48 protein-coding genes (2 of these 48 cut by a window edge) are annotated in these 56,423 nt (G+C 63.9%); 23 read left to right on the forward strand and 25 right to left on the reverse strand.

All coding sequences use genetic code 11. The features are described from left to right. From lptF to GYB81_RS14985, 3 genes are all read right to left on the reverse strand, one after another. A protein-coding gene (gene lptF, locus GYB81_RS14975) for a lipotoxin F family OmpA-related lipoprotein LptF (RefSeq protein WP_161865226.1) crosses the window boundary here: on the reverse strand, positions 1–68 show its 5' portion. It extends 718 nt beyond the left edge of the window; only the first 68 of its 786 coding nucleotides appear in the window; the start codon lies at positions 66–68; its stop codon lies off the left edge, out of view. A gap of 47 nt (positions 69–115) precedes the next feature. Beyond that, a complete protein-coding gene (locus tag GYB81_RS14980) occupies positions 116–529 on the reverse strand; it encodes a DUF4398 domain-containing protein (RefSeq protein ID WP_233787592.1) in 414 nt (137 codons plus the stop codon). Between the two features lie 407 nt (positions 530–936). Further along, on the reverse strand, positions 937–1,281 hold the full coding sequence (locus tag GYB81_RS14985) for a pilin assembly protein (protein ID WP_161865224.1): 345 nt from the start codon (positions 1,279–1,281) through the stop codon (positions 937–939). Positions 1,282–1,444: 163 nt separating this feature from the next. Between GYB81_RS14985 and ppc the strand changes: the two genes are divergently transcribed. The 8 genes from ppc (at position 1,445) to GYB81_RS15025 (ending at position 9,842) form a co-directional block, all read left to right on the forward strand. After that, a complete protein-coding gene (gene ppc / locus GYB81_RS14990) occupies positions 1,445–4,081 on the forward strand; it encodes a phosphoenolpyruvate carboxylase (protein WP_161865223.1) in 2,637 nt (878 codons plus the stop codon). A gap of 224 nt (positions 4,082–4,305) precedes the next feature. After that, a complete protein-coding gene (adk, locus tag GYB81_RS14995) occupies positions 4,306–4,953 on the forward strand; it encodes an adenylate kinase (RefSeq protein WP_017362788.1) in 648 nt (215 codons plus the stop codon). A 169-nt stretch (positions 4,954–5,122) separates the two neighbouring features. Beyond that, complete coding sequence (locus GYB81_RS15000) at positions 5,123–5,896, forward strand: 5'-nucleotidase, lipoprotein e(P4) family (RefSeq protein ID WP_161897881.1); 774 nt, start codon at positions 5,123–5,125, stop codon at positions 5,894–5,896. 198 nt (positions 5,897–6,094) lie between these two features. Continuing rightward, positions 6,095–6,778, forward strand: coding sequence for a tRNA (adenosine(37)-N6)-threonylcarbamoyltransferase complex dimerization subunit type 1 TsaB (gene tsaB / locus GYB81_RS15005; RefSeq protein WP_161865221.1), 684 nt, complete (start codon positions 6,095–6,097; stop codon positions 6,776–6,778). Positions 6,779–6,891: 113 nt separating this feature from the next. Further along, positions 6,892–7,236, forward strand: a complete 345-nt coding sequence (locus GYB81_RS15010; RefSeq protein WP_161865220.1) for a hypothetical protein — start codon at positions 6,892–6,894, stop codon at positions 7,234–7,236. A gap of 53 nt (positions 7,237–7,289) precedes the next feature. Continuing rightward, the gene (locus GYB81_RS15015; RefSeq protein ID WP_161865219.1) at positions 7,290–8,159 is read left to right on the forward strand and encodes a DUF72 domain-containing protein; all 870 of its coding nucleotides are present in this window, start codon (positions 7,290–7,292) and stop codon (positions 8,157–8,159) included. 12 nt (positions 8,160–8,171) lie between these two features. Next, complete coding sequence (locus GYB81_RS15020) at positions 8,172–8,873, forward strand: extensin-like domain-containing protein (RefSeq protein ID WP_161865218.1); 702 nt, start codon at positions 8,172–8,174, stop codon at positions 8,871–8,873. Positions 8,874–9,056: 183 nt separating this feature from the next. After that, positions 9,057–9,842 carry a class I SAM-dependent methyltransferase gene (locus GYB81_RS15025; protein ID WP_161865217.1) on the forward strand — a complete coding sequence of 262 codons (786 nt, stop codon included), beginning with the start codon at positions 9,057–9,059 and terminating at the stop codon, positions 9,840–9,842. Between the two features lie 16 nt (positions 9,843–9,858). Here the strand turns inward: GYB81_RS15025 and GYB81_RS15030 are convergent, their stop codons facing one another. Then, positions 9,859–10,494 carry a TetR/AcrR family transcriptional regulator gene (locus GYB81_RS15030; RefSeq protein WP_161865216.1) on the reverse strand — a complete coding sequence of 212 codons (636 nt, stop codon included), beginning with the start codon at positions 10,492–10,494 and terminating at the stop codon, positions 9,859–9,861. Positions 10,495–10,640: 146 nt separating this feature from the next. Here GYB81_RS15030 and GYB81_RS15035 point away from each other — a divergent pair, with 146 nt between their 5' ends. From GYB81_RS15035 to GYB81_RS15045, 3 genes are all read left to right on the forward strand, one after another. Next, on the forward strand, positions 10,641–11,744 hold the full coding sequence (locus GYB81_RS15035; RefSeq protein WP_161865215.1) for an efflux RND transporter periplasmic adaptor subunit: 1,104 nt from the start codon (positions 10,641–10,643) through the stop codon (positions 11,742–11,744). Between the two features lie 6 nt (positions 11,745–11,750). Then, positions 11,751–14,825, forward strand: coding sequence for an efflux RND transporter permease subunit (locus GYB81_RS15040; RefSeq protein WP_161865214.1), 3,075 nt, complete (start codon positions 11,751–11,753; stop codon positions 14,823–14,825). Between the two features lie 166 nt (positions 14,826–14,991). After that, positions 14,992–16,293, forward strand: a complete 1,302-nt coding sequence (locus GYB81_RS15045; RefSeq protein WP_161865213.1) for an MFS transporter — start codon at positions 14,992–14,994, stop codon at positions 16,291–16,293. Positions 16,294–16,351: 58 nt separating this feature from the next. Here GYB81_RS15045 and bfr read toward each other — a convergent pair whose 3' ends face one another. From bfr to GYB81_RS15060, 3 genes are all read right to left on the reverse strand, one after another. Continuing rightward, entirely contained in the window at positions 16,352–16,822 is a 471-nt protein-coding gene (gene bfr, locus GYB81_RS15050; protein WP_161865212.1) for a bacterioferritin, read from the reverse strand. Between the two features lie 271 nt (positions 16,823–17,093). After that, positions 17,094–18,623, reverse strand: coding sequence for a glycerol-3-phosphate dehydrogenase (glpD, locus tag GYB81_RS15055; RefSeq protein ID WP_161865211.1), 1,530 nt, complete (start codon positions 18,621–18,623; stop codon positions 17,094–17,096). A gap of 148 nt (positions 18,624–18,771) precedes the next feature. After that, positions 18,772–19,530 (reverse strand): DeoR/GlpR family DNA-binding transcription regulator, encoded by a 759-nt coding sequence (locus GYB81_RS15060; RefSeq protein WP_024309311.1) that lies wholly within the window; start codon positions 19,528–19,530, stop codon positions 18,772–18,774. Between the two features lie 98 nt (positions 19,531–19,628). On the opposite strand from GYB81_RS15060, the gene ybaK reads away from it, so the two are divergent. From ybaK to GYB81_RS15075, 3 genes are all read left to right on the forward strand, one after another. Then, positions 19,629–20,099, forward strand: coding sequence for a Cys-tRNA(Pro) deacylase (gene ybaK, locus GYB81_RS15065; protein ID WP_024309310.1), 471 nt, complete (start codon positions 19,629–19,631; stop codon positions 20,097–20,099). 82 nt (positions 20,100–20,181) lie between these two features. Next, a complete protein-coding gene (gene glpK, locus GYB81_RS15070) occupies positions 20,182–21,669 on the forward strand; it encodes a glycerol kinase GlpK (protein ID WP_161865210.1) in 1,488 nt (495 codons plus the stop codon). A gap of 127 nt (positions 21,670–21,796) precedes the next feature. After that, positions 21,797–22,603: a PhzF family phenazine biosynthesis protein gene (locus GYB81_RS15075; protein WP_161865209.1), complete on the forward strand. Its 807-nt coding sequence runs from the start codon at positions 21,797–21,799 to the stop codon at positions 22,601–22,603. On the opposite strand, the gene GYB81_RS15080 is transcribed toward GYB81_RS15075, so the two are convergent. Together GYB81_RS15080 and argF are read right to left on the reverse strand one after the other, a co-directional pair. Then, the gene (locus GYB81_RS15080; protein WP_161865208.1) at positions 22,604–23,710 is read right to left on the reverse strand and encodes an ABC transporter ATP-binding protein; all 1,107 of its coding nucleotides are present in this window, start codon (positions 23,708–23,710) and stop codon (positions 22,604–22,606) included. Beyond that, the gene (gene argF, locus GYB81_RS15085) at positions 23,707–24,627 is read right to left on the reverse strand and encodes an ornithine carbamoyltransferase (RefSeq protein ID WP_161865207.1); all 921 of its coding nucleotides are present in this window, start codon (positions 24,625–24,627) and stop codon (positions 23,707–23,709) included. Before argF ends, GYB81_RS15080 begins: the two co-directional genes overlap by 4 nt. 358 nt (positions 24,628–24,985) lie before the next feature. Between argF and GYB81_RS15090 the strand changes: the two genes are divergently transcribed. Continuing rightward, positions 24,986–27,094, forward strand: a complete 2,109-nt coding sequence (locus GYB81_RS15090; protein WP_161897882.1) for a molybdopterin oxidoreductase family protein — start codon at positions 24,986–24,988, stop codon at positions 27,092–27,094. A gap of 240 nt (positions 27,095–27,334) precedes the next feature. Continuing rightward, positions 27,335–27,661: a Grx4 family monothiol glutaredoxin gene (grxD, locus tag GYB81_RS15095; RefSeq protein WP_013716756.1), complete on the forward strand. Its 327-nt coding sequence runs from the start codon at positions 27,335–27,337 to the stop codon at positions 27,659–27,661. Positions 27,662–27,722: 61 nt separating this feature from the next. Here the strand turns inward: grxD and GYB81_RS15100 are convergent, their stop codons facing one another. From GYB81_RS15100 to GYB81_RS15110, 3 genes are read right to left on the reverse strand one after another with little or no spacing between them, the layout of a single operon-like run. Continuing rightward, complete coding sequence (locus tag GYB81_RS15100) at positions 27,723–28,061, reverse strand: YdbL family probable chaperone protein (RefSeq protein WP_161865206.1); 339 nt, start codon at positions 28,059–28,061, stop codon at positions 27,723–27,725. 31 nt (positions 28,062–28,092) lie between these two features. Next, on the reverse strand, positions 28,093–28,284 hold the full coding sequence (locus GYB81_RS15105) for a YnbE family lipoprotein (RefSeq protein ID WP_024309303.1): 192 nt from the start codon (positions 28,282–28,284) through the stop codon (positions 28,093–28,095). A gap of 4 nt (positions 28,285–28,288) precedes the next feature. After that, positions 28,289–30,844 carry an intermembrane phospholipid transport YdbH family protein gene (locus GYB81_RS15110; RefSeq protein WP_161865205.1) on the reverse strand — a complete coding sequence of 852 codons (2,556 nt, stop codon included), beginning with the start codon at positions 30,842–30,844 and terminating at the stop codon, positions 28,289–28,291. Positions 30,845–31,470: 626 nt separating this feature from the next. On the opposite strand from GYB81_RS15110, the gene GYB81_RS15115 reads away from it, so the two are divergent. After that, positions 31,471–31,722, forward strand: a complete 252-nt coding sequence (locus GYB81_RS15115; RefSeq protein WP_161865204.1) for an SEL1-like repeat protein — start codon at positions 31,471–31,473, stop codon at positions 31,720–31,722. Between the two features lie 180 nt (positions 31,723–31,902). After that, a complete protein-coding gene (locus tag GYB81_RS15120) occupies positions 31,903–33,264 on the forward strand; it encodes a DNA recombination protein RmuC (RefSeq protein WP_161865356.1) in 1,362 nt (453 codons plus the stop codon). 28 nt (positions 33,265–33,292) lie between these two features. Here GYB81_RS15120 and GYB81_RS15125 read toward each other — a convergent pair whose 3' ends face one another. Beyond that, complete coding sequence (locus GYB81_RS15125; RefSeq protein WP_161865203.1) at positions 33,293–34,240, reverse strand: alpha/beta fold hydrolase; 948 nt, start codon at positions 34,238–34,240, stop codon at positions 33,293–33,295. A gap of 270 nt (positions 34,241–34,510) precedes the next feature. Next, positions 34,511–37,999, reverse strand: a complete 3,489-nt coding sequence (locus tag GYB81_RS15130; RefSeq protein ID WP_161865202.1) for a hybrid sensor histidine kinase/response regulator — start codon at positions 37,997–37,999, stop codon at positions 34,511–34,513. A 202-nt stretch (positions 38,000–38,201) separates the two neighbouring features. Between GYB81_RS15130 and GYB81_RS15135 the strand changes: the two genes are divergently transcribed. Next, positions 38,202–38,771, forward strand: coding sequence for a GNAT family N-acetyltransferase (locus tag GYB81_RS15135; protein ID WP_161865201.1), 570 nt, complete (start codon positions 38,202–38,204; stop codon positions 38,769–38,771). Between the two features lie 5 nt (positions 38,772–38,776). Beyond that, a complete protein-coding gene (locus tag GYB81_RS15140; RefSeq protein WP_161865200.1) occupies positions 38,777–39,604 on the forward strand; it encodes a helix-turn-helix transcriptional regulator in 828 nt (275 codons plus the stop codon). Between the two features lie 825 nt (positions 39,605–40,429). Here GYB81_RS15140 and GYB81_RS15145 read toward each other — a convergent pair. Further along, entirely contained in the window at positions 40,430–41,767 is a 1,338-nt protein-coding gene (locus GYB81_RS15145) for an imelysin family protein (protein ID WP_161897883.1), read from the reverse strand. 187 nt (positions 41,768–41,954) lie between these two features. Here GYB81_RS15145 and GYB81_RS15150 point away from each other — a divergent pair, with 187 nt between their 5' ends. Together GYB81_RS15150 and GYB81_RS15155 are read left to right on the forward strand one after the other, a co-directional pair. After that, positions 41,955–42,527, forward strand: a complete 573-nt coding sequence (locus GYB81_RS15150; RefSeq protein ID WP_161865198.1) for a LemA family protein — start codon at positions 41,955–41,957, stop codon at positions 42,525–42,527. 10 nt (positions 42,528–42,537) lie between these two features. Continuing rightward, complete coding sequence (locus GYB81_RS15155) at positions 42,538–43,443, forward strand: GIDE domain-containing protein (protein ID WP_161865197.1); 906 nt, start codon at positions 42,538–42,540, stop codon at positions 43,441–43,443. A gap of 60 nt (positions 43,444–43,503) precedes the next feature. On the opposite strand, the gene GYB81_RS15160 is transcribed toward GYB81_RS15155, so the two are convergent. The 9 genes from GYB81_RS15160 to GYB81_RS15200 form a co-directional block, all read right to left on the reverse strand. Next, positions 43,504–45,558 (reverse strand): putative bifunctional diguanylate cyclase/phosphodiesterase, encoded by a 2,055-nt coding sequence (locus GYB81_RS15160; protein ID WP_161865196.1) that lies wholly within the window; start codon positions 45,556–45,558, stop codon positions 43,504–43,506. Between the two features lie 417 nt (positions 45,559–45,975). Next, positions 45,976–46,557 (reverse strand): superoxide dismutase, encoded by a 582-nt coding sequence (locus GYB81_RS15165; RefSeq protein WP_003462535.1) that lies wholly within the window; start codon positions 46,555–46,557, stop codon positions 45,976–45,978. Between the two features lie 257 nt (positions 46,558–46,814). After that, entirely contained in the window at positions 46,815–48,146 is a 1,332-nt protein-coding gene (locus GYB81_RS15170; RefSeq protein ID WP_161865195.1) for a DUF58 domain-containing protein, read from the reverse strand. After that, positions 48,143–49,177 carry an AAA family ATPase gene (locus GYB81_RS15175; RefSeq protein ID WP_161865194.1) on the reverse strand — a complete coding sequence of 345 codons (1,035 nt, stop codon included), beginning with the start codon at positions 49,175–49,177 and terminating at the stop codon, positions 48,143–48,145. Before GYB81_RS15175 ends, GYB81_RS15170 begins: the two co-directional genes overlap by 4 nt. Then, positions 49,174–50,364, reverse strand: a complete 1,191-nt coding sequence (locus GYB81_RS15180; protein WP_161865193.1) for a DUF4350 domain-containing protein — start codon at positions 50,362–50,364, stop codon at positions 49,174–49,176. The genes GYB81_RS15175 and GYB81_RS15180 overlap by 4 nt, the downstream gene beginning before the upstream one ends. Next, positions 50,361–51,947 (reverse strand): DUF4129 domain-containing protein, encoded by a 1,587-nt coding sequence (locus GYB81_RS15185; protein WP_161865192.1) that lies wholly within the window; start codon positions 51,945–51,947, stop codon positions 50,361–50,363. Before GYB81_RS15185 ends, GYB81_RS15180 begins: the two co-directional genes overlap by 4 nt. After that, positions 51,934–52,914 carry a stage II sporulation protein M gene (locus GYB81_RS15190; protein WP_024309168.1) on the reverse strand — a complete coding sequence of 327 codons (981 nt, stop codon included), beginning with the start codon at positions 52,912–52,914 and terminating at the stop codon, positions 51,934–51,936. Before GYB81_RS15190 ends, GYB81_RS15185 begins: the two co-directional genes overlap by 14 nt. Further along, complete coding sequence (locus tag GYB81_RS15195; protein ID WP_161865191.1) at positions 52,911–53,636, reverse strand: RDD family protein; 726 nt, start codon at positions 53,634–53,636, stop codon at positions 52,911–52,913. Before GYB81_RS15195 ends, GYB81_RS15190 begins: the two co-directional genes overlap by 4 nt. Before the next feature lie 89 nt (positions 53,637–53,725). Next, positions 53,726–54,484 carry a hypothetical protein gene (locus tag GYB81_RS15200; protein ID WP_161865190.1) on the reverse strand — a complete coding sequence of 253 codons (759 nt, stop codon included), beginning with the start codon at positions 54,482–54,484 and terminating at the stop codon, positions 53,726–53,728. A 182-nt stretch (positions 54,485–54,666) separates the two neighbouring features. Here GYB81_RS15200 and sbcB point away from each other — a divergent pair, with 182 nt between their 5' ends. Continuing rightward, positions 54,667–56,112 (forward strand): exodeoxyribonuclease I, encoded by a 1,446-nt coding sequence (gene sbcB / locus GYB81_RS15205; RefSeq protein ID WP_161865189.1) that lies wholly within the window; start codon positions 54,667–54,669, stop codon positions 56,110–56,112. Between the two features lie 239 nt (positions 56,113–56,351). Here the strand turns inward: sbcB and mvaT are convergent, their stop codons facing one another. After that, positions 56,352–56,423 carry the 3' end of a histone-like nucleoid-structuring protein MvaT gene (mvaT, locus tag GYB81_RS15210; protein WP_161865188.1) on the reverse strand. Its footprint extends 303 nt past the window's final position, so only the last 72 of its 375 coding nucleotides appear in the window; its start codon lies beyond the right edge, outside the window — the gene reads right to left on this strand; its stop codon occupies positions 56,352–56,354.

The raw sequence follows: 56,423 nt of genomic DNA on the forward strand, positions 1-56,423 counted from the left end.
TGGTGCGAGCAGGCGGCGAGGCCGACGCTCAGGGCCAGAAGGGCGGGGATCATCACGTGTTTACGCATGGCGTTCATCCTTTGATCTGTCAGCGAATGGGTGGGTGGCACGTCGCTCACTGAGCGTTACGCATGCCTTCCTCACGCAGTTCCTGAACACCCTGGCGGGCGTCCTGCAGTGCTTGTTCGGCCTTGGCAGCCTGAGCCTTGCGTTCGGCGACTCGGGCATCCCATTCGGCCTGTTCGGCCAGGCGGCGGGCTTTCTCGTAGTCCTCGTCGTGCATGGCGATCTCGGCTTCTTTTAGCTTGTCTTGCGCGGCTTTCATTTCCACGGCCGCGAATTCGGTGCCACCAGCGCTGATCGCCGCGTTCACGGCCGACTGCGTCACGGCGTACTGTTCGGTAGGCGGGTTACCGGCGCAGCCAGCGAGCACCAGGCTGCTGCCCAGTACCACGGCGGCCAGTTTGATTCCCTGCAGACGGTTGCGCGGGGCTTTCTCGATACGGGTCTTCATGGCGGCTAACTCCATTTGAAACACTCCTATGAATGACGATATCCGTGACAGCTTGCCCGCCGTGCTGCCCCCTGCCGAGGGTGATGGTGTTGCCACGGCGGCCTGCAATTTGGGACCTGAATATTTCTGAAATGGTTCAGAAAAAATGACAGTGTGCTCACGATTCCGAGAATTTTATGTGGGCCAAGTAATTGATTTATCGAGTCTTTTAGTTCGGGCAGCAAAGCTGCGCGGACAGATCCACCACCCTCGGCGCTAGCGAGTTCAGTGTGATTCGTCCAGGCAAGAAGCGGCGGGGGCAAGTGTTCGGATTAAGCCGAACAGCCCCGGGAGTTGTCGCGTAGAGGCATTCGGGTGATAGCGCCCTACAGACTAAGCGAGCGAACTTGAGCGGTATATCGAGCGAGTGCGACCCGCCAGCGTCAGTGGCTGGTGCCCTTGGTCGACTCGCTCAGCTCGCGCAGGTATTTGCGCGACAGCGCCAGGAAACGCGGAGTCGGACCGATGTCCTCATAGAGAGGATCGCCCTGTTCATCCAGCGCCACCACCTTGTTGCCCTTTACATAGGGCAGGCTGGCCTCCAGTTCTTCCAGCGCCGCGCCGATCAGTTCGCCGAGCAATTCCTCGCTGTGATGCTTGGGATACATCTCGGTAAGCGCCGCCAGGCGAGCAGCCGATTCGACATCCAGATGAATGTGATAGCGGGTCGGAGTCAGATGACCCTTGGCATTCTGTTCCCAGTGTTTTGCCAGTTCGCGAATTCTCATGTCGTCGCTCCTTACAGGGGTGCAGGCGATGCCGGTTGGACTCACTGCACCTGTCAACAAGCCTAGACCCAGCGCTCAACCCCACCTTCGGGCGCGTCGCACCCTTGTAAGAAGTTGGCGCGCTGGGCACTCTGTTGACAATGGTCAGGAGAAGGAGTGCGACATGGCGGAAATAGATGCGCGCCTGCGTGAAGAGGTGCACCTGCTCGGCGAACTGCTCGGGCATACCATCTGCACCCAATTGGGCGATGAGTTTCTCGACAAGATCGAGCGCATACGCAAGGCCGCCAAGGCCGGCCGCAGTGGCTCTGCTGCTGGCTCCGAGCAGTTGAGCAGCACCCTGGGCGACCTCGGTGACGACGAGCTTCTGCCGGTGGCCCGTGCCTTCAACCAGTTCCTCAACCTGGCCAATATCGCCGAACAGCAACACCGCGTGCGCCGCCGCCGCTCAGGCGAACCCGAGCCTTTCGAGCTGCGCGTGCTGGACGAGTTGCTCGAGCGTCTGCTTGCCGAAGGGCAAAGCGGCGATGAACTGGCGCGCCAGCTGGCGCGTCTGGACATCGAACTGGTGCTGACCGCACACCCCACCGAAGTGGCCCGACGGACCCTGATTCAGAAGTACGATGCCATCGCCGCGCAACTGACGGCGCTGGATCATAGCGATCTGTTGCCGGCCGAACGTGAGCGCATCGCCCTGCGCCTGCAACGATTGATCGCCGAGGCCTGGCACACCGAGGAAATCCGCCGCAGCCGGCCCAGCCCGGTGGACGAGGCCAAGTGGGGCTTCGCCGTCATCGAACATTCGCTGTGGCAGGCCGTGCCGCAGTTCCTGCGCCGTGCCGATAAGAGCCTTGAGGCTGCCACCGGCTTGCGTCTGCCGCTGGAAGCTGCGCCGATTCGTTTCGCCTCGTGGATGGGCGGCGACCGTGACGGCAACCCCAATGTCACGGCGCGAGTGACGCGCGAGGTGCTGCTGTTGGCGCGCTGGATGGCGGCCGACCTTTATCTGCGCGATGTCGATAGTCTCGCCGCCGAGCTGTCGATGCAGCAGGCCAGCGATGAGCTGCGCGCACAGGTGGGCGACAGTGCCGAGCCTTACCGCGCCTTGCTCAAGCAACTGCGCGAGCGCCTGCGTGAGACGCGCAGCTGGGCGCAGCAGGCGCTGACGGCCGATATCGCCGCGGGGCCTTCGGTGTTGCAGGACAACCATGATCTGCTGGCGCCGCTGCAGCTGTGCTACCAGTCGCTGCACCAGTGCGGCATGGGCGTCATAGCCGATGGCCCGTTGCTCGACTGCCTGCGCCGGGCCGCGACATTCGGCCTGTTCCTGGTGCGCCTCGATGTGCGCCAGGACTCTGCCCGGCACGCCGCGGCGCTGTCGGAAATTACCGATTACCTCGGTCTCGGTCGCTACGCCGAGTGGGATGAAGAGGCGCGCCTGAGTTTCCTCCAGCGTGAACTGGACAGCCGCCGTCCGCTATTGCCGAGCGACTATCGCCCCTCGGCCGATACGGCCGAAGTGCTCGCCACCTGCCGTGAGGTGGCCGCTGCTCCCGCTGCCTCGCTGGGCTCCTACGTGATCTCCATGGCCGGTGCCGCTTCCGATGTGCTGGCGGTGCAACTGCTGCTGAAGGAAGCCGGGTTGCGCCGTCCGATGCGCGTGGTGCCACTGTTTGAAACCCTGGCTGACCTCGACCACGCCGGGCCGGTGATGGATCGTCTGCTGGGGTTGCCCGGTTATCGCGCGCGTCTGCATGGCCCGCAGGAAGTGATGATCGGTTATTCCGATTCGGCCAAGGATGCCGGTACCACCGCCGCTGCCTGGGCTCAGTACCGTGCTCAGGAGGAGCTGGTGCGCCTGTGCCGCGAGCATCAGGTCGAGTTGCTCCTGTTCCACGGTCGCGGTGGCACCGTGGGCCGTGGAGGCGGCCCGGCTCATGCGGCCATTCTGTCGCAACCGCCGGGTTCGGTGGCGGGACGTTTCCGCACCACCGAACAGGGCGAGATGATCCGCTTCAAGTTCGGCCTGCCGGATATCGCCGAGCAGAACCTCAACCTGTATCTCGCGGCTGTGCTGGAAGCCACGTTGCTGCCGCCGCCGGCCCCGCAGCCGAGCTGGCGTACGATGATGGACCGCCTTGCCGACGTCGGCGTGAAGGCCTATCGCGGCGTGGTGCGCGAGCATCCGCAGTTCGTCGAGTATTTCCGCCAGGCCACGCCGGAGCAGGAGCTGGGGCGCCTGCCACTGGGCAGTCGGCCGGCCAAGCGGCGTGAAGGCGGTGTGGAGAGCCTGCGCGCGATCCCCTGGATCTTCGCCTGGACCCAGACGCGGCTGATGCTGCCGGCCTGGCTAGGCTGGGAGCAGGCGCTGGGGCAGGCGCTGAGAGGTGGCGATGCCGAGGTGTTGAAGGACATGCGCGAACACTGGCCGTTCTTCCGTACGCGCATCGACATGCTGGAGATGGTGCTGACCAAGGCCGACGCCAGCATCGCTGCCCTGTACGACGAGCGATTGGTCGAACCGGCGTTGCTGCCGCTGGGTGCGCAGTTACGCGACCTATTGTCGCAGGCCTGTGCTGCCGTACTCGAACTGACCGGGCAGTCGCGTCTGCTCGCGCACAACCCGGAGACCCTTGAATCGATCAGCGTGCGCAACACCTATCTCGACCCATTGCACCTGCTGCAGGCCGAGCTGCTGGCGCGCTGCCGGCAACGCGAACAGGCGCCGGAGAGCCCTCTGGAGCAGGCGCTGCTGGTCAGCGTGGCGGGTATCGCAGCGGGTTTGCGCAACACGGGTTGAGGGGCAGCTGGCGCTGGCCGATGCATGTCCGGTCAGCGCCACATGCCAGGTTCAGGGCGTCAGGAGGAGGTTTTTTATCCGACTTTTGGCGGCTTGTGCGCCTGGGGTGCGCTGTGTATCTTGAGCAGCCTTTTTGGCCGCTGCGGCTGCCGCACAACATTCAAGAGATTGGCCCCACGAGGCGAGTCCGACCGATTACTACATAACTCTTGAGGAGCACATCGATGCGCGTGATTCTGCTGGGGGCGCCCGGTGCCGGCAAAGGTACCCAGGCTCGCTACATCACCGAGAAATTCGGCATTCCGCAAATCTCCACCGGCGACATGCTGCGCGCAGCGGTCAAGGCTGGCACCGAGCTCGGCCTGAAGGCCAAGAGCGTGATGGACGCCGGCGGTCTGGTCTCCGACGACCTGATCATCAACCTGGTCAAGGAGCGCATCGCTCAAGACGATTGCGCCAACGGCTTCCTGTTCGATGGTTTCCCGCGCACCATCCCGCAAGCCGAAGCGCTGCGCGATGCCGGCGTAGCCCTGGATCACGTAGTGGAAATCGCCGTCGACGACGAGGAAATCGTCAAGCGTCTGTCCGGCCGTCGCGTTCATCCTGCATCCGGGCGCGTGTACCACACCGAATACAATCCGCCGAAGGTTGCCGGCAAGGACGACCTGACCGGCGAGGAGCTGGTTCAGCGCGAGGATGACAAGGAAGAGACCGTGCGTCATCGCCTGTCCGTTTACCACTCGCAGACCAAGCCGCTGGTGGACTTCTACCAGAAGCTCTCCGCTGCGACCGGTACGCCGAAATGCAGCCACATTCCGGGCGTAGGCAGCGTCGAAGAAATCACCGCGAAGACCCTGGCCGCGCTGGACTGAGTCCATCTCGCCAGCCGTCAGCGAAGCAGGGCCCCGAAAGGGGCCTTGGTCGTTTATGGTACACGGAAAGGTTCTGCTGGCTCCGGGACAGGTGTCGGCTAGTATCGATGGTGCAAGCCTCCGGCCTGCTCGGAGGCGTGTCGATAACCTATAAGGAAGAGGGCATTAAATGACCGAGAAACGCATCTGGCTGGGCCTTGCGGTATCGCTGTTGAGCACTCCGCTGGTATTTGCCGAGACCGCCGCACAGGGCAGGACCGACTGTTCGGTCGCGCAATTCACCATGGGCTTGCGCTTCCAGCAGCAGTCCGCGGAGGTCCAGGCGCTGCAGCTGCAGGCTTACAACATCGCCACGGAGAAGCTCGACAAGGCCGTTGCTGCGGCAAAGGATCCGTCGAAGCTGGCCATCGTCACCGACCTCGATGAAACCGTGATCGACAACAGCGCTCTGTTGGCCCGCGACCTGGCCAACTGTCACCAGTACGATGCCTGGGATACCTGGCTGCCCTGGGAGCGCGACGGCGCGCCGGAGCTGATTCCCGGCGCGAAGAAATTCCTCGAACACGCCGACAAGCTCGGCGTGACCATCCGCTACATCTCCGACCGTGCCGACGAGCAGAAGAAATACACCCTGGCCACCCTGACCAAGCTGGGCCTGCCGCAGGTGTCGGAAGACAGCGTGCTGCTGCTCGGCCCGCCCAAGGTCGAACGTCGCGCCATCGTCAGCGCCGATCACCAGATCGTCATGCTGCTGGGCGACACCCTGCACGACTTCGATGCGCGCTTTCGCAAGACGCCGCTCGATGCGCAGCGCAAGACCGTCGCCGACGAGGCCGGCAAGTGGGGCGTCGAGTGGATCGTGTTCCCCAACGCCGGCTATGGCACCTGGTCCAAGGCACCGCTCAAGGGCTGGGAGGCCGAGCCGGTGGTCGAGCCCTGGTAAGAACCTGTTCAAAGTCTGCTGCGCGTCGGCGCTGCCGCGTTAAAAACAGGCTCGCATTGCTCCAGCTCGCGAGACTTTGAGCAGCCTCAAAGGGCGCCCGTCGGTCGCTCCTCGCACGCCGAGGGCCCTCATGGCGCTGGAAAAAAAACTGTCGAGCCGGTCTAATGCCGGCTCTTTTACTTCAACCGTCCGAACGCAATGACCACTCTCCTGGCCCTGGATACCGCCACCGAAGCCTGCTCCGTCGCGCTGCTGCATGACGGTCGTGTACTCAGCCACTACGAAGTTGCCCCGCGTCTGCATGCGCAGCGCCTGTTGCCGATGATCCAGCAACTGCTGGGTGATGCCGGTATCGCAGCTTCGGCGCTCGACGCGATCGCTTTCGGTCGTGGCCCCGGTGCCTTCACTGGCGTGCGCATCGCCATCGGCGTGGTGCAGGGCCTGGCCTTCGCCCTGGACAGGCCGGTGCTGCCGGTCTCCAACCTGGCCATGCTGGCCCAGCGTGCGTTGCGTGAACAGGGTACTACCCAGGTCGCCGCAGCGATCGATGCGCGTATGGATGAAGTCTATTGGGGCTGTTATCGCGCCGAGGCAGGCGAGATGCGTTTGCTCGGTCAGGAAGCGGTGCTGCCGCCCGAGCAGGCCGAAGCGCCGCGTGGTAGCGATGGCGTATGGTTCGGCGCCGGTACGGGGTGGGGCACCTTTGCCACGCGTATCGCCCTCAAGCCCGCGAGCATGGACGGCAGCATGCTGCCGCATGCCGAAGATCTGCTGAGCCTGGCCCGTTTCGCCTGGGCGCGTGGCGAGGCTGTGCCGGCCGATCAGGCGCAGCCGGTGTACCTGCGCGATCAGGTCGCCACGCCGAAAGCGGCGCCAGCATGACAGCTGGTCGGATGTTTGACGTCAAGAACATCCTGGCATTTGCCAAGTGCGGTGCCCGCCGCTACATTGCCAGCACTGCCCACTGTTCAGCCGAGCCCACCGAGCAACCCTAGATGCGGATCGACGGTTATCTACCTTCCTACTCGCCAGATCGCGGCCCCCGTTCGGGGACTGCGGTCACGCCCTATCGCGAGGCGCAGCGGGAAGTCGAGGCCAGACGTGAAGTGCCGGCTGCTCCGGCCAGCAGTCAGGGGCTCGAGCAGGCTCCGCAGATCCGTCGTGTGCAGGCCAGCAGCAGTAATAGCGATAGCCTGCCGTCCCGCGCCCAGGACCTGGGTTATCAACAGCCCGCGCTGAGCAATCGTGCTGCTCAGGCGTTGGCCAGCTACAGCACCACCGCCGCCTACGCCAACGAGTACGATGCGCAGGAAGTACTCGGCCTCGATCTTTACGCGTAACTCCGTTCCATGGCGTGATTCGCGCCCCTCAGCCAGGTCCGTTACATAGATCGATGAGCGTCGCGTTTCCCTATTTTCTTGGTTGTCCATCCTGGAGCGAAGCGGCCTGGCGCGCCACGCTCTATCCGCAGGACACGCGGCCTACGGAGTTTCTTGGCCGCTATACCGAGGTGTTCAACGCGGTAGAAGGCAACACCACGTTCTATGCCAGGCCCAACGAGCAGACGGTCGCCCGCTGGGCATTGGCGATGCCGGCGCACTTTCGTTTCTGCGCCAAGTTGCCGCGCGATATCAGCCACAGCGACGATCTCTGCCAGCAGCTCGATGAGGTCGTGCAGTTCCGCCAGCTGCTGGCGCCGCTTGGCGCGCGGGTCGCGCCTTACTGGCTGCAACTGCCGGCCGCCTTTGGCCCTTCGCGGTTGGCCGAGCTTGTGGCGTTCATCGAGCAGTGGGGCGACTGGCCGCTGGCCGTCGAGGTGCGCCACCCGGAGTTCTTCGCCAAGGGTGATGCCGAGCGCGTGCTCAATCGTCTGTTGCACGAGCGGGGTATCGAGCGCATCTGCCTGGACTCGCGTGCCCTGTTCAGCTGTGACTCGCGGGAGCCGGCCGTGCTCCATGCGCAGGCCAAAAAACCGCGCCTGCCGACCCGGCCTGCGGCGTTCAGCCAGCATCCACAGCTGCGTTTTATCGGCCATCCCGAACTGCTGGCCAACGATCCCTTCATGCAGCCCTGGCTGGACAAGGTCGCCGGCTGGATCGAACAGGGACTCGCTCCGTACGTCTTCGCGCATACCTCCGACAATCGCCTGGCCCCCGAGCTGGCAAGGCGTTTTCACCAGCAGCTGATGCAGCGCCTGCCGGGGTTGCCTGAATTGCCAATCCTGCCAACGGAACCGGAACTGGAGCAGCTCGGCCTGCTCTGATGGAGAATGAATATGCTGATACGGATAATCGGCCGTTTGCTGTTTCTTTCCCTGCTGCTGGGTGTGGCGCTGCTGGTGGCGCTGTGGCGTGGCTGGCTGGAGGTGGCGCCGCGTTTCAACCCTTGGGCGCCGCTTGACGTGCGAGAGGCACCAAATCTGCTGACCTCATTCAAGCTCTGGCGCCTGAGCGAGGATCGTGCGCTGTGCGACCTGGCCCTGGCGACGTCCGACCTGCGCTTCACGCGCCTGGATGACAGCACGCCTTATCCCGGCTGCCCGATTGAAAATGCCGTGCGCATCCAGGGCGCCAACGTCGGTTTGAGCAGTAGCTTCATGGCGACCTGCCCGTTGGCGGTGAGTTTCGCCCTGTTCGAGCGCCATGGGCTGCAGCCTGCTGCGCAAGCCGTGTTCGGTCAGCCGGTAAGCCGTGTCGAGCACGTCGGCAGCTTCGCCTGCCGGAGTATCGCCGGCAGCCAGCGACCCAGCCAGCATTCCTATGCCAACGCGCTGGACATGGTCGGCTTTCGCCTGCGTAACGGACAGCGCATCAGCGTGCTGCGTGACTGGCCGGGGGAGGGGGACAAGGCGCGCTTTCTGCGTCTGGTTCGTGACGCGGCCTGCGACAGCTTCAACGTCACCCTTGGGCCGGAATACAACGCTGCCCACCGTGACCACTTTCACGTCGACATGGGCATGTGGCGGATGTGCCGCTAATAGCCTGTTTGCGAGTTGTGGCGCGGTTGTGATCCGCTCGCGGCTGCACTGGCTTGCCGCTTCGGCACAGAGCGGACGTTCACGTTCGATGCGGCTGTCGGCGGCCGGGTCTGGCAGAATGCCGCTTCCTCTAAATCGGCCGGTGGTCGATGCTTTGAATGATTCCTTGAGCAGAACGAGCCCATGACCGACGAGCGGCACAACGCCAGCATCCGCATCCAAGCCCTGCATCCTCAGTACGCCGAAGCGGCGGCCCAGTGGGCGTCACGCCTGGGCCTGGCGCTCGAGGGGGAAACCGAGTTCGCCCTGCAACTGGGCGATGACGGGCTGCAGCTGGTCGAGCTGGGCGACAAGGCACCTGGCCCGGTGCGGGTGGATTTCGTCGAGGGTGCGGCGGCGCATAGACGTCAGTTCGGCGGTGGCAGTGGGCAGATGATCGCCAAGGCGGTGGGGGTGCAGTCGGGGATTCGCCCGCGTATTCTCGACGCGACGGCAGGGCTGGGGCGCGATGCCTTCGTGCTGGCCAGCCTGGGTTGCGACATGACTCTGATCGAGCGCCAACCGCTGGTCGCCGCGCTGCTGGAAGATGGCCTGCAACGTGCCGCGCTCGATCTCGACGTGGCGCCCATCATCGCACGCATGCGCCTGCTCACCGGCAATGCCATCGAGCTGATGCGCACCTGGCAGGGGGATGCGCCGCAGGTGATTTACCTCGACCCGATGTTCCCGCATCGCGACAAAAGCGCGCTGGTGAAAAAGGAAATGCGTCTGTTCCGACCCTTCGTCGGCGACGATCTGGACGCGCCCGCTCTGCTCGAGGCAGCGCTGGCGCTGGCCAGCCACCGGGTGGTGGTCAAACGTCCGCGCAAGGCGCCGGCCATCGAAGGCTGCAAGCCGGGTTATGTGCTGGAAGGCAAATCCAGCCGTTACGACATCTATCCGAAGAAGAAGCTGGAAGCCGGCAGCTAGTGTGCTGCGCACGCCGTCAGGGTCGATAGGCGCGCAGAAACAGCTGCACCGAGTCCTGCACATGACGCTCCGCGGCCTCGCCCTCCAGCGGCTCGGCGCAGCCGATCAGCAGGCGGAAATGTGCGCCGCCCTTGAGCAGGCTGAAGAAATGATCGGCGGCCAGGTGCGGATTCTCCAGGCTCAGCAGGCCGCGCTGAGCCGCCTTGTGCAGTAGCACTTCCATTTCTTCCTGCACCCGTTTCGGGCCGGCTTCGTAGAACATCTGCGACAGCTTGGAGCCCTGGCTGGCCAGGCTCACCATCATTCGATGCATTTCCACCGATTCGCGGCTGTTGACCAGCGCCAGGAAGCCGCGGGCGATGCCCAGTAGCTGGCTTTCCAGTGGCACGTTGTCAGGCAGCTCGAACAGCAGTTCCGGCAGTTGTTCCTGGCACTTGGCCTTGATCGCCGCAGAGAACAGGGTCTCCTTGTCGGTGAAGTGGCTGTACACGGTGAGCTTGGAAACCCCGGCCTCGGCGGCGATCGCGTCCATGCTGCTGCCGTCGTAACCGTTGCGCAGAAACAGGCTCTTGGCCGCTTCGAGAATGGCGCGGCGTTTGGCGGGATCCTTCGGACGACCGGGGCCGGAAGGTTGTAACAAGTTGTCGGGCATTGGTGAATTTTAATACTGGACTGGCGAGTTTGCTATTTTTACTATACCCGGCAGTACAAATATTCCAAAGGGCAACTCCAATAGCATCGACGCAGATAGCGCGTGCTCGAGGGCCAGCCCCAAACCTTCTTCGAAAGGTCTTACACATGTCCCGCCACGTTCTCCCCCTGATCGCATCCCTGGGTCTGGTCCTTGTGTTGTCTGCCTGCGGCAACGGTGAGCAGATGGAGCAGCCGGTTCGCCCGGCCATGGTGGTGCAGCCACAGCCGGCCAGCGCTCTGGTCGACAGCTATCCGGGTGAGGTGCGCGCGCGCTACGAGCCGGAACTGGCCTTCCGCATTGCCGGCAAGGTGAGCAAGCGCATGGTGGATGTCGGTGAGCGGGTGAAGAAGAACCAGGCGCTGGCCGAGCTGGACCCCCAGGACGTACGTCTGCAGCTGGAGGCCACGCGCGCGCAGATGGCGGCGGCAGAGGCCAACCTGCAGACCGTGCGCGCCGAGCGCGAGCGCTACAAGACGCTGCTAGGGCGCAATCTGGTCAGCCGCTCGCAGTTCGACAACGTCGAGAATCAATACCGCGCTGGCGAAGCCCGTCTGAAACAGATCAAGGCCGAATACGACGTGGCGCGCAACCAGACCGACTACGCCGTGCTGCGCGCTTCGCAGGATGGCGTGATCGCCCGCCGTGCGGTCGAGGTCGGGCAGGTGGTGGCTGCCGGACAAACCGTGTTCACCCTGGCAGCCGATGGCGAACGTGAGGTGTCCATCAGCCTGCCGGAGCAGAGCTTTGGCCGTTTCGAGATCGGTCAGGCGGTCGAGGTGGAGCTGTGGTCGCAGCCCGGCCAGCGCTTCCCCGGGCGCATTCGCGAAATGGCACCGGCAGCTGATCCGCAGTCGCGAACCTTCGCCGCCCGCGTCGCCTTCAGCGAAGGCAAGGTGCCGGCCGAGCTGGGGCAGAGTGCGCGCGTCTTCATCGCCAGCAATGGCGAGGTGCCGCTGGCCGTGCCGCTGTCGGCTCTCAGCGCCGAGCAGGGCCAGGCCTTCGTCTGGGTCATCGACCCCCAGGAGCAAACCGTGCAGCGCCGGCCGGTCCGCGTAGGCGCCTATGGTGACGACCGTGTGCCGGTGCTGGAGGGACTTTCCGCTTCCGACTGGGTGGTGGCCGCTGGTGTGCAGATGCTGCGTGAGGGCCAGAAGGTGCGCGCCGTGGATCGCGACAATCGCAACGTCGAACTGGCAGCCAAGGAGTAAGCCGGCATGAGCTTCAACCTGTCTGCCTGGGCGCTGCGCCATCGCCAGATCGTTCTCTACATCATGCTGCTGTTCGCCGTGGTGGGTGCATTGTCATACACCAAGCTGGGGCAGAGCGAAGACCCACCCTTTACCTTCAAGGCCATGGTGATTCGCACCAACTGGCCGGGCGCCAGCGCCGAGGAAGTCTCGCGCCAGGTTACCGAGCGCATCGAGAAGAAGCTGATGGAGACCGGCGAGTACGACCGCATCACCAGCTTCTCCCGACCGGGTGAGTCGCAGGTCACCTTCATGGCGCGCGACTCCATGCGCAGCTCACAGATTCCCGAGCTGTGGTACCAGGTACGCAAGAAGATCAGCGACATCCGCCACACATTGCCGCCCGGCATCCAGGGGCCGTTCTTCAACGACGAATTCGGCACCACCTTCGGCAACATCTATGCCCTGACCGGCACCGGATTCGACTACGCGGTGCTCAAGGACTACGCCGACCGCCTGCAGCTGCAACTGCAGCGGGTCAAGGACGTCGGCAAGGTCGAGCTGGTGGGCCTGCAGGACGAGAAAATCTGGATCGAGCTGTCCAACACCAAACTGGCGACCCTGGGCCTGCCCTTGTCTGCGGTACAGCAGGCGCTGGAGGCGCAGAATGCGGTGGCAGCGGCCGGCTTCTTCGAAACGGCCAGTGAGCGTATCCAGCTACGCGTAACCGGACGCTTCGAGTCGGTGGAGGAGATTCGCAACTTCCCCATTCGCGTCGGTGACCGCACCTTCCGCATTGCCGATGTCGCCGAGGTCAAGCGGGGGTTCAACGATCCACCTGCGCCGCGCATGCGCTTCATGGGGGAGGACGCCATCGGTATTGCCGTGTCGATGAAGGACGGCGGCGACATCCTGGTACTGGGCAAGGCGCTGGAGGGCGAGTTCGCCCGCTTGCAGCAGACCCTGCCGCTGGGTATGGAACTGCGCAAGGTGTCGGATCAGCCGGCGGCGGTGAAGGCCGGCGTGGGCGAGTTCGTCAAGGTGCTGGTCGAGGCGCTGGTGATCGTGCTGGCGGTCAGCTTCTTCTCCCTGGGCGTGCGCACCGGCCTGGTGGTGGCTCTGGTGATCCCGCTGGTGCTGGCGATGACCTTCGCCGCCATGTATTACCTGGGGATTGGCCTGCACAAGATCTCGCTTGGCGCGCTGGTGCTCGGCCTGGGCCTGCTGGTGGACGACGCCATCATCGCGGTGGAGATGATGGCGATCAAGATGGAGCAGGGCTATGACCGCTTCAAGGCCGCCAGCTTCGCCTGGACCAGCACTGCGTTTCCCATGCTCACCGGCACCTTGATCACCGCCGCGGGCTTTCTGCCCATCGCCACCGCGCAGTCCGGCACGGGCGAGTACACCCGTTCGATCTTCCAGGTGGTGGCCATCTCGCTGATCGCCTCGTGGATCGCGGCGGTGATGTTCGTGCCCTATCTGGGCGACAAGCTGCTGCCGGATCTGGCCAAGCTGCACGCGGCGAAACATGGCGGCAGCGATGACGGCCACGACCCCTATTCGACGCCGTTCTACCGCCGCGTACGCGCCACGGTTGAGTGGTGTGTGCGCCGTCGCGGCATCGTCATCCTGCTGACCATCGGCTTGTTCATCGGCTCGGTATTGCTGTTCCGCTTCGTGCCGCAACAGTTCTTCCCGGCCTCGGGTCGTCTGGAGCTGATGGTCGACATCAAGTTGGAGGAGGGCGCTTCGCTGAGCGCCACGGAGGCCGAAGTGCGTCGCCTGGAAGAACTGCTCAAGGAGCAGACCGGCATCGACAACTATGTCGCCTATGTCGGCACCGGCTCACCGCGTTTCTACCTGCCGCTGGATCAGCAACTGCCGGCGGCGAGCTTCGCCCAGTTCGTGGTGCTGGCGTCGAGCATCGAGGAGCGCGAGCGCCTGCGCACCTGGCTGATCCAGACAATGAACGACCAGTTCCCTGCACTGCGCAGTCGCGTCAGCCGCCTGGAAAATGGCCCTCCCGTAGGCTATCCGATCCAGTTCCGCGTCAGTGGCGAGCATATCGACGAGGTACGTGCCCTGGCTCGCCAGGTAGCGGACAAGGTGCGCGAGAACCCGCATGTGGTGAACGTGCATCTGGACTGGGAGGAACCGAGCAAGGTGGTGATCCTCAACATCGATCAGGATCGTGCGCGTGCGCTGGGGGTCAATACCGCCGAACTATCGCGCTTTTTGCAGGGCTCGCTGTCCGGCACCAGCGTCAGCCAGTACCGCGAAGGCAACGAGCTGATCGAGATTCTCCAGCGTGGTACGCCACAGGAGCGCAAGGCGCTGAGCCTGCTGCCGAGCCTGGCGGTGCCGACCGACAGTGGGCGCAGCGTGGCCCTGTCGCAGGTGGCGACGCTGGAATACGGTTTCGAGGAAGGCATCATCTGGCATCGCAATCGCCTGCCCAACGTTACCGTGCGGGCCGATGTCTATGGCAAGGAGCAGCCGGCCAGCCTGACCCAGCAGATCCTGCCGACCCTGGAGCCGATCCGCGCCGAATTGCCCGATGGTTACCTGCTGGAGGTAGGCGGTACGGTAGAAGACTCGCAGCGCGGGCAGAAATCGGTGAACGCCGGTGTGCCGTTGTTCATCGTGGTGGTGCTGACGTTGCTGATGCTGCAGCTCAAGAGTTTTTCGCGCTCGGCCATGGTGTTTCTCACCGCGCCGCTGGGGCTGATCGGCGTGACGCTGTTCCTGCTGATCTTCCGCCAGCCGTTCGGTTTCGTCGCCATGCTCGGCACCATCGCCCTGGCGGGGATGATCATGCGCAACTCGGTGATTCTGGTGGATCAGATCGAGCAGGACATCAGCCACGGCCTCGATCGCTGGCACGCCATCATCGAAGCCACGGTACGGCGCTTCCGCCCCATCGTGCTGACCGCACTGGCGGCCGTGCTGGCGATGATTCCGCTGTCGCGCAGCGTGTTCTTCGGGCCGATGGCAGTGGCCATCATGGGCGGCCTGGTGGTCGCCACTGCGCTGACCCTGCTGTTCCTGCCGGCACTTTACGCGGCCTGGTTCCGGGTCAAGGAGCGCGAGGCGCGCTAGCGCCACAGGCGTTTGGGCGTTTCGCCGTAAAGCGCCCGGCGGGCGTGGCGGGGCAGGTGGCGGATATGGATAATGCGCGGTTTTCGCTGGCCCCGCCCGGGGCCGACGGGACGCCATCGTCCCGTGTTCGTCGGACGGCGCTGCTGCCGTCCCGTCTGGAGTCGTCATGTTCAGCCCGCTCGTCACCTTCCCGGCCCTGTATAGCGCCACCTTACTCATGCTGGCCGGTTCAGGGTTGTTCAGCACCTACATGGGCCTGCGCCTGACCGGGGAAGGCGCCGGTGACAGCTGGGTTGGCGGCCTGATGGCGGCCTATTATTTCGGCCTGGTTTGCGGTGGCAAGTTCGGCCACAAGCTGATCGCCAGCGTTGGTCATATCCGCTCCTACGTCGCCTGCGCCGGCCTCGCCACGGTGATCGTGCTGTTACACATACTGGTCGAGCGTCTGGAGGTCTGGCTGTTGCTGCGCTTCGTAATGGGCGCGGTAATGATGAACCAGTACATGGTGATCGAAAGCTGGCTCAACGAGCAGTCGGAAAATCATATGCGCGGCAAGGTGTTCGCCGGCTACATGGTGGCCGTGGACCTGGGCCTGGTAGTGGGCCAGGGCCTGCTGGCGATGAGCCCGACTCTGGATTACAAGCCGCTGGTGCTGGTGGCGATCTGCTTCGCCTCCTGCCTGATTCCGCTGGCCGTGACCCGCCGCGTGCACCCGGCCAAATTGGTGGCAGCGCCGCTGGAAATCGGTTTCTTCTGGAAACGCGTGCCGCAGGCGCTGGGCAGCATTTTCGTCGCAGGGCTTATGGTCGGCGCCTTCTACGGCCTGGCGCCGGTTTACGCCAGCCGCAGCGGACTGGATACCGCGCAGGCGAGCCTGTTCGTGGCCATGTGCATCATCGCCGGTTTCTGCGCGCAGTGGCCGCTGGGCTGGTTGTCCGATCGTCTGGACCGCAGCTGGCTGATTCGCGGTAACGCCATTCTGCTGTGCCTGACCGCCGTTCCCATGTGGGGGCTGTTCGACCTGCCGTACTGGTTGTTGCTGGCCAACGGCTTCGTCACCGGCATGTTGCTGTTCACCCTGTACCCGTTGGCCGTGGCGCTGGGTAACGACCACGTCGAGCAATCGCGCCGGGTGGCGCTGTCCGCCATGTTGCTGACCACCTATGGCGTTGGCGCCTGCATCGGTCCGTTGCTGGCGGGCTTCATGATGCAGCACTTCGGGCCGGGCATGTTCTACATGCTGGTATCGCTCTATGCCGTGGTGCTGATCGTCTGGGTGCAGCCCAAGCGTGTCACTGGCCGGCACCGGGTCGACGAGGCGCCGCTCAGCCATGTGCCGATGCCTGATACGGTCAGCCCCATGGCCGCGGCGCTCGACCCGCGCGTGGATGAAGTGCCGGAAGAATTGCTGGTGGATGCGCCCCCCAGTATCGGTCGCTCCGATGGCGAACCGGACCCGCAGAAATAAGCGCAGACAATGAAAACGGGAGCCATCGGCTCCCGTTTCTTTATCCAGCCGTTTGGACTTACTCGTCCATTTGCGATTGCAGGTAATTCTGCAGGCCAACGGCTTCGATCAGGCTCAGCTGGGTTTCCAGCCAGTCGATGTGCTCTTCCTCGGAGCAGAGGATTTCCTCGAGCAGTTCGCGGCTCGCGTAGTCACCGATACTTTCGCAGTAGGCGATGGCGGCTTTCAGATCGCCGTGCGCCTTATGCTCGATCTTCAGGTCGCACTCGAGCATTTCCTTGGTGTTTTCACCGATCAGGATCTTGCCCAAGTCCTGCAGGTTGGGAATGCCTTCGAGGAAGAGAATGCGCTTGATCAGCTTGTCGGCGTGCTTCATCTCGTCGATCGATTCGTGGTACTCGTGCTCGCCGAGCTTTTTCAGGCCCCAGTCTTCATACATACGCGCATGCAGGAAGTACTGGTTGATGGCGACCAGTTCGTTACCAAGAATCTTGTTCAGGTGTTGAATGACCTTCTTGTCGCCTTTCATGACCGCTCCAACTGTATCAATGACTGTGATGGCCTTGAATTTTCTGCCGGCTTCTTTCCGCTGTCAAACCTAAGTTCTTGAAACATAAGTAAAAATAAAACTGAATAAGAATGTTTTTATTCCGCAACTTGGTGCCAAGTTATTGAAATGGCGCAATAAAAAAGTTGCTAATAGTTCGGCGCGTAACGCAATCGGCTGGAAGCCGTCGATATTTTATTTTTTACGGACATAAAAAAGCCCCGCGAGGCGGGGCATCGGAGCACGCGAAATATCAGGCGGCATGAGCCGAATGCGGATCACGGCTGTTCAGATAGTCCTGCAGGCGGGCCTGCTGTGTCGGCGTCATGAACAGCCCCAGCTTGCTGCGCCGCCAGAGAATATCGGTGCTGCTGCGGGCCCATTCTTCACGGCGCAGATAGTCCACTTCACGGGTGTAGAGGCCGGCGCCAAGGTGTTCGCCAAGGTCGGTCAGGTTGTGCACGCCTTCGAGCAGGTGCCAGGTGCGGCTGCCGTAAGAGGCAGCCCAGCGTCTGGCCAGGCTGGAAGGCAGCCAGCCATGGCGTTCGCAGAGGGCTTCGACCAGTGCGCTCTGGTCTTGCATGTCCTCGCCGCCAGGCAACGGAGCACTCGCCGTCCAGCTCGGACCGAGTTTGCTGAAGTAGGGGGCCAGTTGCTGCATGGCCGACTCGGCCAGCTTGCGGTAGGTGGTCAGCTTGCCGCCGAATACCGAGAGCAACGGCGCTTCGCCCGGCGTTCCGGAGAGCGACAGGGTGTAGTCGCGGGTGATGGCCGAAGGCTCATCGGACTCGTCATCGCACAGCGGGCGCACGCCAGCGAAGCTGTGCAGCACGTCGGCCCGGCCAAGTTGTTGCTTGAAGTGGTCATTGACCACCTTGAGCAGGTAATCGGTTTCTTCGGCGGTGATCGCCACCTGGGCGGGGTCGCCCTGGTATTCGCGGTCGGTGGTACCTATCAAGGTGAAGCGTTCCAGATAGGGAATGGCGAAGACGATGCGGCGGTCTTCGTTCTGCAGTATGTAGGCCTGTTCACCGTCGTACAGGCGCGGTACGACGATATGGCTGCCCTGAATCAGACGGATGCCATAGGGCGACTGCTGCTTGAGGTCTTCACGGATGAAGCGCGCGACCCAGGGGCCGGCGGCGTTGACCAGCGCGCGGGCACGAATCGACAGCAGGCTGCCGTCGCTGCGCTCCAGGTGTATATGCCACAGCCCCTTGCTGCGACGGGCGCTGACGCAGCGCGTACGTGGGTGAATGTGTGCGCCTTTCTCCCGTGCGGCCATGGCGTTGAGCACCACCAGACGGGCATCGTCTACCCAGCAATCGGAGTATTCGAAGCCTCGGCTGATTTCTGCTTTGAGCGGGCTGCCGGCACCGAAGCGCAGGCCGCGTGATGCGGGTAGGCGCTTACGCTTGCCCAGGTGATCGTAGAGGAACAGGCCGGCGCGGATCATCCAGGCCGGACGCAGATGCGGGCGGTGCGGCAGGACGAAGCGCATCGGTTTGACGATGTGCGGAGCCTTTGCCAGCAGCACCTCGCGCTCGGCCAGGGCTTCGCGTACCAGGCGGAACTCGTGGTGCTCCAGATAGCGCAGGCCGCCGTGGATCAGCTTGCTGCTGGCAGAGGAGGTGTGGCTGGCCAGGTCGTCCTTTTCGCAAAGGAACACGGACAGGCCGCGACCGGCTGCATCGGCTGCGATGCCCACCCCATTGATACCGCCGCCAACGACGGCGAGGTCATAGACTTCCGCAACGGGGCTGGTGAAGGGATCGTGGGGCATAGGGCACGCTCGGCTATTGGATTCGAATGTGTTTATGTTCACTTTCGAAAATATCCTAGACGAACATGCGCAACTTCGCTACCCCGGCGCGCGATTGCGCGCCGAGTGGTGGTGAAAGGAGCTTGGGCGTCGTTCGGAGGGAGCGTGCTCAGACCAGGTCGAGCTGGACCTTGTGGCTGTGCAGCAGGCGGGTGATGGCGGCAGAGGGCGCGCTATCGGTGAAAACGCGGTCGACCAGGGCGATGGAGCCCAGGCGCACCACGGCGTTACGGCCGAATTTGCTGGAGTCGGCGGCGAGGAAAACCTGCCGGGCATTTTCGATGATGGCCTGGGAAACGCGCACTTCCTGGTAGTCGAAATCGAGCAGGCTGCCATCTTCGTCTATGCCGCTGATGCCGACGATGGCGTAGTCGACCTTGAACTGCTGGATGAAGTCCACCGCCGCCTGGCCGACGATGCCGCCATCGCTGCGCACCGTACCGCCGGCCACCAGCACCTCGAAGTCGGCCTTGGCGCTGAGCTGAGCGGCCACGTGCAGGTTGTTGGTGATGATCTTCAGACCCTTGTGGTTCTGCAGTTCACGGGCGATGGCCTCGGTGGTGGTGCCGATGTTGATGAACAGCGAGGCGTGATCGGGAATTTGCGCCGCCACGGCTTCGGCAATGCGCTGCTTCTCCTCGCGCATCTGCCCGGCGCGCATGCCATAGGCGGTGTTCTGGATGCTCGAGGCTTCGCAGGCGGCGCCGCCATGGGTGCGGCGCAACAGGCCGTGCTCGGCCAGCTGGTTGATGTCGCGGCGGATGGTCTGCGGCGTGACGGCGAACGCCTGGGCCAGTTCGTCGATGCTGACGTAGCCGCGTTCACGGGCGAGATTGAGGATGTCGTGCTGGCGGGGAGCGAGATTCATGAGCGCTTCCTGTGATGGTCACCCATTATAGGCTGTAGATGCGGAGGATTTCGGCCTGTTAATGTAGGGCATCTTTCCCAGTGTTTTCACATTCGAACATGACGCCTGCAATCGATCTGTTGAAGAAGGCCAAGGCCGAACACCGCGTACACAGTTACCAGCACGACCCCAAGGCGCCGTCCTACGGGCTGGAAGCGGCGGAAAAGCTGGGCTTGGCGCCCGAGCGCGTGTTCAAGACCCTGCTCGCGGCCACCGAGAAGGGTGAGCTGCTGGTGGCCGTGGTGCCGGTGGCCGGCAGCCTCGATCTCAAGGCGCTGGCGGCGGCTGCCGGGGCGAAGAAGGCCGATATGGCCGACCCGACGGCAGCGCAGCGTGCCACCGGCTATCTGGTCGGCGGCATCAGCCCGCTGGGGCAGAAGAAGCGCCTGCGCACCTTCATCGACGAGTCGGCGCGCCTGCATTCCACCATTCATGTCAGCGGCGGGCGGCGTGGGCTGGAGCTCGAGCTCTCGGCCGACACCCTGGCACAGCATACTCAGGGACACTTCGCCGCTATCGGCAAAGCCTGAGCCGCGCAGTATGCTGCAAGCAAAATAAGCCAGTCTGCAGTCAACTGCAGTGAACGCTACCGATAACAACAAGGAATCTTGCATGTCCCAATACCTGCTAGCCATCGACCAGGGCACCACCAGTTCCCGCGCCATCATCTTCAGTGCACAGGGCTTGCCGGTCGCGCGTGCTCAGCAGGAGTTCAAGCAGTACTTCCCGCAGGATGGCTGGGTCGAGCACGACGGCCAGGAAATCTGGCTGTCCACGCTCAAGGTCTGTCGCGATGCCATCGCCAGCAGTGGCCTGCAGCCCGAGTCGATCGCTGCTATCGGCATCACCAACCAGCGTGAAACCACGTTGGTCTGGGATGCTGCGACCGGCACGCCGATCCATCCGGCCATCGTCTGGCAGGATCGTCGCACCGCCGACTACTGCGCCGGACTCAAGGACCAAGGCCACGAAGCGATGGTATCGGCCAGGACCGGCCTGCTGATCGACCCGTATTTCTCCGCCACCAAGCTGCGCTGGATCCTGCAGAACGTGCCGGGCGCACAGGAGCGGGCGGAGCGCGGCGAGCTGCGTTTCGGTACGGTCGACAGCTTCCTGCTGTGGCGTCTGACCGATGGCAAGGTGCACCGCACCGATGCCAGCAATGCCTCGCGCACACTGATGTTCAATATCCACACCCAGCAGTGGGACGAAGAGCTGCTTAAGCTGTTCGGAATTCCCGCCAGCCTGCTGCCGGAAGTGCTCGACTGCGCCGCCGAGTTCGGCCATACCGAAGCCGAGCTGCTCGGCGCCAGCATCCCGGTGCTGGGCATGGCCGGCGACCAGCAGGCAGCCTTGATCGGTCAGGCCTGCTTCGAACCGGGTATGGTCAAGAGTACCTATGGCACCGGCTGCTTCATGATCCAGAACACCGGCGAGCAGCCGGTGAGTTCGAAGAATCGTCTGCTCACCACGGTCGGCTATCGCCTCGATGGCAAGGTCACCTACGCGGTGGAGGGCAGCATCTTCGTTGCCGGCGCGGCGGTGCAGTGGCTGCGCGACGGCATCAAGTTGATCAGCCATGCGCGCGAAAGCGAGGCCCTGGCCGAAGCGACGGGGGAAGCCTGCGGGGTGTTTTTGGTGCCGGCCTTCACCGGCCTGGGCGCACCTTACTGGGACCCGAAGGCGCGTGGCGCCATCTTCGGCCTGACCCGAGATACCGGCATCAAGGAGATCGTCACCGCCGGCCTGCAGTCGGTGTGCTACCAGACCCGCGACCTGCTCGAGGCCATGCGTCAGGACGGCGCGGCGGCGCCCAGCGCGCTGCGTGTCGACGGTGGCATGGTGGAGAACAACTGGGTCATGCAGTTTCTCGCCGACATCCTCGGCGTCAGTGTCGAGCGGCCCGAAGTCACCGAGACCACTGCGCTCGGCGTCGCCTATCTGGCAGGGCTGAAGCTCGGGCTGTATCGCGATCTCGATGCCATCGCCAGTCACTGGCATCGCCAGCAGCGTTTCGAACCGCGGATGAACGACGCGCATCGCGAGCGTCTCTACGCCGGCTGGCTGGACGCGGTGAAGCGCGTGCGCAGCGAGCCCTGACCTCTGCGACGCTGTAGGAGCGGCTTCTGCCGCGATGCTCTCGAGTATCTGGAAAACAGCAACTGTACCTGTTGCAGGTGACCTGGCGCAGGCATGCTGGCGTTTCTGATCTGGCCAGGAACGCATCATGCCGCTCGAATTTCATCAAGTTGACGCCTTTACCGACCAGCCGTTCGCGGGCAATCCCGCCATGGTCTATCGCCTGGACGCCTGGCTGGACGAATCGCTGATGCAGCGTATCGCCACCGAGCACAACCTGGCCGAGACGGCATTCGTGGTGAAGGAAGGGGAGGCCTGGCATATTCGCTGGTTTACCCCGGTCAGCGAGGTGCCGCTTTGTGGCCATGCGACCCTGGCCAGCGCCAAGGTGCTGTTCGATCTCTATCTCGAGGCGGGCGACGTGCTGCAGTTCACCTGCCTATCCGGCGCTTTGCGCGTGACTCGTCGAGGGGAGCGGCTGGAGCTGGATTTCCCCGTGCGTCCGGTGGTACCGGTGGCGGCGTCGCTGCAAGCCGAGGTCGAGCGCGCGATGGATCAGCCCGCGCAGCAGGTGCTGGCCCTGCTCAATGCCGATGGCAGCGTGCAGGAATTGATGGTGGTGCTGGCGTCCGAAGCGCAGGTGCGCGGCTTTACCCCCGATCTGCCGGCGCTCGCGGCACTGCCGGGCCTTGGCGTGCTGATTACCGGGGCAGGCGAGCGGCATGACTTCGTCTCGCGTTACTTCGCGCCTGCCATCGGTATCGACGAGGACCCGGTGACCGGTTCGACACACTGCATGCTGGTGCCGTACTGGGCCGAACGCCTGGGCCACAGCGAGCTTAGCGCCTTTCAGTGCTCGGCACGCGGTGGTGAGTTGCTTTGTCGTCTCGATGGAGAGCGAGTGAAGATCGCGGGCCACGCGCGGCATATTGCCAGTGGCCAGCTGATGCTCTGATCAGTTGCTGCTGACCCGGCGCACGCCGCCGGAATCGCTCAGCTGCAACTGCGCCGCCACGCTGCCCAGGGCCGGGAAGGCTACCAGGTGATCGGCGGCGATGCGGATGCCCACCTCGTCGCCTGGTTGGTGGTCGGCATGGCTGGGGAAGATCGATTCCAGCTGGCTGCCGGTGGGCAGTTGCAGGCGATACAGGGTGGCGGCGCCGAGGAAGGTCTTGCCGACGATGCGCGCCTTCAGATCGCTGCCTTCATCGGCGACGATGTCATCCGGGCGCAGCAGCACATCCACCGCGCTGCCTTGTGCCCAGGTGTAGGCGCGGTTGCCGCGTATCACGCCGAGTTCGGTCTGTACCGTGTCCGGGCTGAGCAACTGGCCGCGAATGAAGTAACCCTGACCGATAAAGCTGGCGACGAAGGGCGTCAATGGCTCGTGGTAGAGGTTGAACGGGGTGTCCCACTGCTCCAGACGACCGCCCTGGAACACGCCGACATGATCGCTGACTGCGAAAGCCTCTTCCTGATCGTGGGTGACCAGAATGGCGCTGGTGCCGCGGGTCTTGAGGATATCGCGGACCTCGTGGCTCAGGCGCCGGCGCAACTCGCCATCGAGGTTGGAAAAGGGTTCGTCGAGCAGCAGCAGCTTCGGCTCCGGCGCCAGGGCGCGGGCCAGGGCGACACGTTGTTGCTGCCCGCCGGAAAGCTCGTGCGGGTAGCGCTTGGCCAGGTTGCCGAGCTTGACCAGCTCCAGCAGCTCCTGGGTGACGCGCTCGGCGTTGGCTTGCTTGCGGATGCCGAAGGCGACGTTCTCCGCCACGCTGAGGTGGGGGAACAGGGCGTAATCCTGGAACACCATGCCGATATGGCGTTTCTCCGGGGCCAGGGTGAAACCGGCGCGGGAGATGATTTCGCCATCGAGTTCGATCTCACCTTCGAGCACCGGCTCGAAACCGGCGATGGCGCGCAGCGTGGTGGTCTTGCCGCAGCCCGATGGGCCCAGCAGACAGCCGATATCGCCAGCGTTGAGGTGCAGGTCGAGATCCTGCACCACCTTGTGGCTGTGGTAGCCGCAGTTCAGCCCGCGTAGCTGCAGCAGCGGCTGGCTCATGCGTGGTGGTACGCCGGCTCGACCAGCAGTTCGAGCAGCGCCTTCTGCGCGTGCAGGCGGTTCTCGGCCTGGGCCCAGGCGACCGAGCGTGGGTCGTCGAGCATGTCGAGGCTGATTTCCTCACCGCGGTGCGCCGGCAGGCAGTGCATGAACAGCACGTCCGGTGCGGCGTTATCGAGCAGTGCGGGGGTGACCTGATAAGGGCGGAACAGCGCCATGCGCTGTTCGGCTTCGTCTTCCTGGCCCATGGAGGCCCATACATCGGTGCTCACCAGATGAGCACCGGTCACGGCTTCGCGCGGGTCACGCAGCACCTGCACGCGGTCACCGGCCAGCGCGAGGAAGCGCGCGTCCGGCTCGTAGCCCTCAGGGCAGGCGACCTTGAGCTGGAAGTCGAACTGGATCGCCGCTTCGATATAGGAGTTGCACATGTTGTTGCCGTCGCCGATCCAGGCCACCGTCTTGCCGGTGATGCTGCCACGATGTTCGAGGAAGGTCTGCATGTCGGCCAGCAGCTGGCAGGGGTGCAGGTCATCGGACAGGCCGTTGATCACCGGCACTTTCGATTTGGCGGCGAATTCGGTGAGGTTGCTGTGGGCGAAGGTACGGATCATCACGGCGTCGAGCATGCTCGACATGACGATGGCGGCATCGCCGATCGGCTCGCCACGACCCAGCTGGGTGTCGCGCGGCGAGAGGAAGATGGCCTGGCCGCCGAGCTGGATCATGCCGGCTTCGAACGACAGACGGGTGCGGGTCGAGGCCTTCTCGAAGATCATGCCCAGCACACGATTCTTCAGCGGCTCGAACAGTACGCCGCGGTTGCGCAGGTCCTTCAGCTCGATGGCTCGGCGGATCAACCCCACCAGTTCGTCCGGTGTGTAATCCATCATCGAGAGGAAGTGTCTGACGCTCATCGTTAACTACCTTTATCACTACAGTTCGCAAGCCCGTGTCCGGTGACAAAACCGACAAAAACAGCAGAGCTTGCGGCAGGAGGCCGCAGGGTGCGACGAAACAGGGGAAGGCGCGATCCTATAAGGAAATGACGAGACGGCGCAAGTTACCGGCTGCGCAGGCGCAGAATCCTGTTTTACAAGCCTTTTTGCCAAAGCTTTGGCGCCAGCGATATCGAAGACGGCAGCGCCTGAATCGGCACCCATGATGCCTGCCGATTCACGGGACGAACGCTGCTGGCGTCGTCCCCGTGCTCGGCCCATAGTGCGAAACCTGCGACCTGACCGGTCGTCTCGGATCAGAACAAGAGGCCAGGCCATGACCAAGTCCCTCCATTACCGTGCGTGCCACCTGTGCGAAGCCATCTGTGGCCTTGCCATCGAAACCGAAACCCAGGCGGATGGCACCATGCAGATTCGCTCGATCAAGGGCGATGCCCAGGACAGCTTCAGCCGTGGCCATATCTGCCCCAAGGCGGTGGCGCTGCAGGATATTCAGAACGATCCAAATCGCATTCGCCAGCCCATGCGCCGCATCGGCGAGCAGTGGCAGGCCATCGGCTGGGAGGAAGCGTTCCAACTGGTGGCCGAGCGCCTGAGTGCGATCCAGGCCGAACATAGGCAGAACGCCGTAGCCGTTTATCAGGGCAATCCCAGTGTGCACAACTACGGGCTGATGACCCACAGCAACTACTTTCTCGGTCAGCTGAAGACGCGCAACCGCTATTCGGCCACCTCGGTCGACCAGCTGCCGCACCACCTGACCAGCCTGCTGATGTACGGCCACGGCCTGCTGATCCCGATTCCCGATATCGATCACACCGACTTCATGCTGATCCTCGGCGGCAACCCACTGGCCTCCAACGGCAGCATCATGACCGTGCCGGACGTGGAAAAGCGCCTGAAGGCCATCCAGGCTCGTGGCGGCAAGCTGGTGGTGGTCGACCCGCGGCGCAGTGAAACCGCGGCCATCGCCGATCAGCACCTGTTCGTGCGTCCCGGCAGCGATGCCGCGCTGCTGCTGGCGCTGCTCAACACCCTGTTCGAGGAGGGCCTGACCCGCGACAGCCATCTGCCGGTGGAAGGGCTGGAGCAGGTGCGCGCGGCGATCGCCGACTTCCACGCCGAGGCGATGAGCGCTCGCTGTGGCGTGCCGGCCGACACCATTCGGCAACTGGCGCGTGATTTTGCCGCAGCCGACAAGGCGGTGTGCTACGGCCGGATGGGGGTGTCCACCCAGGCCTTCGGCACGCTGTGCCAATGGCTGGTGCAATTGATCAACCTGGTGACCGGCAATCTGGACCGCGTCGGCGGCGTGCTTTGTACCTCGCCGGCGGTCGATCTGGTGGCGAGTACTTCCGGTGGCCATTTCAACCGCTGGCAGAGCCGGGTGTCCGGCCTGCCGGAATATGGCGGTGAGCTGCCTGTCTCGGCGCTGGGCGAAGAGATGCTGACCCCTGGAGAAGGGCAGATCCGCGCGCTGGTCACGGTAGCCGGCAACCCGGTGCTGTCGACGCCCAACGGTCGCCAACTGGAGCGGGCGCTGGACGGCCTGGACTTCATGCTCTCGGTGGATTTCTACATCAACGAGACCACCCGTTACGCCGATCTGATCCTGCCGCCGACCGCGCCGCTGGAGCACGATCATTACGACACCACGTTCAACCTGTTCGCGGTGCGTAATGTCACCCGTTTCAATGAGGCTGTGCTGGCCAAGCCGGACGGTGCACTGCACGACTGGGAAATCTTCGTCGGTCTGGCCAAGGCCTTTGCCGCGTGCAACAACCTTGAACTGAAGCCGACCATGGCGCCGGAGCAGATGATCGACATGGGTTTGCGCTTCGGCGCCTATGGCGATCGCAGCGAGCACAAGCTCAGCCTGACCAGCTTGCGCGAGCATCCCCATGGGCTCGATCTGGGGCCTCTGCAGCCGAACCTGGCGGCACGGCTGAAAACTCCGAGCAAGGCCGTGCAGGCAGCGCCCGAACCGTTGCTGGCAGACCTGGCGCGCTTTGCCGGGCAGGAGCAGCCTGGTGCCCATGAACTGCTGCTGATCGGTCGCCGCCATGTGCGCAGCAACAATTCCTGGATGCACAACTATCACCGTTTGGTGAAGGGCAAGCCGCGTCATCAGTTGCTGATGAACCCGGCGGATCTGGCCAGTCGTGGCCTGGCCGATGGGCAGCGCGTACAGGTGCGTTCGCGCGTCGGCAGCATCGAAGTGGAGGTGGCGGCCAGCGACGAGGTGATGGCCGGTGTGGTCAGTTTGCCGCATGGTTGGGGCCATGCCCGCCCGGGCGTGCGACTGGACATCGCGCAGGCCCAGCCCGGCGCCAGCGCCAATGACCTGACCGACGAACGCCGCCTCGATGCGTTGTCCGGCAATGCGGTGCTTAACGGCGTGCCGGTTGAGGTGGTGGCTGCGTAACGACCTGCTGCGCGTCGGCCCTGCTGCGTTAAAAACAGGCTCGGACTGCTCATTTACAACTTGTAAAGTCGAACGCGACTCCGACCGCTCCTCGCCTGTTTTTGCCTTGCATGGCTCTAGCTCGCTAGGTCGTAAACAGTTCTGGGGATGAGGGCAAGGCCGAGCATTGTGCTCGGCTTTTCGCTACAATCGCGCCACCGTGGCGACCGTCGGGTCGCGAAGTCTATGCTGAGGTGCCCCATGGATATCATCGAAACCATCAAAGAGCAGATCGCCAACAACACCGTTCTGCTGTACATGAAAGGCTCGCCCAATGCCCCGCAGTGTGGCTTCTCTGCCCGTGCTGCGCAGGTGGTGATGGGCTGCGGCGAGAAGTTCGCCTATGTCGACATCCTGCAGAACCCGGAAATCCGCGCCAACCTGCCGAAGTACGCCAACTGGCCGACCTTCCCGCAGCTGTGGGTCGGCGGTGAGCTGGTCGGCGGTAGCGACATCCTCACCGAGATGTACGAGAAGGGCGAACTGCAGACCCTGATCAAGGATGCCGTGAGCAAAGCTGGCGCCTGATCGCTGCGCTCGCAAAAAAGAACCCGCCTAGGCGGGTTCTTTCGTTTCTGCCGCAGGCTTTCTACTTCTGCAGCCACTGGCCGTTCAGCTGGATGAACTGGCCCTTGGGCGTGCGCTCGATGGCCTTCTTGCCGGCGATGGCTTCCACGTCGCTCAGGCTGATGCCGTTGTCCTTGGCTACTTTCTGGTATTCGGCGCGGCGTGCCTGGTTGATCAGGCGAGCGATTTCATCGGCCTGGCCGCCGGGCTTGACCACTCCGAGATAGCCATTGGGCTGCTCGCCCAACTGGCCGCTGGCCTTGGCGTCGCCCAGGGCGCTCATGGCCTGGTTGAGGTTCAGCGCATAGGCCGGCAGGCTCAGGGTCAGCGCCAGGAGCAGGGTTGAAATGTATCGAATCATCGTCTCTCTCCGTAGAACCTGTTCGGCGGACTCAGAACAGACCACTGTCTTCGTTGAATACGTTGTCCAGGGCCTTGTCCACCTTGATGTAGATTTCGTGCTCGACCTTGACGTTGAGGTTGATGTTGATCGGCTCGTTGGGCATGGCCAGCTGCACCGTCGGGGTACAGGCCTGGCACAGCAATGCCAGGCTCAGGGCGGCGAGGAGGCGGTACGTGCGCATGGCGCTACTCCTTGGTTTCTTGAGGGACGCGCTGGCGCATCCGTTGCTGAATCCGTCGCTGGATGATGTCACTGACCTTGTCGGTCAGTTGCAGGCTCGCCAGCAGGGTCGGAATGTCTTCTTCCAGATTGATGTTGAAGTGAATCGGGCGGCCCTGCTCGATGGCCGGGTTCTGTCCATGTAGACGCATGCCGAGACGCAGTGTGCCGGACTGATCATAGTCGAGGCTACTGCTGAGCAGATCGTAGTGGAAGTCTTCCAGCGCGTCGGTGACCAGCTTCATGCCCGGGTTTGCCTGACCCATGGCACGGATGCGCGGCGAGCGAAAACGCAGTTGCCCTCCCGGTGGCCTGGCTTCGATCAGGCCCTGCTCGATACTGATGGCACCGCCCAAGCGCAGGGGCAGGGTGCCGTCGATCAGCCCGTTACCGGCCAGCCCCTCGGCTGGATAGACGCGAAACAGCTCCTGCAGGTCGAGGCCACTGAGCTTCAGTGGCAGCAGCTGGCTCGACCGATCCAGTGCCCAGGTCGCCGGTTCCAGGCGCAGGCTGCCGCCGAGGACTCCCAGTTCTGCGCGCTGATGGCTGAGCTTGCCGGTCATCGGATGCTGCAGGCTGGCCTGATAGCTGGCCTGCACATGCAACGGGCCGAGGGCGATGCCGGGGTCGATCTGTCTGGCGCTGAGGCTCGGCAGTTCCAGCGTGAGGCGGTCGCCCGCCAGGTGCAGCTGCAGTTCGCCATCCACACCGCTCAGCGTGCTGCGGTCGTAGATACCGGCCAGGCCCTTGCCGCTGAGCTTCGCCCGCAGTTGCAGAGGCTTGCCGCTGGGCAGGTTGAGGCTGGCGTTGCCCTGAATGCGGCCGTTTTCCAGGGTCAACAGTGGCGGCCAATTGGCCAGGGTTTGCGCGAGCGGGTTACCGGCACGCAGGAAGAGCTCATCGAGCGTGGCGTCCAGCGCCAGGCCATCGGCGGTATTGTTCAGTCCCAGAGCCATGCTCAAGCCTGAGTCGGCCAACAGGGCGCCATCGAGCTTCTGGCGAGCGCTGTCGGCCTCCATCTGGCCCTGCCATTGCCAGCCCTGGGCCTGCAGTTGTGCGTGCTGCAGATTCTGCACGCGCAGCGCAAGCGGGCCGGACAGCGTCGGCGCATGGGGCGCGCCGGCCACGCCCAGGCCGGCGAGTGTCAACCGGGCCTGTTGCAGATCCAGGTCGGTACCGCGCAGGCGCTGGATCTCCAGACGCGAGTTGGCGGCCAGCGCGAGTTGCAGCTGTTGCGCCGTGACCCTGCCAGACAGGTCGAGATTCAGCTGCAGGCCATCGGCTCGATTACTGCCCAGGTCCACTCGCTTGGCGCGGGCATCGAGCTGCAACTGGCGCACCTCAAGCGCCCAGTCGCGCGATTGCTGCAGGCCAAGTTCGGCGTTGGCCTGCCCCTGCAAGGCCCCTTCCGCGACGAGCTTCAGCTGCAGGGCCAGTGGGGTATCCGGGTTGCTTTCCAGCGGCTGCAGCTGCATGTGCAGGCGGCTTGTTCTGAGGCCGCCTGGCAGTGCCATCAGCCAGGGCGCATCCCGGGTATCGAGGTTCAGGTTGCCGTGCAGCTTGCGCGCTTGCCAGGCTCCTGTGGCATTGCGCAGGTCGAGCTGCAGTTCACCGCTGAGCAGGCCTATGCCGGGCAGTGGCCAGGGCTGCGGCAGTTGGGCATCGACACGTAACCATCCAGGCGCGGTCAGCAGCTCGCCGAGCTGGCGGGTGGTCTGCGGCAGCTGCAGTTGCCACTGGGCGATGATGCCGGCCTGCTGCGGCGTCGCTGGCAGATTGGCGGTGTCCAGCGATGTCCACTCGCTCAGCCAGGCGGCGACCCAGGCGATTTCCTGCAGCGGTGCCAGTAGCAGGTTGCCGTTCCATTGCAGTGCATCGCCCTGAGCGGCCAGGTCGCTGTGCAGCTCCATCTGTTGTTGTTCATCAAGGTGCAGGGTCATCTGCAACTGGCGCGCACTATCCAGGGCGCCATCGAGTCCCTGCAGATGTGCTTGCAATACTGCGCTGTGGTTTTCGCGTAGCAGTCGCGCGCGTAGATGCAAGGTATCGTCCAGACGCTGCAGGTCGAGCTCGCCATCGAGTGCGCAACGGCCATTGAGGCAAGGCAGTTGCGCATGGATGTCACGTAGTTCGATCTGCCTCGGCAGCCAGGGCAGGGCATTCGATATTGCCTGGAAGGTGGCGTCGAGGTCGCTGTCGGGCGGGTTTTGCGCCTCTGTCTGTGTCGGCAGCCACTCCACTCGCAGGCCCTGCGCAGCCAGGCGGTAGCGCGGCGTTTCGCTGGCCAGCCATTGCAGATGCACCTGCTTGGCGTGAGCGTGCAATTCATCCTGTTGCCGCTGCACCAGGCTCACCTCGCGCAGCCACAGGCCACGCCAGGTGAGGCTCACTCCCTGCCAGTCCAGCTCGACATGCTGCTCGTCGAGCAACTGCTGCATGCGATAGGCGGCGTAGCAGGCCACTAGCGATAGCAGCACCGCAATCGCCATGCAGATGCTCAGCCAGAAACGCCAGCGGCTCATGAGTTCTCCTTGCCAGGTGCAGTTGCGGGACGGTACCCCATGCTCCGAAGGGTGCCAAGCCGATCTGATTTCGCGCAGTGGCGCTTGTTCGACCCTGCGTGCGATCTGCCATGGATAGGCGGACCGACCACGGCCGTTTCGCTGGGTGCAGTTTCTGGTGCAGGGAGAGGTTATCGCAGACCCGCATGTCGGCTGCATGAGTCGTTTAGATGCCCCGAAACAGAGCGCTGCGCGGATATGTCGCAGCGAGTTGTGCACAAAGCTGAAGCAGCCTGTCACATCACTGTCAGAAACGTCGCTAAACGTTTGATTTTTCGTGGATGATTTTTAAGTCAATGAAAAATATGCATTTTTTTCATTGGTGAAAAAATCGACAGTTTGTCTCGGGGCCCCGAAACATCGGGCCTGGCAGCGCTTTCGCTCAAGTTGTTCACGGAGTTATCCACAGCTTCTGTGGATTGTGGCGGAACTCTTTTATGGAACGACAATCCATCCGCCAGGCAAGACTTTACCTTCGGCAAAAAAGGAGTAGAGTGGCGCGCCCCGGCAGTCACCCCCCTTTATTTATGCCTCGCGCTTTACCTTCTTCGTCCTCTGCTACTGGCTCCGCTTCTTCTCGTCTGCCCATGCGCGTTGCGCTATGGCTGCTCGACAATCCGCGTCTGGGCCACACCCCCAGCGTCAAGCGCATCGCCGGCAATCTGCTCAAGCAGCCCGCGCGCAGAGGCTGTGTGCAGGCGCAAAGCCGCCTGGGCCAACTGCTCTGCCGCGACTGCGGCAACACCCGTGATCGCCGTATCGGCTATGAGCTGCTGCGCCAGGCCGCTCGTGCAGGCGACCGCTGCGCCCAGCTGGAGCTGGAGCGCCTGTCACGCTGAATGCGTGCTGGCCCCGTGTGAATCGCTGGCTGGGTATACTGCTCGGCGGTTCAACATGGAGCGTCTATGCCAATCGATCCTCTCTCTCTCGCCATTGGCGCCGTCGTCGCGCTGGTCCCGCTGTTGGCGGCGCTCTGGTCACTGCAGCGCCGACTGACTCGCGAGCAGGGCGAACATGCGCTGCTGCAGGAGCGCCTGGAGCACGCCCAGCTGAGCCAGGCCGGTGTGCTGGCGCAGCTCGATGCCTGCCGTGCCGAGCTGGCCGAGATCAGCGAGATCAAGGTTGACCAGCAGACCGAGCTGGCCGGCCTGCGCCGCGAGAACGAACTGCTGCAGCAGGAGCGACAGATCGCTCGCGAGGCCGCTCAATCCTGGAATCAGCAGCGTGAACGCAACGAAGCCGAGCTGCGCCGGCTGACCGCAGAATGTGCGGCACTGGCGGCCGAGCTGCAGGAGAACCGCGATAACCAGCAGCAACGCCTCGATGACCTGCAGGGCGCGCGCAATGAGCTGCGTGCCCAGTTCTCCGAGTTGGCGACGAAGATCTTCGACGAGCGCGAGCAGCGTTTCGCCGAGACCAGCCAGCAGCGCCTCGGCCAACTGCTCGACCCGCTCAAGGAGCGCATACAGGCATTCGAGAAGCGCGTCGACGAGAGTTATCAACAAGAGGCGCGCGAACGCTTTTCCCTGAGCAAGGAGCTGGAGCGCCTGCAACAGCTCAACCAGCGCCTGGGCGACGAAGCGACCAACCTGACCCGTGCACTCAAGGGACAGAAGACCCAGGGCAACTGGGGCGAGCTGGTGCTGGAGCGTGTACTGGAGCATGCCGGCCTGGAGAAGGGGCGCGAATACCAGACCCAGGTCAGCCTCAAGGGCGCCGGCGGCGAGCGCTTCCAGCCTGACGTGCTGATCCGCCTGCCCGGCGACAAGCAGGTGATCGTCGATGCCAAGGTCAGCCTCAGTGCCTACCAGCAGTATGTCTCGGCGGTGGACGAGCCGATTCGTCAGCAAGCACTCAAGCAGCACCTGATCTCCCTGCGCAGCCACCTCAAGGGGCTTTCCGGCAAGGATTACCAGCGCCTCGAAGGCCTGCACAGCCTGGATTTCGTCCTGCTCTTCGTGCCCATCGAAGCCGCTTTCGCCGCGGCGTTGCAGGCAGAGCCGGACCTGTTTCAGGAGGCTTTCGAGCAGCAGGTGGTGATCGTCAGCCCGACCACCTTGCTGGCGACCCTGCGGGTGATCGACAGCCTCTGGCGTCAGGAGCGCCAGGGCCAGAATGCGCGCGAGATCGCCGAGCGCGCCGGCCAGCTGTACGACAAGTTCGTGGCCTTCGTCGCCGATCTGGACGAAATGGGCAATCGCCTGCAGCAGCTGGACAAGGCCTACGCCAGCGCGCGCAACAAGTTGGTCGACGGCCGCGGCAACCTCGTCGGTCGTGTGGAAAACCTCAAGCTGCTGGGCGCCCGCGCGAGCAAGAGCCTGCCGGGCGAGTTGCTCGAACGCTCTGCCGATCTGCCGGCATTGGACGAACTGGGCGAGTGAGCGGCCGTCGCTCCTTATCGCCGCGTCGCTAGCTTGGGTTGTCTTCCGGTCGGTCCGGCCGAGGGCTGGGTTGTTCGAGCCTGTCCACATAGTCGCGCAGCCAGCCGGCCAGCGCAGTGGGTTCGGCCAGCAGTTGCCAATGGCCGGCGCGAACTTCCCGGCGGGTCAGCAGTGGCGCCCAGCGTTGCAAATCCTCGAACAGTTGCGGGCGCACGAAGCGGTCGTGCAACGGCACGATCAATTGCACCGGCACGCGGGTGCTGCGCGAGCGCGGTCTGAACAGACTGCGTATGAAGTTGGCGCGATACAGCTGCACGCCGTGCATGCCATCGCTGCGCTGCGTCGGGCTCGACGGCAGGTTACGCACGCCTTCGAGGCGCCGCAGCAGCCTGGGCCAGGCTCGATCCAGGCCCAGGCGCCAGCCCAGTTCCGGTAGCAACGGAATGTGAAAGAAGGCGATGTACCAGGAGCTGAGCAGTTGTCTCAGTGCCTGCAGCAGGGCATCAGGGCGGCGCAGGCTCAGGCGCTCGCGCATCCAGTGGCCGACATGGTCGAGGCAGGGGCCGGAGATGCTGGTGTAGGACGCCAGCAGCGGCTGGATACCTGGCTCGGTCACGGCCTCCCAGCTCTGGATCGAGCCCCAGTCATGGGCGACCAGGTGTACCGGGCGATCCGCGCTGGTGGCTTGCACCACCGCTGCCAGGTCGCGCCCCAACTGCTCCAGGCGGTAGTCGCGCAGTCGTTTCGGCATCTCGGATGCACCACAGCCACGCACATCGTAGGCGACGATTCGATAGTCGCCGGCCAGCTCATGGATCAGCGGGCGCCAGATCTCGTGGCTGTCGGGATAGCCATGCACCAGCAGCAGAGTCGGAGCACCGGGCCTGTCCCAGAGATAGGCGCGCAGACGCAGGCCGTCGCTATCAATATCCAGCTGGCGGGGTGGCAGGTCACGAATTGGCAGCGGTGCATTCATCGCAAGATACCGAGTGGCTGGGTACGCAGGGGCATGGCAGGCTCCGGGAATGATCATTACATCCTGTGGTGTAAGGACCATTGTTGAGCGCTGGCGCGCCTGTGCCTAGCCGTGGCGGGGGCGGCATCAGCTGTGGGGGACGAACCTCCACGCCGCTCTGGAACGGGCATTCTGGCCATTTTTGTTGAGAGCCTGCGCCGCGCAAGTCCAACCCTTGGTTAGGGGCTCGGTCGCAGGCAGGCACATGCGGTCCAGGCAAGACGCCTGACCTTAACCGCGCAACACCAGATGGCGACTGAGCAATGCGCGCAGGGCGGCCGGCTTGACCGGTTTGGGCAGGTAGTCGAGGCCTGCGGCATGCACCTCGGCGACCAGTTCCGGACGGCCGTCGGCGCTGATCACCACGCCGGGCACCGGTTCGCCCAGGCGCGTGCGCAGCCAGGCCATCAGCTCGGTGCCGGTCTCGCCCTCGTCGAGGTGGTAATCCACCAGCGCCAGCTGCGGATGCACGTCTTCGCTGAGCAGATGCTCGCATTCCAGACGGTTGCGCGCCGTCCATACCTGGCAGCCCCAACGCGAGAGCAGGCTGTACATGCCGGTGAGGATGCTGTCCTCGTTGTCGATGCAGATCACCTGAGTGCCTTGCAGCGGTTGCCCGTCCGCCACCGAAACGGTCGGGCCCTGTGGTTTCGGTGCCGGTTTTCTCGCCAGCGGTACGCTGACGCTGAACACGCTGCCCTTGCCCGGCCAGGAGCGCACCTCCAGGCGATGGCCGAGCACGCGGCACAGGCCATCGGCAATCGCCAGGCCGAGGCCCAAACCTTTCTCGGCGCGGGTCTGGTGGCTGTCCAGGCGCTTGAATTCTTCGAAGATCACCTTGCGCTTGTCCTCGGGGATGCCCATGCCACGGTCCCACACTTCCAGACGCAACTGCTCGCCTTCGCGGCGTACGCCCAGTACCACGCGACCCTTGGCGTAGCGGAAGGCGTTGGTCAGGAAGTTCTGCAATACCCGGCGCAGCAGCTTGATGTCGCTGTCGATCCACTGCCGGCTGCCGTGCACGCGCAGGTCGATGCCCTGTTCTGCAGCCAGCACGCCAAATTCGGCAGCGAGGGTATCGAACAGGCTGGAGAGGGCGAAGGGGTGGCGATCCGGGGTGATTCGGCCGTTCTCCAGGCGCGAGATATCCAGCAGGTCGGTGATCAGGTCTTCGGCCGAGCGCAGCGAGCTGTCCAGGTGCCGGACCAGTTCCTTGGCTTCGCTGGGCAGGGCGTCGTCCTGATGGGCCAGCGCTGCGGAGAACAGGCGCGCAGCATTGAGGGGCTGCATCAGGTCATGGCTGACCGCCGCCAGGAAGCGCGTCTTCGACTGGTTGGCGGCTTCGGCGTGGGCCTTGGCCTCGGTCAGCGCCTGGTTCAGTTTCGACAGCTCAAAGGTGCGCTCGGCCACTCGCCGCTCCAGGCTCTCGTTGGCGTCCTTGAGGGCGCGCTCGGCTTCGCGGAATTCGGTGATGTCGGTGAAGCTCATGACGAAGCCGCCGCCGGGCATGGGGTTGCCGATCAGCTCGATCACCCGGCCATTGGGGAACACCCGCTCATAACTGTGCGCGGTGCCCTGGCGCATCCAGTACAGGCGCTTGGCGACGTTCTCTTCGACATCACCGCTGCCGAGCATGCCGCGCTCGGCGTTGAAGCGGATGATCTCGGCAATCGGCCGGCCGACGTAGATCAGCCCCTCGGGATACTCGAACAATTCCAAATAGCGGTGATTCCAGGCCACCAGGCGCAGGTTCTGGTCGACCACGCTGATGCCCTGGGTGATGTTCTCGATCGCGCCCTGCAGCAGGGCGCGGTTGAACTGCAGCACCTCGCTGGCTTCGTCGACGATGCGCACCACGTCTTCGACCTGCATCTCGCGGCCTTCGATGGCCGCCTTGACCACCGCGCGGGTCGACGATGCACCGAGCACACCGGCGAGCAGGCGTTCGGTGTGGGCGATCCATTCGCTATTGGCCGGCTGATTGGGGTCGAAGTTCTTGCTTTTACCCTGGCGCAAGGCGAAGCGGGTAAAGCTCTGACGGGCGCGCTCCTCGCCGACGAAGCGGCTGGACAGCATCAGCAGGTCGGCCACCTGCACCGCCAGCAGGCTGCGGCTGCTGGGCTTGGTGCCCAGGTCATGGCCAATGAAGCGCCCGGCCTGCCAGTGTTCGGAAACCCGAGTTCGCGAGAACCAGGATACCCAGGCGAACAGCAGCATGTTGCCGGCCAGCGACAGCACCACGCCGCGCGTCAGCGGATCGACCTGCAGGCCGATGGGGGCGTAGAGCAGGGCGGTGAGCCCCGGGAAGCTGTCCAGCGACCAACCCATGCCACGTGCCGCCAGTGGCAGCACCAGAGTGTAGAACCAGAGCATGGCGCCGAAGATCAGGCCGGCGAACACGCCGCGGCGGTTGGCCTGCTTCCACACCAGGGCGCCGAACATTGCCGGCGCCAGCTGGCCGATGGCGGCGAACGAGACCTGGCCGATGGTCGCCAGGCTGGTGCCTTCGCCGAGCAGGCGATAGCAGACGTAGGCCAGCAGCAGGATCAGCACGATGCTGACCCGGCGAGCGGTGAGCATCCAGTGACGGAAGGCCTCGAAAGGCCGCTCCGTGCTCTGCCGACGCAGCAGCCAGGGCAGCAGCATGTCGTTGGAAATCATGGTCGACAGCGCCACCGAAGCGACGATCACCATGCCGGTAGCCGCCGAGGCGCCGCCGATGAATGCCAGTACCGCCAGCCCCGGATGAGCTTCGGCCAGCGGCAGGCTGATGACGAAGGAGTCCGGCGTCACGCCGGCCGGCAGCAGCATCTGCCCGGCCAGGGCGATGGGCACGACGAACAGTGCCGCCAGCACCAGATAGGCCGGAAAAACCCAGCGAGCCAGGCGCAGGTCCTTGGGTTCGATGTTTTCCACCACGGTGACATGGAACTGTCGCGGCAGGCAGACGATGGCGATCATGGCCATGCCGGTCTGCACCAGCATCGCCGGCCAGTTCACCGCCTCGTTCCAGAAATCGTCCAGTTCTGCAGTGTTGTGCGCCTGCAGCAGCAGGTCGTTGAAGCCGTTGTACAGGCCGAAGGTGACGAAGGCGCCAACGGCGAGGAAGGCCAGCAGCTTGACCAGCGATTCGAAGGCGATGGCCAGCACCATGCCGCGGTGGTGTTCGGTGACGTCGAGATTGCGCGTGCCGAACAGAATGGTGAACAGCGCCAGCGCCAGCGAAACGATCAGTGCGGTGTCCTGTGCGCTGGTGCCGGTGTCCTGGGCGTGCACGCCGATCAGCAGATTGACCCCGAGCACGATGCCCTTGAGCTGCAGGGCGATGTAGGGCAGCACGCCCACCAGACAAATCAGCGCGACGACGATGGCCAGCGACTGCGACTTGCCGTAGCGCGCGGCGATGAAGTCGGCGATGGAGGTGATGTTTTCCTGCTTGCTGATCATCACCATCTTCTGCAGCACCCAGGGCATGGTCAGCAACAGGATGATCGGGCCCAGGTAGATCGGCAGGAACGACCACAGCTGTTCGGCTGCCTGGCCGACGGCGCCGAAGAAGGTCCAGCTGGTGCAGTACACCGCAAGCGACAGCGAATACACCCATGCACGGACTTTCGGCGGCATCGGCGCGCTGCGGCGGTCGCCATAGAAGGCGATGGCGAAAAGAATGGCCATGTAGATCAGGGCGACCGCGGCGATCAGCCCGGGGGACAGCGACATGCAGACTCCGAAACACGCAGTGGAACGAAACAGGACGAAACGATGGGGATCAGTGTTGCACAAAGCCGGGTGCTGTCGGCTGCGACCAAGGTCGCAGGGGCGACGCTGTGCTTTGCGACAAGGCTCGATTGTGTCGCAGCCCAGGGCCTGATAGCGTGGCCGGTTTGCAAGTAAGCCAAGGAAGGTCCTGAGGAAGCACCCTATGTTCAAGCCGCAACTGGTAACTTTGCAACGTGGCGCTTTGCGCCTGGAACCGCTTTGCGACGCGGATATCCCTGCGCTGGTGGCGTTGGCCGAGGCCAATCGCGAGGAGCTGCTGTACATGAGCGGTACCCAGCGCCTGGACTGGTACCGCAGCGCTCTGGCCGATTTGCGCGAGCAGCGGGCACTTCCTTTCGTCATTCGCCTGGGCGACGCGCTGGTGGGGACCACCCGCTTCGGCGACTTCATGAACAGCCTGCCAGCCTGTGAAATCGGCTGGACCTGGCTCGATCGCAACCAGCACGGCAGCGGTCTGAATACCACCATCAAGTACCTGATGCTCCGGCATGCGTTCGACAACTGGGGCATGGTCCGGGTACAGCTGAAAACTGCCGCCAGCAACCTGCGCTCGCAACGTGCCATCGAGAAGCTGGGCGCCCTCCGCGAAGGGCTGCTGCGCAACCATCGGCGGCTCGCCGATGGCCGCCTCGACGACACGGTGCTTTACAGCATCACCGACCAGCAATGGCCGGCGCTGCGCGAGGCGATGGAGGCGGGCTTCGGCGCCTGAACAGCATGCAGACCCGCGAGCAGACCCGCTTCTGGCAGGCCTCCGCATTGAGCGGGGTCGAGCTGCTGCAGGCACGCTACCTCGAACAGCGTTTCGCGCCTCACGTGCATGAAGGCTTCGTGTTTACCGTGATCGAGCATGGCGCGCAGCGCTTTCGCCATCGTGGCAGCGACCATCTGGCTCCGCAGGGCAGCATGGTGCTGATCAATCCGGACGAAGTGCACACCGGCTCCAAGGCGCATGAGGACGGCTGGCGCTATCGCGGCTTCTACCCGGGTAATGACCAGGTGCTGGGGGCGCTGCAGGAACTGGGGCTGGCCAAGGCGGGTATGCCGTCGTTTTCCTCCAGCGTGCTGCATGATCCGCAGTTGCACAGCGCCTTCCTGCAACTGCACTGCCTGCTTGAGGACGGTGCCGAAGCATTGCAGCAGCAACTGGCCTGGCGTGAGGCCATTCTGCTGCTGTTCCGGCGTCACGCACGGCTTGCCGAGCCAGCTGCGCCGGGGCGTGAGCCTTGGGCCGTGGCCTGCGCCAAGCAGATGCTCGCCGAGCGCCTGAGCGAGCCGCCGTCGCTGGAAGAACTGGCGGCTGCGGTCAGCCTCTCGCCGTTTCATTTCGCCCGGGTATTTCGCCGTGCGACCGGGTTGCCGCCGCACGCCTGGCTCAAGCAGCGGCGCCTGGAGCAGGCCCGGGCGTTGCTCAAGACGGGCTGCACGGCGGTCAATGTGGCCACGCAGCTGGGCTTTGCCGATCAGAGTCATCTGTCGCGGCAGTTCAAGCAGGCCTATGGGGTGAGCCCTGGCGAATACCGCAGTGCGGTGGCCCGGAGCTGACAGCAGGTATAAAAGGGTTCTTCGCATTTTCGCGGGGAGGATAGGTTTGATACCGGACTGGCAAGTTTGTGTGCGTATCGCATTCTGACTCAGCACTATCCATTACCGCGTGTACTGAGCGTTTGGGTTGCACCCCTTACGGGCGCCACACCTTGATTCGCTGCGCTCACCCTGCGGGCCAGCCTGCGGCTGTTACTCCGCTTCGCTGCGTTTCCTCGCTCCGGTGCTGCTCTGGGGGCCGGCTTACAAGGGCCGTCCCTGGCCCATTAAGCCTCCCGCCGCATCGATGCGGCTCATCCCCCTACGCAACACCTCCACTCGGCCTCCTGAAGGGGACCGGGTCGCGAGCTTGCATAAGCTTTGCGAAGTTGAAATTGGCGGCGTCTGGCTTTTGCCTTTGCTCTTCAACTGCGATGGTACAGACGACGCCCAAGTCCCCCTTCAGGAGGCCGAGTGGAATCGCCGCGGAAGGGGTTGAGCGACATGGATGTCGCGAGAGCCACGATGGGCCAGGGACGGCCCTTCGTGGCGTGCCCCTGGAGCGGTGATGGAACGAGGGAACCCCGGTGCAGCCGGGGCCGGATGAACGGGGTGCCCTTCTCTTTGGTTACTTTCTCTTGGGCAAGCAAGAGAAAGTGACTCGCCCGTAAGGGGCGAAACCCATCAGGCCAGGCGACGCGCTAACGGAGAGTGCCAAGTCATCGACAGCTAACACGTAATTGCCAGTCCGGTGTCAACCCGCACTTCCCCCAAAAATATGCCAAGAACCATAAAAAAACCGGCGCTCCTTACGGAGGCGCCGGCTTCTTCAGCCCGCTGCGTCGATCAGAACTCGTGGTCGGCGGGGTCCGGGTTCAGGTCGCTGATGCCCAGCTTGCCCGCGGCCTGCTCGATTGCGCCGGTCTGCTTGACCAGGGCGGCGATGGCGTCACGCACCAGTTGCTGGCCTTCGGCGTTGTCGGCTGCGATCAACTGGTCGAAGTGCACATTGTTCTTCTCGGCGCTGTCGACCAGTGCCTGCAGCTTGGCTTCGGTTTCCTGCAGGTCGGCCTTGAGGGCGGCATCGGCCTGGGCGTCGGCCTTGGCGACCAGCTCGGACAGGCTCGGGCCGGTCAGGGTGCTGCCGTCGACCTTCTTGTACTCGCCCAGATAGACGTTGCGAATGCCCTTGCCGTTGTAGAAGTGCGAGTTGTGGGTGTTATCGCTGAAGCAGTCGTGCTCGTCTTCGGTGGAGTTGGCCTCCAGCGCCACCTTCATGCGCTCACCAGCCAGCTCGCCGAGCGACAGGCTGCCCATGCCGAACAGCATCTTGCGCAGGCCGTTCTCGGCGGAGTCGGCGACCAGCTCGCTGCGGTAGTTGCCTTCCACGCCGTCCTTCCACTGCTCGACCATTTCATCCAGATCGCTGACCAGCAGGTCGGTGGCGGCTTTCAGGTAGGTGCGGCGGCGCTCGTTGTGACCGCCAGTGGCGCCTTCGCCAACCAGGTAGTCGGTGTAGGGACGCTCGCCAGCACCGGGCTCGGTACCGTTCAGGTCCTGGCCCCAGAGCAGGAATTCGATGGCGTGGTAGCCAGTGGCGACGTTGGCTTCGGAACCGCCCAGCTCGTTCAGACTGGCCAGAAGTTCGCCGTTGATCTCGCTGACGTCGATCTTGTCTTCGCCGATCTGGATCTCGGTATTGGCGATGATGTTGGCCTGGGCACCCGGGTTGCCCAGCGCGTGCTGGTAATCCTCGGCAACGTAGTCGATCAGGCCTTCGTCCAGCGGCCAGGCATTGAGCTGGCCTTCCCATTCGTCGACCACCGGGTTACCGAAACGGAACACCTCGGTCTGCATGTAGGGCACGCGAGCAGCCAGCCAGGCTTCACGCGCTGCTTTCAGTGTGTCTTCGCTGGGATTGGCGAGCAGGGCGTCCACTGCCGCCTGCAGTTGCTTCCCGGTGCTGGCAGCGTCGCTGAATACGGCCAGGGCCAGATCGGCGTAATGATTGACCACAGCCTTTGCCGCTGCCTCGTCGACCTTTGCCGCAGCGGCCGGAGCCGCGCTCTCGGTGGCGGCAGCAGGCGCTGCGGCCTGGGTGGCAGGGGCTTTGTCTTCGCCGCAGCCAGCGAGTGAAATGGCGATGGCCAGCAGGCTGGCGGAGGCCAGGGGCATACGAATCATGGCGGGGTCCTTTGCATGTACGAATGGGCGGTACGCAGGTGTACCTGAAAAACCGCAACATAATGCAAATGTTTCGCATTATGTGTAAAGGCCATTATTCGTCGTTGTGCGTGATATCGCTGCTGGAGGTCGCTGCTGCCGTTAGAATGCCAGCACCTGATACGCAGTTCTGCATGGAGAAAACTGCATGAGCCTGACCGCCGTGATCGTCATCGTCGTCCTTGTCCTGCTCGGCGCCTACGCGGTGTCTGTGTACAACGGCCTGGTGCGCCTCAAGCATGGGGTGGGCAAGGCCTGGTCGAACATCGACGTCCTGCTCAAACAGCGTCATGACGAATTGCCCAAGCTGGTGGAAACCTGCAAGCAGTACATGCAGTACGAAGGCTCAACCCTGGAGCGGGTGATCGCTGCGCGCAGCGCCGTGGCCAGTGCTCGCGAGCAACATGATGTCGGTGCTCTGGGCAAGGCCGAGAGTGGCCTGCGTGCCGGTCTCGGCCAGCTGTTCGCGTTGGCCGAGAACTATCCAGAGCTGAAGGCCAACGACAGCTTCCAGCATCTGCAGCAGCGCATCAGCGGACTGGAGAATGGCATCGCAGACCGCCGTGAGCTGTACAACGAGGCCGTCAACCTCAACAACGTGCGCATTGAGCAGTTTCCCGACGTGATCATCGCACGCCTGTTCAGCTTCCCGGCTGCCGAACTGCTGGTGTTCAGCGAGGCGGAAAAGGCCGATGTCGATATGAAGTCGCTGTTCAGCTGAGCCTCCGTCGATGATGCAGGCTGACCCGCTGGGTTTCTTCTTCACCCTGGCGCTTACCCTCGGCGCTTGCCTTGGCGGCGCCTGGTGGTGTCTGCGGCGCTGGTCGCAGGCGCGTCATCTACTCGATACGCCCACCTCGAAGATCCGCTCGGCAGCTCAGGGTTATGTGGAGCTTTACGGTGTGCTCGAAGCGCTACCGGACATGCACCTTCGCGGGCCGCTGACCGGCAAGCCGTGCCTGTGGTGGCGCTTTCGTATCGAGGAATACCGTTCCAGCGGCAAGAAGCGTAGCTGGCGGGGGATCGACAGTGGCGCCAGTGACGCCTGGTTGCGCCTGGTCGACGGCACCGGCGAGTGCCTTATCGACCCGCGGGGTGCCGAGATCAAAGCGGCGGTGCACGAGGTGTGGGAGGGCAATCTGCGCCACCCGCTGGGCCCGGCCAAGACCGGGCTGTTCGGCTTTCTCAGCAGTGGCCAGCGCTATCGCTACAGCGAGGAGCGCTTCCATGTTGGCCAGCCGCTCTATGCCATCGGAGATTTTCGCACCCTCGGCGCCGCGCAGCAGGGGTTCGACAGGCATGCCGCTCAGGGTGAGGTGATTCGCGAATGGAAGGGCGACTACGCGGGGCTGCTGCGGCGCTTCGACAGCGACGGCAACGGTGAGCTCGATGAGCAGGAATGGAATCGCGTGCGCCTGGCCGCGCAGCTGGAGGCCGAGGACCGGCACCGGCAGAAGGCCTCCGAACCGGCGCGGCATCAGATGGCCAAGCCTGGTGAGCGCCAGCCGTTCATTCTTTCCAACAGTGGGGAGGATGAACTGGCCCGCCACTTCTACTGGCAAGCTGGCGGCGGCGCCGTGCTGTTTCTGGCAGGTGCGCTGGCCACGGCCTGGTTGTTCGGTGTGCAGAATTGGTAGGTCTGGGGCCCGGCTGATATTAAAACGCCGCGACGGATCGCGGCGTTCTGTTTGAGGCGCTTAGAGTGTCGCCGCTGAGCTCAGACGCCTTGCCTGCTTGAGGAACAGGGTCAGTTCACGCGCCGGTAGCGGCTTGCTGTACAGATAGCCCTGACCTTCATGGCAGCCCTGGGCGATGATGTAGGCCTCCTGTTCTGCGGTCTCCACGCCCTCGGCGATGACCTGCATGCCCAGGCTCTTGCCCAACTGGATGATGGCACGAACGATGGTCGCATCGTCTTCGTCTTCGAGCAGGTCCTGCACGAAGCTCTTGTCGATCTTGATCTTGTCCAGCGGCAGACTCTTCAGATAGCTCAGCGAGGAATAGCCGGTACCGAAGTCGTCGATGGCGATCAGCGCACCGGAGCGACGCAGGCTGAGCAGATGCTGGGCCGCGGTGCTGATGTCTTCCATCAGGCCGGTTTCGGTGACTTCCAGTTCAAGGCTCTTGGGCGGCAGACGGTAGACCTGCATCAGGTTGTTGACCACGCGCGGCAGCTCGGCGTGGTGCAACTGCACGGTGGACAGGTTGATGGCCATGCGCAGATCGCTGAAGCCCTGATCGTGCCATTCGCGTAATTGCCGGCAGGTCTGGTCGAGGACCCATTCACCGATGGGGATGATGGTGCCGTTCTGCTCGGCCAGCGGGATGAACAGGTCCGGCGCGACGAAACCATGCTGCGGATGTTGCCAGCGCAGCAGCGCTTCGACGCCGACCACGCGGTGATCGCGGTAATCCACCTGGGGCTGGTAGACCAGGTGCAGCTGGTTCTGCGCCAGGGCGTCACGCAGGTCCTTCTCCAGCTCACGGCGGCGGCGCATCTCGCTGTCGACGCTGGCGATGTAGAACTGGTAGCGATTGCGCGAGCGGCTCTTGGCCAGGGTCATGGTCTGCTCGGCTTTCTGCAGCAGCTTTTCGGTGCTGTCGCCGTCTTCAGGGAACAGGGTGATGCCGATGGTGGCGCGCAGGCGGACTTCATGCTGATCAAGCAAAAAGGGCAGCTCCAGATCGTCGAGCACGCTCTGCGCCAGCTCGGCGGCTTCGTAAGGCTGCTCAATATCGGCCTGCACCAGGGCGAACTGGTCGCCGCCGAGGCGTGCCAGCGCCCCGAGACGGCCGCTGTGGCTGCGCAGACGATCGGAGAGGGCGAGCAGCAGCTGGTCGCCGCTCTGGTAACTGAACTGTTCGTTGATGCCCTTGAAGTCGTCGAGGCCAACGCAGAGCACGGCGACGCGGCGCTGCAGGCGGCCGGCGTCTTCGAGAATCTGGTCGAGCTGCTGCTGCAGTTGCTGGCGGTTGGGCAGGCCGGTGAGGAAGTCGTACTGGGCCATGCGCAGCAGGCTGTTCTCGGCTTCACGACGCAGGTGGGTGTTGCGTTCGATCGAAGCCAGCAACTGATTGGCGGTGTTGATCCACAGGCCCAGCTCGTTCTTCTCGTTGCCCTTGAGCATCGGCAACTTGTGTTCGCTGGGACGGTCGGGGTTGATGCTGGTGAGGTGTTCGATGATCTTGGATAACGGTTTAGTGAGCAGCCAGTGGTAGACCAGATAGAGCACCAGGCCCATGGCCAGGGCACGCAGCACGCCGGAGATGAAGATAATCACCGAGTTGGTGACGAAACTCTCGCCGTAGGGCGCCGTGTCGAGGGTGATGTTGAGATCGCCGTAGTACTCGCTGTAAGGACCGCGGCCGACCAGCTTGGTCGAGAACAGCTGCTCCTGGCCGAGGATCGGGTCGGTCAGCCAGCGCGTGGGCATCTGTGCCAGATCGCGCGAGCGCTCGGCAAGCATCGGCTCGTTGGGGTGACCAATGGAGGCATAGCGCACCGATTCGTGCTGAAACAGGCCCTCGATCACCTGCATGCCCATTTCGCGGTCAAGGCTGTACACGGCCTGCGTCGACGGATCGCGGAACATGCCGAGAATGCGGTGCGCATCGTTCGCGACCGCCTGGCGCGTCTTGTAGGCATCGAAGACGATCTGCGCGCAGCTCAATACCACTCCAACCACCAGTGCCGAAAGCAGCACCACGCGGAGCAACTTGAGTGACAAGCTGTTCTTCAGTTCCAGCTTCAAAGGCAATTCCTTATGTCGATGCGTGCAGCGTCATTCAGACGAGAGTATTGGCAATCTAGCCCTAGCCGTCAAAGGGCCATCATGTCTGGTGGCACTTTTTATCCGATAAGGAATGTTCCTGATGAAAGTCGGCGCATTTAGGTTGATGCATTGCACTATGTCGGTGCGCTTGCGCGAGACTTGAATGCCCTTGGTCGGATTGACCGTGCGCTGTGTTTGTCAGGCTTTGAGGCCGTTTTTACGGCTACCGCGAGCTGGTCTCGTTGGGGCCGGCTCACGGCTAAAACTAACATCACTGGCGTGTGGACGGCACGGAGATGGCGATGTTCGCCGCATCGCTGCTGGAGGCGCCAGTTCAGGCGCGGGAACGAAAAAACCCGGCCACATGGGCCGGGTTTCGTATTACGAGGCTTGGACTCAGGCCGCGTAGTTCTGGGCCACGAAGTCCCAGTTGACCAGGTTCCAGAACGCCTCGACGTACTTCGGACGCAGGTTGCGGTAGTCGATGTAGTAGGCGTGTTCCCAGACGTCGCAGGTCAGCAGCGGGGTGTCGCCGCTGGTCAGCGGGCAGCCGGCACCGATGGTGCTGGCCAGGGCCAGGGAACCGTCAGCTTTCTTCACCAGCCAGCCCCAGCCGGAACCGAAGGTGCCGATGGAGACCTTGCTGAACTCTTCCTTGAACTTGTCGAAGGAACCGAAGGCAGCGTTGATGGCGTCAGCCAGGGCGCCGGTGGGCTGGCCACCGCCGTTCGGCGACAGGCAGTTCCAGTAGAAGGTGTGGTTCCACACCTGAGCGGCGTTGTTGAAGATGCCGCCCGAGGAAGTCTTGACGATCTCTTCCAGGCTCTTGCCTTCGAACTCGGTGCCCGGCACCAGGTTGTTCAGGTTCACGACATAGGTGTTGTGGTGCTTGTCGTGGTGGAATTCGAGGGTCTCGGCGGAAATGTGCGGCTCGAGAGCATTCTTTTCGTAAGGCAGCGGCGGCAATTCAAAAGCCATGGTCTATCTCCTACTCAGGTCGTGTGCGATATGCGCCAGGCCGATCACGGGCGGCCCGTGGAGGGCGTTTACTATTGGCTGCGAGAGCCGTCCTGCAAACACCACTCTAAGCGGCGTCGAGTTTTTACTCTTTGCGCCGCAGACTCGGGATCATAGCACCGGGCCACGGCCATAACCACGCAGCATCTGTGTGGAAAAGCCGGAGCCAGGGCCTCTGCGACAATGGCTTCGACCATCGCGCGCGCCAGCAGTTGCCTTTACAGCGCGCCGGCTTTTTTCCAGGCCAGATAACTGCTCACCAGCTCAGGCCCCAGCTCGCCGGGACGTGCGTCCAGCACCGGCACCTCATGCGCAGCGAGGCGATCATGCAGATCGGCGCGGGCGTTGAGGTAGTCGAGCGTGCCGCAGTAGGCCAGGGCCTGGTCGAATTGCTCCACGGGCGTCTGGCGCAGGCGGTCCAGCGCTTCCTCGCGCAGGCTGGCGATCAGCACGCGGTGCTGGCGGGACAGGCGACGCACGGCGGCGAGCAGGTCCTGATCGTCCTCGTCGCGCAGGTTGGTCACCAATACCACCAGCGAGCGGCGGCGCTGACGCGCCAGCAGCAAGTCGGCAGCAGCGCTGAAGTCGGCCGGTTGCTGGCTGGTGTCGAGGTCATAGACGGCATTGAGCAGCACGTTCAACTGTGCAGGGCCCTTGACCGGCGCCAGGTAACGCGACTGGTTGCCGGCGAAGGTCGCCAGGCCCACTGCATCGCCCTGGCGCAGTGCCACGTAACTGAGCAGCAGGCAGGCATTGAGAGCATGGTCGAAGTGCGACAGCTCGTCGTCCTGGCTGCGCATGCGCCGGCCGCAATCGAGCAAAAAGACGATCTGCTGATCGCGCTCGTCCTGGTATTCGCGAGCGATGGGCGTGCGCTTGCGCGCGGTGGCCTTCCAGTCGATCTGGCGCAGGGTGTCGCCATCACGAAATTCGCGCAGCTGGTGAAACTCCAGGCCGAGGCCGCGGCGCGGGCGCTGGCGCACGCCCAGTTGGCTCAGCCAGTCGTCCACGGCCTTGAGCTGCGCGCCATAGAGGCGAGCGAAGTCCGGGTAGACGCGGCTCTCGTCAGCCAGCGGTAGCAGGCGCCTGGCCTGCCACAGGCGCAGCGGGCTGGGCAGTTGCAGCTCGCACTGGGCGAAATGGAAGCGTCCGCGGATCAGCGGCTTGAGGCGATAGCTGACTCGCGTCTGCTGGCCGGGGTGCAGGGTGATGCGTTGCGGCAGGAAGTCGAAGGCCATGCCTTCAGGTACATGATCGAAGACCTCGATTTCCTGTGTCTGAGCGAAGTCGTGATGGGCGATCAGTTGCACCTCGCTCCAGCGCCCCAGCGGCAGATTGCCGGGCAGTACGCGCTCCAGACGCGGCGAGCGCTGGCGGCGCAGCCACAAGGCATCGACGGCGGCGATCAGCAGCAAGGCCAGCAACAGACCCCAGGCCAGCGGCAACAGGCTGTCTGCCAGACGAATGCCGAGCAGGGGCAGGGCGCCAAGCAGCACGGCAGCGGCGAACAGGCCGCCGAGCAGCCCGAGGAGCAGGCGCGAAGGTTTCATAGGCGTGGCGCCGGCACCTGATCGAGCAACTGTTGCAGAACCTGATCCACCGACAGGCCTTCGATGTCCAGCTCCGGGGCCAGACGTACGCGATGGCGCAGCACGGCCAGAGCGCAGCTCTTGATGTCATCCGGCAGGACGAAGTCGCCACCGCGCAGCAGCGCGCGGGCACGGGCGCCGCGCACCAGGGCGATGGAGGCGCGCGGCCCGGCGCCCATAGCCAGGCCCGGCCAGCTGCGGGTAGCACGGGCCAGGCGTACGGCGTAATCGAGCACCTGGTCGTCCAGAGGCAGGTCGCTGGCGATCTTCTGCAGGGCCAGCACGTCCTTGGCCTGCAACAGGGTACGCAGCGGACTGACTTCGAGCATGTCGGCCTTGGCCGAACGGGTTACCTGGCGCACCATGTTCAATTCTTCGTCCTGCTGCGGATAATCCATGCGCAGCTTGAGCATGAAGCGGTCCAGCTCTGCTTCCGGCAGCGGATAGGTGCCTTCCTGTTCGATCGGGTTCATGGTCGCCAGCACCATGAACGGCAACTGCACCGGCAGGGCGCGACCTTCCAGGGTCACCTGGCGCTCCTGCATCACTTCCAGCAGCGCGGCCTGGGTCTTGGCCGGCGCACGGTTGATCTCGTCGGCCAGCAGCAGGTTGGTGAACACCGGGCCCTTGCGCAGCTTGAACTGCTCGCTCTGCATGTCGTACACCGCATGGCCGGTGACATCGCTGGGCATCAGGTCCGGGGTGAACTGGATGCGCGCGAACTCGCCGCCGAAGCAACGCGCCAGAGCGCGCACCAGCAGGGTCTTGCCCAGGCCCGGTACACCCTCGACCAGCACGTGGCCACCGGCGAGCAAGGCGGTGAGCACGTCATCGATCACTGCGCTCTGGCCGATCACGGCCTTGCGCAGCTCGGCGCGCAGGGCCTGGGCCAGTTGGCTGGCCCGCTGGCGTTGCTGCGCTTGCGGGTTGCTCGGCGCGGCGCTCGGAGTTTCCTGCACCGGCAGGTTAACGTTCTCGGGGATCTCGCTCATAAGGCATTCCTGAGGGTTTGCAGGTGGGCGACCTGGCGGGTGAAGTCACTGGCGGACAGGCGTTGCGGCGGCAATGGACGCATGGCCTGGCTGATGTCCTTGGCGGGCAGGCGGGTCAGGCGACCGAGCACCTGCCACTGATCGGCGACCGCGAGCTTCTCGAAGCCGGGGTAGCGGCGGCGGGCACGGCGGTTGATGTCCTGTTGCAGGCCCTTGAGCAGACTGTGCTGGCCACTGCGACGGAGGAGGAAGTCGGCGCTGCCGCGCAGGTGTTCCTCGAGCTGACGCCGTGATCGGCTGGCCGGTTCCTGCAGCGGGCCGTGGCGCATGCCGACGTGCCACAGGGTGGCGATGATCAGCAGGGCCAGCACCAGCAAGGCCAGCGGGAAATGGCGCAGCAGCAGGCGCGCCAGACCATCGCTGTCGGCGTGGTAGAGCAGGGTCACGGCGCTGTCCTGGCTCAGGTACCAGAGCAGCCAGGCATGGTCGTATTCGTTGATGTTGCGGTTCTGCCAGATCCACGGGTCGCTCAGCACGGTGATCAGGCCGTCGCCGTGGTACAGCTGCAGCAAATGCGTGGCAGCTTCGCTATTGGCCCAGGCGTGGGCGCGGTTCTGCGCGTCGTACAGGTGGAAGTCGGTGTCGAAGGCGATATAGGCCGGCGCCTGCTCATTCTCCAGGTAGAGCTTGGTGAGCTGCGGGTAGGCCTGCTGCTCTTCGTTCTGCCCGTTTTCCGCCTGCGTCTCGCTGGTCTCTTCGTCGTCCAGCTCGTCGCTCATGTACTGCTGGATGCCGAGCAGGTCGAGCAGCAGGTCGCCGCTCTTGCCTTCCTCTTCGTCCCACAGGCGTTCGGCGATGAACAGCAGGTGACCGCCATTGGCCGTCCATTGCAGCACGCGCTCGACCTGGCGCGGCGTCATGTTGCCACGGTCGGCCAGCAGCATCAGGGTCTGGCCCTCGCTGGGCAGGCCGTCGAGCACGTCCAGACCTTCGGCGCGGCGCGCGGCGATGCCCTGCTTGCGCAGGAAATGTTCAGCGGCCAGGTAGGGGCTGCTGGCAACCTCGGGGGCAGGGCCGTGCTCGATCACGTCTTCGTAAGGTTCGAGTTTGCCCAGCACGTAACTGGCGATCAGTCCAACTGCCAAGAGCAGGGCCATGGCGAGGATGAATCCGCTGCGCCGACTCATGCCGCACGCTCCTGGCCGAACAGGCTACGCCAACCCTGACACAGGCCCTGACGCAGCGATTCGGCGGGTAGGCGGTGACCATAGGCCAGCGCCTGCCAGTGCTGGGTGAGCAGGCGACTGTAGTCCTCCAGGTTCTGCTGACCAAGGCCTGCGACCAGGTGCAGCACTTCCCCTTCGGTGTGCGACTGCTTCAGCGGCAGGCGGTGTTCATGCAGCAGGCGGCTGAGCAGGGCGCGGTAGAGCAGGCCGAGCGCAGCGCGCGGTTGTTCGGCCCAGAGCCGCTCGGCTTCGCTGGCGACATCGTCGGGCAGGCTCTCCGGGGCCAGCTCAAGGCCAAAGAGCTGTTGCGGTGCTACCGGCCGGCGCCGCGTCGGCAGGCCAATGCGTTCGCCAAAGGTCTGCAGCCATTCGCGATAGCGCCACAGGATGAAGGCCAGCAGCGCGGCCAGCGCCGCCCACAGCAGCACTTCGAAGATTTGCGCAACGACATCCAGGCTCTTCCACCATTCGCCCAGCTTGAGCAGGTTCTTGAGCATGTCGAGGAAGGCTTCGATATCTTCCGGTTTCGGGTCTTCTGCGGGCTTCTCTTCGCCCAGACGCCAGCGCGTGACGGTTTCGCGGTGCTGGAAGGGCGGTTCGTCGAGCAGCGCTTCGATGCTGGCGCGCGCGGCCTGGCTGGTCAGCGGCTGCTTGAGCATACGCGGGGCGTCGGGGCCTTGCGCGTCGGTCTGCTCAACCTCTTCGCTGACGATCGGCGGCGTGTCGGCCCAGACATCGCCTGGCAGCTGCGCGAGCAGCACGGCGCAACCGAGCAGCAGGGCGTAGGCGCTGCCGGTCAGGCGCTGGCGCAGACGGCGGAAGGTCAGCTCGATATCCCAGGCTTCCAGGGCAGTACGGCGGTTGAGGTAGAGGGTGAAACCGCAGGCGACGTAGACCGGTTCCCAGAGGATCAGCAGCAGCACGTAAAGCAGGTTGGACAGGTGCTCCAGCCACAGCCACTGACCGCTGCTGGCGGCGATCAGGCTTTCCCAGGTCCAGTCCAGCTCCACCTGCTGCGGCAGCATCAGGTAGAACAGGGCGATCAGGCCCATCCACAGGGCCATTTCCAGGTGCACGCCCACCAGTGTCAGCCAGGTAGCCGCGGCGCTGTCACGCTGGCCGAGCACCACCAGGCGCTGGCTACGCGCCTGGCCGGACAGGCCTTCGAGCTGCAGCACGGGCAGATCGAAGCTGCGTGTCGGGCTCAGGCGGCGCCAGGTCAGGCTGGCCAGCAACTGTGGCCACAGCAGTTTCGGCAGTGCGCGCAGCGATTGTTTCAGCGAGGGCGTATTGCCGAACAGCGCCTGCGAAAGAATGTACAGCGGCAGCCGTTCATAGGCGGGTTTGAGCCACCAGAACAGGAAGATGGCCCAGCCCGGATACTGCCAGAGCAGGGCGCAGAGCAGGGCGAACAGCGGCAGGGTGACCAGCGCCCAGCTGGCCATCAGCAGGCCGGCGTGACGACGGGCGAGCAGCACGCCGAGGTCGATGGCTTCCCAGGCGCTACGCGGGCGAATGGCCACGCTGGCTTCAGTCAGGCGCATGCTGCCTCCGCCCGGCCAACAGCAGATAGCTCAGTACCAGCACCCAGAGCCCGGCACCGACGATGTACTTGATGTTCGGGCTGGCGAAGGTGGTGGATGACCAGAACGCTTCGATGAAGGCGGCCAGCAGCAGGAACAGGATCACCCCGCAGACCAGTTGGATCGCTTTGCCGGCTGCCAGGCGCAGGGCCTCGCCACGGGGCAGGCGGCCGGGGGCGAGCAGCGCCCAGCCGAGCTTGAAGCCTGCCGCGCCGGCCAGGGCGATGGCGGTCAGCTCGAAGGCGCCATGGCCGATGACGAATGACCAGAACGGTTCGCCGTAGCCGATACGCGTCAGGTGGCCCGCCACAGCGCCGATCATCAGGCCGTTGAACAACAGGAAGAACAGGCTGCCAAGGCCCAGCAGCAGGCCGCTGGCGAAGGTCTGAAAGGCGATGCCGATGTTGTTCATGATGTAGAAGCCGAACATCACCCAGTCATCACCGGAGCCTCGTTCGCTGAAGCGGCCGAGGCGGCGCGCGTCGGGATCGTACATACGCTCCATTTCGCTGACCTGATCGGGGCTGACCAGGCTGAAGATCAGTTCGGGATAGAGGTAGGTCAGCAGCCCCATCAGGGCCAGGCTGCCGAAGAACAGCAGGCTGGCGACGCAGACGCTGCGCCATTCGCTACGTACCAGGCGCGGAAAACCGCCGAACAGAAAGCGGATCATCTGCGCGCCGAGATGGCTGCGATGACGGTAGAACTGCTGGTGGCCACGCATCGCCAGCTGCTGCAGCTGGTCGATCAGGTGGCTGCTGTAACCGCGGGCCTGGGCCAGGGCCAGATGCTGACAGAGCTGGCGGTAGCGAGCGGCGAAGCTTTGGCAGGTCTGCGCATCGGCCTTGCCGCGCTCGAGTGCATCGAGTTGGCTATTGAAGGCATCCCAGTCCGGCTGATGGCGACTTTCGAACAGACTCTGCTTCACGGGGCATTCCCCAGCAGGCCACGGGCGATGCCATTGAGGCGTGGTTCGGCCTGCTCGGCAGGCACCTGCAGCGGTTCGGCCAGCAGCGCCGCCAGCTCCGCTCTGCGGGCTGCGGACAACTGGCTGCCACGTTCGGCGAAACCGAGGATGGCGCGTTGCTCGCCCAGGCTGAGCGGGAAGGGCGCGGGTAGCGGTTCGGCCTCGGCCAGCTGCGGTTTGCTCAGCGGCGCGTCGCGATACACCACCAGCGTGCCGGCGGCGATATCGCCGAGACGCTTGAACGCCGGATGGTTCAGGCAACTGATGATGCCCAGAGTATAGCCGAACGGCAGGATATCGACGAAGCGCAGCAGATTGCGCGTCAGCGAGGCAGCCCAACCGATGGGCGTGCCGTCATCGTGCACCACGCGCAGGCCGAGCATCTGCTTGCCGGGGGAGCGCCCCTGGTTGAGCACTTCGAACAGCACCATGTACCACCAGGTCACGAGAAACAGCAGGATGGTGCCCAGACCCATGCCGAACTGGCCGAGCAGGCCGAGGACGATGAACATCAGGGCGAGAATCAGGCCGCGAATGGCCAGGTCGATGGCGAACGCCAGGGCGCGAGGTACCAGCCCGGCCGGTCGCAGATGCAGATCGATGCCTTCCGGCGTTTCGACCTGATAGCGGGTATCCAGGGGCGGCTGGGTGTACGGAAGGCTGGCGCTTGAGCGTGAAGGCATCGGCGGACTGCATCAAGGAAAGCCCGATGCTAGCGAGCAGCGGGCCACGAACGCAACCGGGCCAGCGAGCTGGCCCGAGTGACGTCGGTTTATTGAGCGGCCGGCAGCACGCCAAAGATGGTGCGATAGAGCACGCCCATGGCCACGACCATCAGCGGGATGCTCCACACCAGACCGATGCCCAGCGGGATGGCGCTGACCATGACGATCAGGCCGAGCACGATGAACAGGCCGAAGACCTTGAACCAGTGTTGGGTGATGGCCTTGCGCGAGGCTTCCAGCGCCTGCCAGGGCGACAGGCCGCGCTCGACCACCAGCGGCACGGCCAGCAGATAGGCGACGCCCAGGTAGATGCCGGGGATCAGCAGCAGGATCATGCCGAGGTAGATCAGCAGCATCATCACCACGGCGGTGATGATCAGCGGCACGGTGCGGCCGAAGTGGCTGAAGATCTCGTTGAAGCTCAGCGGCTGATCGGCGGCACGGCGAATGCCGACCATGTTGATGCCGGCCATGAAGGGGTAGGCCAGCGCCGAGGCCAGCAGCGAAATCAGGATTTCACCGATGAACATCAGGGCGATGCTGTCGCTCATCGCGCCGAAGATGCCCACCACGCCGCCGAGGATGAAGGTGGCGGCCAGCAGAACCACGTAGAACACCAGGAAACCGCCGATGATGATGCCTTTGGTGCCCTTGACCTTGCTCCAGGACTCGCTCAGCAGTTCACCGATGCTGAAGTCATAACCGCGTGCCAGAGCTTCTTCGACGCTCGGTGCACTACCTTGAGGCGAATGCTGAAGATTGCTGGTAGGGGCGGCGTAGGGATTGGGGGTGATCGCGTCACTCATGGCTGCATCCTTGTAGAGAGTGGAGAGGGGGCACCAATGCTAATGGTTACAGCATTTTTCTGACAGTGCAGCGCGTCCGGTCATGCGGAGCCTGTGCGCTGGTTCATGCTTTTGCCCGCGACGGCGAGTCGGAAAGCGGATGATAGACTGCCGGCAATTTTGCCTTGGGTACGGAGCGGCCAATGACTTCCAGCATCTTCTGGTACGACTACGAGACCACCGGGATCAACCCGCGTTGTGATCGTCCGTTGCAGGTGGCGGGCATCCGTACCGACGAGGCGCTGAACGAGATCGGCGAGCCGCTGAACATCTATTGCCGGCCCAGCGAGGATATCCTGCCGCACCCGGCTGCCTGCCTGGTAACCGGTATCGATCCGCAGCGTTTGCAGCAGCTGGGGTTGGACGAGGGCGAGTTCATGACCCGCGTGCATGCCGAGCTGTCGGCACCCGGTACCTGCGGCGCCGGCTATAACAGCCTCCGTTTCGATGACGAAGTGACGCGCTACAGCCTCTATCGCAACTTCTTCGACCCTTACGCTCGCGAATGGCAAGGCGGCAACAGCCGCTGGGATCTGATCGATCTGGTGCGTACCGCCTACGCGCTGCGCCCCGAGGGTATCGAGTGGCCCGAGGAGGACGGGCGCGTATCGCTCAAGCTGGAGCGGCTGACCCAGGCCAACGGCATCGCTCACGGCCAGGCCCACGACGCATTGTCCGATGTGCGCGCGACCATCGGCCTGGCGCGCCTGCTGCGTGATCGGCAGCCACGGCTCTACGATTTCCTCTATCAGCTGCGCAGCAAGCAGCGGGTCATGGATCAGATTCGTCTGTTGCAGCCTGTGCTGCACGTTTCCGGACGCTTTTCCGCGGCGCGCCACTACCTGGCGCCCGTGCTGCCGTTGGCATGGCATCCGCGCAATCGCAACGCACTGATCGTCTGCGACCTGCAGGCCGATCCCTCGCCCTTGCTGGACCTGGATGCCGAGGTACTTCGCAGCCGTCTCTACACGCGCCGTGAAGACCTCGCCGAGGGCGAGGCGCCGGTGCCGCTGAAATTGCTGCATATCAACCGCTGTCCGGTCGTGGCCCCTTTGTCCGTGCTGCGTGAGACGGATCGGCAGCGTCTGCAACTGGAATGGTCGATTTGCGAGCGCAATGCCGAGGTTCTGAAGGGCGCTCAGTCGCTATGGCAGGACAAGCTGACCGCCATTTACCGCGAAGAATCCTTCGCCGGCAGCAGTGACCCGGAGCAACAGCTCTACGATGGCTTTATTGGCGATCGTGACCGGCGTTTGTGCGAGCAGGTGCGAAGCGCTCTGCCTCAGGCATTGGCCAGCGACAAATGGCCATTCGATGATGAGCGGTTACCGGAGTTGTTGTTTCGTTATCGCGCGCGCAACTTTCCTGACAGTTTGTCATCTGTCGAACGTCAGCGCTGGATGGAATTCTGCCGGCAGCGCCTGAGCGATCCGGAGTTCGGCGCTCCCAATACGCTGGCGCAATTTCGTGCTGCGCTCCAGCAGCTATGTGCGGATTGCAATGCGCAGCAGTTGCTACTTCTGCAGCAGTGGCAAACCTATGCCGATGAGCTGCAAACGCGTTTGGCTGTGACTTCAACCGGTAGCTGATGCCTTGCCAGGGTGGGGAACGTCATCACGTTCGTCAGTTATCGGTAAGAAAAGTGTAGGCATCGGGAACTTTTTGCTGGCCCACCTTATTGCCGCGCTCAGTACATGAGCGGCGTCGCCCATCGAGTAGCAATACTCAGCTCAGGGAATTGCGCCGAAGCTGTTTTCTGCTCAAGGCAAAAAACTATGGGCAATAAAAAACGCCAGCATGGCTGGCGTTTTGCGATTTCGCTATGGCGTTAGCCCAGCAGTGTGGCCCAACCTTCGACTACGTCGGAGCCCCACTTGGCTTTCCACTCTTTCAGGGTCTT

This window comes from Pseudomonas yangonensis (assembly GCF_009932725.1).
Taxonomy (GTDB): Bacteria; Pseudomonadota; Gammaproteobacteria; order Pseudomonadales; family Pseudomonadaceae; genus Aquipseudomonas; species Aquipseudomonas yangonensis.

Bases quoted from the DNA above. Each gene is read 5' to 3' on its own strand.
- GYB81_RS15035 (WP_161865215.1), top strand. From the start codon at position 10,641: ATGTCCCGCCACGTTCTCCCCCTGATCGCATCCCTGGGTCTGGTCCTT.
- GYB81_RS15010 (WP_161865220.1), top strand. From the start codon at position 6,892: ATGCGGATCGACGGTTATCTACCTTCCTACTCGCCAGATCGCGGCCCC.
- ppc (WP_161865223.1), top strand. From the start codon at position 1,445: ATGGCGGAAATAGATGCGCGCCTGCGTGAAGAGGTGCACCTGCTCGGC.
- GYB81_RS15170 (WP_161865195.1), bottom strand. From the start codon at position 48,146: ATGAAACCTTCGCGCCTGCTCCTCGGGCTGCTCGGCGGCCTGTTCGCC.
- GYB81_RS15000 (WP_161897881.1), top strand. From the start codon at position 5,123: ATGACCGAGAAACGCATCTGGCTGGGCCTTGCGGTATCGCTGTTGAGC.
- GYB81_RS15105 (WP_024309303.1), bottom strand. From the start codon at position 28,284: ATGCGCACGTACCGCCTCCTCGCCGCCCTGAGCCTGGCATTGCTGTGC.
- GYB81_RS15135 (WP_161865201.1), top strand. From the start codon at position 38,202: ATGTTCAAGCCGCAACTGGTAACTTTGCAACGTGGCGCTTTGCGCCTG.
- GYB81_RS15195 (WP_161865191.1), bottom strand. From the start codon at position 53,636: ATGCCTTCACGCTCAAGCGCCAGCCTTCCGTACACCCAGCCGCCCCTG.
- grxD (WP_013716756.1), top strand. From the start codon at position 27,335: ATGGATATCATCGAAACCATCAAAGAGCAGATCGCCAACAACACCGTT.
- GYB81_RS15060 (WP_024309311.1), bottom strand. From the start codon at position 19,530: ATGAATCTCGCTCCCCGCCAGCACGACATCCTCAATCTCGCCCGTGAA.
- GYB81_RS15200 (WP_161865190.1), bottom strand. From the start codon at position 54,484: ATGAGTGACGCGATCACCCCCAATCCCTACGCCGCCCCTACCAGCAAT.
- GYB81_RS15165 (WP_003462535.1), bottom strand. From the start codon at position 46,557: ATGGCTTTTGAATTGCCGCCGCTGCCTTACGAAAAGAATGCTCTCGAG.
- GYB81_RS15130 (WP_161865202.1), bottom strand. From the start codon at position 37,999: ATGTCGCTGTCCCCCGGGCTGATCGCCGCGGTCGCCCTGATCTACATG.
- GYB81_RS14985 (WP_161865224.1), bottom strand. From the start codon at position 1,281: ATGAGAATTCGCGAACTGGCAAAACACTGGGAACAGAATGCCAAGGGT.
- GYB81_RS14980 (WP_233787592.1), bottom strand. From the start codon at position 529: ATGGAGTTAGCCGCCATGAAGACCCGTATCGAGAAAGCCCCGCGCAAC.
- GYB81_RS15185 (WP_161865192.1), bottom strand. From the start codon at position 51,947: ATGCGCCTGACTGAAGCCAGCGTGGCCATTCGCCCGCGTAGCGCCTGG.
- bfr (WP_161865212.1), bottom strand. From the start codon at position 16,822: ATGAAAGGCGACAAGAAGGTCATTCAACACCTGAACAAGATTCTTGGT.
- GYB81_RS15125 (WP_161865203.1), bottom strand. From the start codon at position 34,240: ATGAATGCACCGCTGCCAATTCGTGACCTGCCACCCCGCCAGCTGGAT.
- GYB81_RS15075 (WP_161865209.1), top strand. From the start codon at position 21,797: ATGCCGCTCGAATTTCATCAAGTTGACGCCTTTACCGACCAGCCGTTC.
- glpK (WP_161865210.1), top strand. From the start codon at position 20,182: ATGTCCCAATACCTGCTAGCCATCGACCAGGGCACCACCAGTTCCCGC.
- GYB81_RS15115 (WP_161865204.1), top strand. From the start codon at position 31,471: ATGCGCGTTGCGCTATGGCTGCTCGACAATCCGCGTCTGGGCCACACC.
- GYB81_RS15020 (WP_161865218.1), top strand. From the start codon at position 8,172: ATGCTGATACGGATAATCGGCCGTTTGCTGTTTCTTTCCCTGCTGCTG.
- GYB81_RS15145 (WP_161897883.1), bottom strand. From the start codon at position 41,767: ATGATTCGTATGCCCCTGGCCTCCGCCAGCCTGCTGGCCATCGCCATT.
- GYB81_RS15040 (WP_161865214.1), top strand. From the start codon at position 11,751: ATGAGCTTCAACCTGTCTGCCTGGGCGCTGCGCCATCGCCAGATCGTT.
- GYB81_RS15080 (WP_161865208.1), bottom strand. From the start codon at position 23,710: ATGAGCCAGCCGCTGCTGCAGCTACGCGGGCTGAACTGCGGCTACCAC.
- GYB81_RS15030 (WP_161865216.1), bottom strand. From the start codon at position 10,494: ATGCCCGACAACTTGTTACAACCTTCCGGCCCCGGTCGTCCGAAGGAT.
- GYB81_RS15045 (WP_161865213.1), top strand. From the start codon at position 14,992: ATGTTCAGCCCGCTCGTCACCTTCCCGGCCCTGTATAGCGCCACCTTA.
- argF (WP_161865207.1), bottom strand. From the start codon at position 24,627: ATGAGCGTCAGACACTTCCTCTCGATGATGGATTACACACCGGACGAA.
- GYB81_RS15175 (WP_161865194.1), bottom strand. From the start codon at position 49,177: ATGAGCGAGATCCCCGAGAACGTTAACCTGCCGGTGCAGGAAACTCCG.
- GYB81_RS15090 (WP_161897882.1), top strand. From the start codon at position 24,986: ATGACCAAGTCCCTCCATTACCGTGCGTGCCACCTGTGCGAAGCCATC.
- GYB81_RS15025 (WP_161865217.1), top strand. From the start codon at position 9,057: ATGACCGACGAGCGGCACAACGCCAGCATCCGCATCCAAGCCCTGCAT.
- sbcB (WP_161865189.1), top strand. From the start codon at position 54,667: ATGACTTCCAGCATCTTCTGGTACGACTACGAGACCACCGGGATCAAC.
- GYB81_RS15100 (WP_161865206.1), bottom strand. From the start codon at position 28,061: ATGATTCGATACATTTCAACCCTGCTCCTGGCGCTGACCCTGAGCCTG.
- GYB81_RS15110 (WP_161865205.1), bottom strand. From the start codon at position 30,844: ATGAGCCGCTGGCGTTTCTGGCTGAGCATCTGCATGGCGATTGCGGTG.
- glpD (WP_161865211.1), bottom strand. From the start codon at position 18,623: ATGCCCCACGATCCCTTCACCAGCCCCGTTGCGGAAGTCTATGACCTC.
- GYB81_RS15155 (WP_161865197.1), top strand. From the start codon at position 42,538: ATGATGCAGGCTGACCCGCTGGGTTTCTTCTTCACCCTGGCGCTTACC.
- adk (WP_017362788.1), top strand. From the start codon at position 4,306: ATGCGCGTGATTCTGCTGGGGGCGCCCGGTGCCGGCAAAGGTACCCAG.
- GYB81_RS15150 (WP_161865198.1), top strand. From the start codon at position 41,955: ATGAGCCTGACCGCCGTGATCGTCATCGTCGTCCTTGTCCTGCTCGGC.
- tsaB (WP_161865221.1), top strand. From the start codon at position 6,095: ATGACCACTCTCCTGGCCCTGGATACCGCCACCGAAGCCTGCTCCGTC.
- GYB81_RS15015 (WP_161865219.1), top strand. From the start codon at position 7,290: ATGAGCGTCGCGTTTCCCTATTTTCTTGGTTGTCCATCCTGGAGCGAA.
- GYB81_RS15140 (WP_161865200.1), top strand. From the start codon at position 38,777: ATGCAGACCCGCGAGCAGACCCGCTTCTGGCAGGCCTCCGCATTGAGC.
- ybaK (WP_024309310.1), top strand. From the start codon at position 19,629: ATGACGCCTGCAATCGATCTGTTGAAGAAGGCCAAGGCCGAACACCGC.
- GYB81_RS15180 (WP_161865193.1), bottom strand. From the start codon at position 50,364: ATGAGTCGGCGCAGCGGATTCATCCTCGCCATGGCCCTGCTCTTGGCA.